The sequence below is a fragment of the Paenibacillus solanacearum genome, assembly GCF_910593845.1.
GTDB classification, from domain to species: domain Bacteria; phylum Bacillota; class Bacilli; order Paenibacillales; family NBRC-103111; genus Paenibacillus_G; species Paenibacillus_G solanacearum.
This window is the reverse complement of record NZ_CAJVAS010000032.1, coordinates 1-57,671: the sequence shown is the minus strand read 5'-3', so window position 1 is coordinate 57,671 and position 57,671 is coordinate 1. Positions and strand designations below refer to the sequence as shown.

Sequence of the window (57,671 nt, the reverse complement as noted above, 5' to 3'; positions counted from 1 at the left end):
TTGGAACCGGTATCGTGACCGGCGGCTTCCGTTACGATGCTGCCGTAAGTTTCGTTAAGAAATACGAGATAGTCGTACAAGTCGATATCATGCCGGATTTTCTCCAGGAAATTATCGAACAGCAGCTTCACAAGAAACGCTTTGTTCAGCCCCGGCAGCTGCTCCTTCGTCATGACCTTGACATCCTCCAGAAACGCGTCGGCGCGCTTGAAGTAGTCACGGGGCACGCGAACCTGGACTTTACGGCTGTCGGTGTCGCTCGTCTTCCCTCCGAACATGCCGGTCCACTTTTTAAAGGCGATCATCATATAATCCCCTCTCTCAACTTATCAACTTGTCTACTCTATGTGTATTCGGAAACTAGCAGGATTATGACAAGCGGTTCGTTTGAAAGAGAGAATCTTTTATAGCAAATGAGCGAGGCGGCAAAATCATAGGGAAGACGCAAGAAAACCGAACCGCTGCAGTTGCAGTCGGTTCGGCCTGGATGTCGTTACTTCGTTTCCGCAGCCGCCGGCTCTGCAAGTTTGTCCAGCGTTACGGTCACTTTGAAATAATCGCCGTCAATTTCGATGCGCAGCTCGCCGCCGTGCAGGTCGACGATGCTCTTGGCAATCGCGAGCCCGAGGCCGGAGCCTTCGGTATGTCTCGACGAATCGCCGCGCTTGAACCGTTCGAGCAGCTCTTCGACTTCGAATTCGATCTCGTAGGCGGATACGTTTTTTACGGCGAATACGACCTGCCGCTCGTTCTCGGTTAACGAGACGTATACCCTTGTATTCGGCATGGCGTATTTCAACGCGTTGCCAATCAGATTTTCGAAGACGCGCCATATTTTTTTACCGTCGAGCCGGGCGGGTATTTTATGCTCCGGTATCGACACCCGGAACTGGCACGAGGACGCCTCGATGCGATCACTGAACTCGGCCATCGCCTGATTGAGCAGGGAAGCGACGTTGACGACGTCCAGATTCAGCTCCGCCGCACCGCTGGCCATTTTGGACGCTTCGAACAGATCGTCGATCAGCGCTTTCAGCCGCTGTGTTTTTCGATCCAGGATGGCGATGTACGCTTCGCGGTCCGGTTCGGTAGTGCCGCTTTTTTTCAGCAAATCGACGTAGCTGATAATCGAGGTAAGCGGCGTTTTCAGATCATGCGACACGTTGGTGATCAGCTCGGTTTTCAGCCGTTCGCTTTTCATTTGGCTTTGCAGCGCGGTTTGAAAACCATCCTTCATGCTGTTGATTTGATGCGCCAGAAGGTATAGATTGCCTTTGCCTGCCGGCTTGACCGTCGTTTCGAACCAGCCGGCCGCTATCGCCTCCGAACCGGCCAAGATGGAATTGAAGGCGGTGATTCGTTTCAACACATAAGGCACGACAGCGAACAGATAGAAAGCGATATAAGCGGTGCATAGCAGGACGGCAACGTCAAGCCCGTCATCCAGGGCAATCGGGAGAAGGAGTGCGGTCATGCCGAGTATTGCGGTTAACGCGAACAGTGCGCCCGCTTTGAACAGCAGTCCGCGGTTATCCAGATTTTGCGCAATCCCATGCTTCAGCCGGCGGCTGCACGAGGCTTCCCATTGACGCCGCAGCTCTCCCGGGGTGCGGAACAAAGCCAGCGTTTCCTTCGCCTGCAGCAAGAGGAACGCCGTGCACAGAAGGAGAGGCAGCCACGGGAAGACGGTGCCGAAGCGAAGCGGCAGCTTGAATGCCGACGCGAAATCCGCAAATACAAAAAACAGATAAACAGCGGCAAGAAGGATGAGCGCTCGGATATCGAGCGGAACTTTGCGGTAAGGTTCCATGGACGCTTCGATCCATTGCGGCCGGCCGATCCGCAGCTTGCGAATGCCGTAGAACGCGAGAGCGGCCAAGAGCAATGCGGCGCCTGCGAGCACGCATTCCTTGAGAAGCCGTTCCCGAATGGACAAATAATAGCGGTAATCGGCGTGAACTTGACTGAATTCCCTAGGCTCCTTGTAGACGAGGAGGGTGCCTTCCAGCCGGTTTTGCTTGAAATATTGGCTGATGGACAGCATATTCCTGGCTTCTCCCGGCGCGCTCGGAAACGCTCGCCAGTAGAGCGCCGTATCTTTCAGCCAGCCAGGATCCGGTACGCCCGGCAAATTCGTATAGATTTGGCCGGTGTTTTTATTTTGGATGTAGTAGCCGAAAATACCGTCGCGGCGTTCCACATTCCGCTTCACGTCTTTATATTGATTTTCCAGAAAGGCGATATGCTCAGAAATATCGCGCTGCAGCTGGGCGTTCAATTGGGCGGCTGCTTTTCCAAGCTGCTGGTTCATCTCCCCGGTCAGCGGTTGCGGCTGCGCCGCCCCGTCGACAGGTACGGCTGTGCCTTTGGCTTCGTAGCTTCGGCGAATTTCCTGCTCCTTCTCGCGAATCATCGACTCGTAGCTGCTGCGCAGTCTGCGGATGTATTCCGTATTCGTCTTGGCGGCAGGTCCCCATTCCGGGTAATTTCGATAATCGATATGATAATATTGGAGCATTTCCCACTCCGTCGTCATTTGCGAAGCAAACGGATCGCTTTGAAAATAGTAGTCGCTCTGCAAGTAAGCGCGGTTGCCAATGACATCCCAGCTTGAAAGCAGGCCGACCAGCAGCAGCATGATCGCCAACCCCCAGCTTAGCGTAGGGTACCTCTTATTTCTCGATTTTGTATCCAATGCCCCACACCACCTTCAAATATTGCGGTTCCTTCGGGTTGATCTCAATTTTCTCCCGAATTCTGCGCACATGGACCGCCACCGTATTTTCCGCGTTAATGTACGGCTCTTTCCATACGAGCTCGTAAATTTCCTCGATGGAAAACACGCGTCCCTTATGTTCCATCAGCAGCTCGAGAATTTTGAACTCCGTTGCCGTCAGCCGCACTTCTTCCTGATCGACGGAGACCGATTTGGTTTGTTTGTTGAGCGTCAGCCCTTTGACCCGCAGCTCGTCCTCATTCGGCTTATAATTGCCAAGATGCGTGTAGCGTCTTAATTGCGACTTGACCCGAGCCGTCAGCTCCAGCGGATTGAACGGCTTGCCGAGGTAGTCGTCCGCTCCGACCGTCAGGCCGAGAATTTTGTCCGTATCCTCTGTTTTGGCGGACAGCATCAGGATCGGAATGTTCCGGCTTTCCCTAATTTTGAACGTCGTCTTGATCCCGTCGAGCCGGGGCATCATAATGTCCAGAATGATCAGATGAATGTCTTCCTTCTCCAGGATGGCCAGCGCTTCCAGCCCGTCTCCGGCTTTAAAGACGTTCATGTTCTCGTTCCGCAAGTAAATTTCGATCGCTTCCTGAATTTCCACCTCGTCGTCGACAACGAGGACATTATAGGCTGATGGCATGATTATACTCCTTGAGCGTTAGTTTCCGGTTCGTGTGCTTTTCGCGAAAGGCATACATCTATACTAAAAGATACGTTTAACAAATTACCAATGAAAAATCTTACAAATTTATGAAGAATGGCTTCCTGCTTTAGACGATAGCAAAAAAGGACCTTTGCCGGCGGGAAAGCTGACAAAAGTCCTTGCTTACGTGATTTCTTCACTCTTTTCTGTAGTTTAGAACGGTGTAGACGATAAACAGAGCGAGCAGAAAGAGGGCTGCCAATATTATAGACGTTTGCCGAAAAGCGATGATAATTCCCGCAATCGAGTTAACCACGGAAATAATCAAGATAACCCACATGATGGTATGATTCGGCTTGTGGCAATGAAGCCTTGATAAGGAAGTGAAGCCCCATCTTTTTTTCAGAATATACAACGAGAGCAACAAATGAAGGGCGATAAAGCACCACGATTCCACGGTATAGTCTTCGGCCAATTTGACGAGGGTCAGACTTACATCGCAACGACTGAATAGGAACGTAACGGTGAACTCCAACAAGCCGCTTATGGTCACGCCCACGAAGATGATCGTGAACGAACGGAGCCACCCCGATCCCGTTAACACCGCAAAGACGATATATGCGAGCATCGGCGGAAGAAAAGTAATGAGCGCAATCTCGTTATAATATTGGATGACGAGCGAAAGACTGGCAGCGAAGAACGATACAATGACGATTTCTTTCCTGTACTTGAGCGGATGGTTACGAAAAAAGGCAAGCCCGCTTAAGGTAATTGCAATCCACGAGCAAAACGAAACGGCGAACGAATGAACGAAATTCAATTTCATGACTCCCGGCAACCAAATTTATGCTTTTCATATTATACATCTGTTTGCCGTTCCGTTCGCTAGGAATTCATTGGAAAATGAGCAATGCGAAATGTGCGGGCATAGGCGCTGTTCTCTGTCACGCTCGGCCCCATTCCTCGTTGGCTTTGCGGAATTCCCCCGGGGGAACGCCGAGCGACTTCTTGAACATGCGTATAAACGAATTGACGCTTTGATATCCGACGAGCTGCGACACGTCCTGGATTTTGAGATCGGTTTGCAGCAGCAGCTCCTGCGCCTTACGGATGCGGAACGTATTGACGTAATCGCTGAAATTCGTTCCTTTCTTCTCCTTGAAGTAGGTGGACAAGTACGCCGGCGAAATATTCAGCTTGTCGGCCAGCAGGTCCAGCGACAAATCTTCCTGGTAGTTCGCTTCCACGTACTCGATGACGAAGCTGGTAATATAGTCGGTTTCCGCTTTCTTCTTCTTGATCAGCGCGGACGCCGAGGCCAGGAAATAAGACATAAACCGCTCGTAATCCTCGAATTGGTAGCAGTCCCGAATTTGATCGTACGGCGAACAGGAGGGCAAGGCCGTCTCCATCTCCAGCCGCAGCGAATCGAAAGCGCGGTCGACCTTCTGGACGATCTCGCCGGCATAGGCGGCGAATTGCGCAGCGGTCGCGTCTTTGCGGTGCATGGCATGCAGCGTCCGCTTCACAAGCTGCAGCACGCCGTTCTCGTTGCCGGCCAGCAGATTGGCGGTGAACTCCTGTTCCTCCTGCGCACTCCAACCGGTTTTTTCCGGCATGGTGTCTCCCTCGGTAATGATTTGCGTTTCCTCGCCCAGCTTTCTCAGCTTGATCCGCTGCAGCAAATAGTCGTACGCCGCCGTAAATTCGGAGGAATCCCGATAGGTGGGACTGAACGCTACCGTAATAAGACAATACTTTTTGTCCATATCGAACACTTGCTTGAAAAATTGCAATATTTCCGTGACGTCGCGGCCGCCGGTTTCTTCGGGAAAGATGAGCGACAAGATTTGATCGCGTTCCATCTGGAACGTAAGGCAATCCTTGTAATACTCCGCAAAGTGCGACTGAATGAACTCGCGAATGTAATAGGAAGCGCGGTTTTGCTCGACCTCCAGCTCCTCCTGGAACCGCTGCAGGAAGCTGAGCTGGAACAGTACGAGCAGAAACGGCTTGTTCGGCTCGGGCTGCAGCTTGCCGTCTCCCATTTGCGTATGGATCATTTTGATCTTGTTAAGATAGGCATAGTTTTTGAGGACATCGTTTTTTTGGTTCAGGTCGGTGTTGATGTCTTGATTGCGCTTGAACAAATCCCGGAGCTCATCGCTGATCAGGTCGAACTCCTTGATCCGGCTGCGCGGCGAAGCGGCAAAATTGAGCTGCTGGATTGACTTGACGATATTGGCGATCGGGTTGTTCATTTTCAGGCTGAACACGATGGAGACGCCGATGCTGATGACAAGAGCGGCCACGAGCAGCATGGCGAGCAGGATGTTCATGCGCACGATTTGCGAGGCGATCTTCTCGTTCGGAATGACACTCATATACGTGAAGCCGCTGTCGCCGCCTTGTTGGTAAAAATAATAATCGCTGCCCTTCTTCACAAAGCCTTGACGGGCGGGAAGCGCAGGGAAGGCAGGTCGATCCGTTTCGCCGGAGGCGCTGAACAGCAGCTCTCCGTCGCTGTTGCTTATATAGAACCGGTTCCCCAGCGAAGGCTGGAAGAAGGCATCGTACAGCTTGGCGCTGTCCAGCAGCGCAATGATCGCGAACTGGCTGTTGTAGGAGTTTTTGATCAGAAGCGGCATAAACGAGCCTTTGGCGACTTCGTTCTCCAGGCCTTGCTCCGTGAAGCTGGCCGATGGATACACTTTGAAGTTGAACGGCTTGCCGAACTCCTCCCTCCAGAAATCGGGCGTATAACGATCGGATTTGTAAAATTTGGTGAACATCGAGTCGAGTCTGCTGCTCCCGTCCTTCTCGATTACAGCCGACCGGTCTGGAAACAAATAAATCATGTTGTTCAAATAAAGCAGCGGGTTCTGGAGCATCTGCTGCAAATCTTTGCGCACCTGGTAAGCGACGTCGTAGAACGTACCGTCCGGCTGTCTGCTGCTGAGCATCGGCGCCTTATCGTTGAAATACAGGCTCAATCCCAAATTTCTCACCAGGCTCAGATGCTTTTCGTAATTGTTCACCGTCGCATTCAGGTTCAGGCTGTTGTTTTTAATAATTTCCCCCTGGATGTTGGTTAGAAAAAAACGGTATGACACGAAATTGAAAGAGACGAGAAGTAGAATAATGACGATGAAACTGGTCAGCAGTTTGAAAAATAAAGAACGGCTGGCGGCTGTTCGCTGTATCGTCTCTTGGATCATCCGAGCCCCTCCTCATCCTGTCTTTTCGATTAATAAAATTATACCACCGGGCTTTCGCCAGAGGAACCGTTTTGCCGCAATCGGCCGATCACCAATTTTTTAACAAGTTACCGATTTTTTAAGTTTTCGTAAAACGGCTAACGTTTGCAAGACTTGGCGATAGGCGCAGGGCGGGTTGGCGGCTTATGATAAACGCATCGCAGGGAACTATCGCTTCACAAAAGAATGGGGAGGGGAGGGAGGATAAGCTATGGCAGGTACGGAAAGTGTTCAGGTAGACGATATGCGGGGCACGGCACTTCGAGGCCGAACGAGATTTGCAAGCGGCTGGAAAAAAATCAGGAAAAGCCAATATTTGCTGCTGCTGTTTCTGCCCTGTTTGGTGTACTTCATCTTATTCAAATACATGCCGATGTTCGGCATCGTCATCTCCTTTAAAAATTACAACCTATACAAAGGCATCTGGGGAAGCGATTGGGTCGGCCTGAAATATTACAACATGTTTTTCGCCAATCCCGATTTTCTCATCCTGCTGCGCAATACGTTTCTGCTCGGGCTGTATAAGCTGATCTTCGGTTTTCCGGCGCCGATCGTGCTCGCGCTCATGCTGAACGAAGTCAAGAACGCGCTGTTCAAGCGGTTTGTGCAGACGGCAAGCTATTTGCCGCATTTTATATCCAACGTCGTCATCGCCAGCATGGTTGTCATGTTCTTGTCGCCGTCCGGAGGACTGATCAACCGGCTGCTCGGAGCGTTCGGCGCGGAGCCGATCAACTTCCTGGTGCTGCCCGAGTTGTTCCGTTCCATCTATGTGGCATCCGAGATATGGCAGCATATCGGCTGGGAAACGATCATTTATTTGGCGGCGCTGACGTCGATCGATCCGATGCTGTACGAGGCGGCGGAGATGGACGGAGCGGGGCGGTTCAAGAAGCTGATGCACGTCACCTTGCCGGGCATCGCACCGGCCATTGTCATCTTGTTCGTGCTTAACGTCGGCAAAGTGCTGGAGATCGGATTCGAGAAAGTGTTTCTGCTGTACACGCCGGCAACGTATGAGACCGCCGATATATTGAGCACTTATGTATACCGCACCGGGCTGCTGCAGGGCAACTTCAGCTATGCCGCCGCGATTGATCTGTTTACCGGCGTTGTGAGCCTCATCTTTATTTTTTCGGCGAATTACTTGAGCCGGAAGCTGTCCGAAACAAGCTTGTGGTAAGAAGGGGGCGAGTGGTGTATGAAACGCAAATGGACATTATTCGGCGTCGTGAACGGTCTGATCCTGCTGTGCGTCGTCGTGGTCACTCTGTATCCGTTCCTATACATGGCGGCTGTGTCCCTGAGCAAAGATGTCTATGTTATGAAGGGTCTTGTCACATGGTATCCGAAAGGATTCAATGTGGATATGTACAAGCTGGTGCTGAAAGATCCGCGCATCTTCCAGTCTTATCTGAATACGATCGTCTACACCGTAGTCGGTACGGCGATCTCGCTGGCGGTCACGTCTGCCGGGGCATACGCGCTGTCCAAAAAAACGATGGTGTTCCACCGCGGCTTTACGCTGATGATCATCTTTACGATGTTTTTCAGCGGCGGGATGATTCCAACGTTCCTGGTTGTCAAATCGTACGGGCTGATGGATACGATCTGGGCGATGGTGCTGCCTGGAGCGGTCAGCACATGGAACCTGCTCGTCATGCGTACCTTTTTCCTCGGCATACCCGCAGAGCTGGAAGAATCGGGCCGGATGGACGGCTTGAACGACCTCGGTATTTTTTGGCGGATCGTCATCCCGCTGTCCAAGGCCGTGTTCGCTACCATCGGTTTGTTTTACGCCGTGGCCATGTGGAACAATTTCATGCTTCCTCTGCTGTACTTGCGCGATCCGGATCTGTTCCCGCTGCAGGTCATCCTGCGCAACATCGTGCTTGCCGGGCAAATCAACTCGGCGGAGGCGAACAGCATCGGCGGCGACAATATGGTTGTGGAGGAATCGCTTAAGTTTGCGACGATCATGGTGTCGACGATACCGATCCTGATCGTGTATCCGCTGCTCCAAAAGTATTTTGTAAAAGGCGTCATGATCGGCGCTGTCAAAGGCTAAGCCGCCCGGTGCGGTTGGGGAGCTTTCGTGTGGATCGCATGAACACAGAACTTTGACAAAGGAGAGATTTGGGATGAAAAAGGGGATATTCGCATCCGTATCGGTCGTGCTTGCGCTGGGGGCGGTTGTAGGCTGCAGCGGGGGAAATAAGTCGCCGCAAGCCGCAGGAGGAGACAGCGGGGACACCAAGACGAAGAAGACGTTCACCATGCTGACGGAATCGCATCCGAGCTGGCCGTACAACAAAGACTGGCTGATCTGGAAGCTGATCGAGGAGAAGACGGGCGTCACGCTGAATATGCAGGTGCCGTCGGGCAAGCTGGCCGATACGGTCAACCTGAACGTCGCTTCCGGCAACATGCCGGACATCATGTTCATGCTCGACCGCGGGCAGGCGAACAAGTTCGGCCAGCAGGGCGCGCTTGTCAACATATTGGAATATACCGATCTGATGCCGAATTTCAAAAAATGGATGGCTCAATATCCGGACGACACCCGCTCGGCGATCGCCGCCGACGGCAAAATGTACATGTTCCCGAACCAGGGCTTCGGCGAAACGAACCGGATGGTATGGCTGTATCGCGAAGATATTTTCAAAAAGAACAACTTGAAGGTTCCTGCCAACTACGACGAGCTGTACGAGACGCTGAAAAAATTGAAGCAGCTGTATCCGAATACGTATCCGTTCAGCACCCGTTTCGGTATGGATCTGGCGCTGATGAAAAATTTGTCCGCCAATTTCGATACGAACGAAGGGTTTTACGTCGATCCGAAGACGAAAGCCGTCAAATACGGACCGATCGAAGACGGCTACAAGAAGATGGTGGAATATCTCGCCAAGTTTTACAAGGACGGCTTGATGCCCGCCGATTGGCTGACGATGGATACAAAGCAGTGGCAGGATATTATGTCGACGAACAAATCGTTCGTCACGGTCGACTACATCAGCCGGATCGACTTCTTCAACGCGTCGCTGCGCAAGGATAATCCCGAATTTACGATTAACTTTATGGCGCCTCCGGCCGGATCGCCGGGCGGCAAGCAGGTGAACGCGTTCACTAGCTACCTGGAATCGGGCATGACCGTCTCTTCCACGTCGAAGAGCATTAAAGACATTATGAAATTTGCTGACTTTTATTATTCGGAAAATGGCAGAGATATTGCCAGCTGGGGCCAAGAAGGTGTAACCTATACGGTAGAAAATGGCAAGAAGAAAATCAAATCCGACTTCATCGATATCGCCGACCTGCGCAAAAAGACGGGACTTGCGACGAACGGTGCCTATCAATGGATTGATTACGACGCGCATTTGTCTCTCGCCTCCAAGGAGCTTCAAGCCGCCTATACGGAGTCGCGCAAATACGACGGCCCGTATAACCAGAAGCCCGCTTTCAACGAGAAGGAGCTGGAGACGATCTCGACAATCGGTCAAGCGATCGACAAGAACCGGTTGGAGAATATCTCCAAGTTCATTCTCGGCACGAAGAGCATGGACGAATGGGACAAATATGTGGACGGCGTCAAGAAGCTCGGATTGCAGCAACTGCTTGATACGTACAAAACCGCGTACGACCGCACGTCGAACGTGAGTCTGAAGTAGCGGGAAAGGAGTTCTCCGGCCATGAGTTACCGCGTTGCATTGGTAGGAGCGGGGGGCATTGCCGTCCGGCATTTGGAGGCGCTTGCGAAGACGGACCGGTTTCGGTCCGTTTCCGCCGCCGATCTGGACCGGGGCAAAGTCGAGAAGCTGTCAGCCCAGTACGGCATCGCGCCCTATACCGATTATAAGGAAATGATCGAACGGGAGAAGCCGGATGTCGCAGTGATTACGCTTCCTCATTTCCTGCACAAGGAAGCGGCTGTGTTCTGCGCGGAGCGGGGCTGCCATATGCTGCTCGAGAAGCCGATGGCTTTGACGCTGGCGGAATGCGACGAAATTGCCGACGCCGTGAAGCGCAGCAGCGTCCGGCTGTTCGTAGGCCATACGCAGCACTATATCGCCGAGAACCGGAAGGCGAAGCAGTTGATCGAGCAGGGCGAATTGGGCGAGCTTGTCATGATTAACGATACGCGTCATATTCATTATTATCGGGAAGACCGACCGGGCTGGTTTTTAGAGAAGGCGAAGGCGGGAGGCGGCATTCTGTTCAATCTCGGATCGCATTCGATCGATAAAATCCAATGGCTGTCGTCCAGCCGGGTGACCGGGGTCAAAGCGGTCCTGTCCCACTTCGGCCCGAGGGGCGATGTGGAAGGCAGCGGGCTCGTCTTTATGGATACGGACACCGGCGTACCGGCAACGATCGCCCAATCCGGCTATCCGGGCGCATCCAAGAATGAGACGGAGTTTGTGTTTACGAAGGGCATGCTTCGCGTCGCGACGGGGCAAAGCCTCTGGATCAGCGATGGCGGCGAGTACCGCAAGGTGCCGGTTGATCCGCAGGAGGTGCCGTTCGTGCTGCAGTTCGAGGATTTAGCAAGCTATATCGATACAGGTACGGAACCGGAATGCGGGTTGGACTATGCCCGCAGTGTCGTCGCCGTCACGGAGGCGATCTATCGTTCCCACGAAAGGCAGTCGTATTGTAACGTATAACAACGGTAAAGAGGTGAATGAATTGACGGAAAAAGTAAAGTTTGCGATTGTCGGAGCGGGCGTCATTGCTCCGTTCCATGCGAAAGCGATTACGAACAACCCGAACGCGGAGCTGGTAGCGATCGCCGATGTGGAGCCGGCGAAAGCGAGCAAGCTGGCCGGTGAATACGGCGTCGGCACGGTGTATGCCGATTACGAAGAGATGCTGAAGAACGAAGAGATTGACGTCATCAGCGTATGCACGCCGAGCGGCCTGCACGGGGAAGTCGCGATTGCTGCGGCTCAGGCGGGCAAGCATATTTTCTGCGAGAAGCCGCTGGAGATTACTTCGGCGAAGATGCAGCAGATGATTGATGCGGCCGAGCAGTATAACGTGAAGCTGGGCTGCGTGTTCCAGCGTCGCGTCATGCCTTCGTCGCTCGTCGTCAAGAAGGCGGTGGAGGAAGGCAAGCTCGGCAAGCTGGTGCTGGGCGACGCGTACCTGAAATATTACCGCAGCCCGGAATATTACCGCAGCGCCGGCTGGCGCGGCACATGGGCGCTCGACGGCGGCGGCGCGCTGATGAACCAGGGCGTCCACGGCATCGACCTGATCCAGTGGCTGATGGGCGACGTTGAGTCCGTCTTCGCGCGGTCGGCGGCGCTTGTGCGCGACATTGAAGTGGAGGATACGGCGGTCGCCGTCGTCAAGTACAAATGCGGCGCCTTCGGTGTCATTCAGGGAACGACGTCCGTTTACCCGGGGCTGGAAACCCGCTTCGAGCTTCACGGGGAGAACGGCTCGATCATTTTTGCCGACAGCGGCATCAAGCAGTGGAAATTCGCGAACAGCGACGAAGCGGCGCCGGAAGCGGGCGCTTTCGTGAGCTCGAGCAGCGACCCGAGCAAAATTGCCGACAGCGGCCACTACGTGCTGTGCGAGGATTTGATTCAAGCGATCCGCGAAGATCGCGAGCCGCTGGTTTCGGGCAAAGAGGCGAAGAAATCGGTCGATCTCATCCTGGCGATTTACGAGTCGGCGCGGACCGGAAAAGAAGTGTTTTTGGGGTAGAGCGGATCGTTTCTCTAGGAGTATTATGTGTGAGCGAGGCGTGTAGTCAGGACTTCTGTTTAGCCCTGTTGACTCTCATTGAAGGGGATTACGGTGGCGATGTCAGCTATCCTACGGAAATTTAATATAAGCTAACGAAGCTAGCTTTCCTACGGAAAACTCAGCATAAGCTTACGAAGCCAGTTTTCCTGCGGAAAACTCTTAGGAGGTTAAAAACCATGGTATTAAAAATCGGCATTATCGGACTGGATACGTCCCATGTCCCTGCTTTTACGAAGCTGTTGAACGATTCCGAAGCGTCTTATCATATCACCGGCGGTCAAGTGGTTGCTGCCTTTCCAGGCGGATCGCCGGACTTTGAACTGAGTATTTCCCGTGTGGATGGGTATACGAATGAGCTTCGGGATAAATACGGCGTGCATATCGTCGAATCGCCCGAACAGGTCGCTGAACGCTGCGACGCCATCCTGCTGGAATCGGTGGACGGCCGAGTGCATCTGGAGCAGTTCCGGCGCATCGCGCCGTTCGGCAAGCCGGTATTCATCGACAAACCGTTTGCCGTCAGCTCGGAGGATGCGAGACAAATCGCCAAGCTGTCGCGCGAGCACGGCATCCCCGTCATGAGCGCATCGGCGCTGCGGTTCGCCGAAGCGCTGCAGGACGCGAAGCGCGTGGAGGATCAAGGCGACGTAATCGGCGCCGACTTTTACGGGCCGATGGCGTTGCAGCCGACGCAGCCGGGTTTGTTCTGGTATGGGGTGCACACCGTCGACATGCTGTACCAAATCATGGGCGGTGGCTGCGTGGAAGTGATTGCGGCGACGCAGGAGGATCACGACGTCATTACCGGCTTCTGGAAAGACGGCCGTATCGGCACGATCCGCGGCAACCGGAAGGGCAACAATAAATTCGGCGGCGTCGTACACCGGGTGAAGCGCTCGGATTACATCGACGTGTACGCCAATCCGAAGCCGTACTACGCGAGCCTGCTCGAACAGGTCATGGACATGTTCCGCACAGGACAACCGGGGATCGATCTGGACGAAACGGTGGAAATCATTCGTTTCATGGAAGCGGCCAACGAGAGCCGAAGCACCGGGAAGCGAGTCGCGTTAACGGTACAATAAGTTCGGTGAAGCGCTAAGCGTGAACGGGAGCTTTCTATACGAGTAAAACGGCCTGTTTCCAAGGCTCGCTTGCTGCACAAACCCTGAGAATCAGCAATTGTTTGAAATGCGAAGTTGAGTTTTCTGTTAAAAACTCGGAGGAAGTGAACGGCTGATGGAAACGGCAAATCCGCACCGCTGGAAAATCATCCACGTTGTCAACGCAGGCACGTTCATGTCGACGCTCGACGTCGGCATCGTCAACGTGGCGCTGCCGGCCATGGCTATCCAGTTCGGAGTGCCCTTATCGATCGTTCAATGGGTCGTCACCTCGTATCTTTTGATACTGGTGGCGGCTTTACCCATTTTGGGGATCGTCTCGGACAAGATCGGTCGTCACCGCGTATACAGTATGGGCTTTCTCGTATTCGGCGCCGGTTCGCTGATGGCCGCGATATCCGGCGGCATGGCGGGCATGCTCGTATCCCGCTGTGTCCAGGGACTTGGCGCCGCCATGATTATGGCGAACAGCCAGGCGATGGTCCGCCAAGTTTTTCCCGATCGGGAGCGGGGGCGGGCACTCGGCATGAATGCCGTCGTGATCTCGATCGGTACATTGTCGGGACCGGCGCTGGGCGGCCTCCTGATGAACGTGACCGGCTGGCCGGCGTTGTTCTGGGTGAACGTGCCGATCGGCTTGGCGGCCATGATGCTTGGCCTGCGCTGGTTTCCGAAGGCGGAAGCGGGGGGAAGCAGGCAGCGGCTGGATTACGGCGGAGCTTTCCTGCTTGCCGCTGCTGTCGCTCTGCTGATGCTGGCAGCGACGGATTCAGCTCTTCCGAATACGCCGTTGCAGGCAATTGTAGGCGTGCTGCTGCTCATCTTGTTCCTGTGGCATGAAAGCCGGATCGATTACGGGCTGCTTGACCGGTCGTTGTTTGCGATCCGCCCCATATGGACCGGCAATGTCTCGGCCTTCATCATTCATTTGGCGCAGATGGCCGGACTGCTCCCGCTTACCTTTTATATGCAGCAGCTGCTGGGATTCTCATCCTCGGAGACGGGACTGTATTTGTCGCTCCAGCCGCTAGCTATGGGCATCACCGCGCCCCTGGCCGGCTGGTACCGAGACCGTCGCGGCGCGTTTGCGCCGCTGCTGCTCGGGCCTGCGCTATGCGCGGCGTCCGTGCTGTGGCTGGCGCTGTCGCCGGCCGTAACCGTAATCGGCATTGTGCTGCATCTTGCGTTGTACGGCATCGGCATGGGGCTGTTTCAGGCGACCAATAACGCCGAGATGATGAGCGCCGCACCGATGAATAAGATCAGCTTGACCGGCAGCTTGCTGGCGTTGATTCGCTATCTTGGCATGATCGGCGGGGTGGCGCTCGTCGCGCTGCTTGTTGGTGATCTGGGCGGCGCAGCCATCAATACGGAGACGGCAACCCCATGGGTGCGCCTGCTGTTCGGCGTGTGCTTCCTGCTCTGTCTCGGAGCGGTAGGGGTCGGGCTGCTTCGGAAGCAGCCGACCTCGAAATCATCCGGTGCTCGAATCGTTCAATCGAACTCGAAAGCTACGTGAAGTTTAGAGAGCGTCCCGACGTCACATGGCGGCGGTCGACGCCAAAAGTTAAGAATCCGGTGGTGTTTGGAAGCGATAAGGCCTCACTAGGGCTCTGCGGCTGAACTTCTTCTAGACACTACCTTGACAGGGTAAGGTTCAGTGGTGGTTCCAAAAACCACTGTTCGACGCGCGTACTATCAGGTACCATCCCCGATGGTCTGTATATCAAGCCGGCGGGGGATTTACAGCAAAATCATTGGATGTATACGAGTGGATCATGGACGTGGATTTGTGGGATTTATTATAAATAAAAGAACCAGTCCCAATTAGACTGGTTCTTTAGGCTAGGCTTTATGTTTACGATGATCTCAACCTCATTCCGGCCGCGGGATTCGAAGCTACTGCAAACTACGTGCTTTCCGAATCCTGACTTAGTTCTCCTGCATCAAGGCTCTGATTGCTTCTTCGGAAAGTTCAGTCATGTCCGCGACAGTCGATACATCATAACCCCGGGCAAGAAGGCGCCGGGCCGTTTGGCGTTTCTCTTGTAAAATGCCTTCAGCCATCCCTTCAGCCACGCCCTCAGCCTTTGCTCCCTCGATGCGGGACGCTTCGTCACGCAAATATTTTAGCCGGGCCTCATACTCCATTCGGGTTTGAGCGTCCTGACTCAAAAACTCCAATGTGGTCATGGCTTTCTTTAACATCGGCTCGTTCACCGTCAGCACCTCCCAATGTTTTGGCTCAACGCCTTTTAGAAACAGCAGCCAGTTGACGAGGCCGCCGCTTACGGGAACTTGGTTTGTATCCAATTTCGGCAATTCCATGACATGTACTTCAATATCGTCAAGGAGTGGAATCAAAGTGTGATCTTCACGCAAATGGAATACGTTATGGTAACGATCATTCGGCAGACACGAATAATTGAGGATGTTGATCGTCACGCACTTCTTCAATTCGCCGTAGTTGCTGCCTTCCTTCATCTGGTGGAAGTACATATTGCTCCAGTAAAACAACGTTCGTTTCTCCATATGATATGGATTAAACAACTGCATTTCTATGTTAATCAGATTGCCTTCGGCGGTCTTCGCTTTAATATCGAGAATGGATTGCTTATCCTTCGGGGCATCTTTGTCCGTGTACGGATTCATCAGGATGATTTCCGTCAGCGGCGGCTCTCCTGCCTCCAAAAACGTACTGTTGAGAAACGCCAGCAGCACGTCTTTATTGCTCTCGCTTCCGAATATTCGTTTAAATATGAAATCGTTCCGGGGATCAAGCAATTCCAACGCGATCATCTCCTATCCTGTTCATAAATTATACCATGTATTCAACTTTATACATAGCAATTGCATGTTTATAGACTTGTATCCATATCATCGAAACACCCGTCATATCTATGGTCACGGATTGGTCGCGAACGCATCGCCAACACTTGAAAAAGGCGTAACCCAACGCTGCTACTTGCCCGAAACTCAACGGTTTATCCAATACTCATCGTTTACAATGCCTCATCGCAAGCGGTATCATGAGGGAATGGAAACGTTATCCGGACAGGAGAGGTCTTATGAATTTGTATCGATGGGAAAAAGAACCGCAAGAAGGCCTGGTCGTCGTTCATGTATCCGATTCGCTGCAATTGGCTGAAGCGTGCAGTCAAGCGGTACCGGGCACGACGATTATTATGGCGGACGGTGAATATGGCGGCTCCGAGCTGTTCACGATTCGGGCGGAAGCAACGATCGACGCGCCGATTACGGTAAGAGCAGCGAACCGGGGCAAGGCTGTCATATTGGAAGGGGCGCGATTCGAGCTTCAACAATCGGCTTACATCATCATTCAAGGATTGAGATTCGCTAACACGGGGCATAGCGCCGTTCATTTGAACGATTGCCACCATATTCGCCTTACCCGCAACACCTTCGCGCTTAAGGAGGATGGAACGGAGCTGAAATGGCTGCTCATCAGCGGCGCGGACAGCCATCATCACTGGGTCGACCGTAACGAATTCGGTCCGAGGCGCGATAAAGGAATGTATGTGTCCTCCAACGGCGGTAACGGCCGGATGTCGCAGTACGACGTATATGAATACAATTATTTCCACGGCTCGGGGCCGTCGTTCCCTCGCAGCGAAGGCTAGATTAAGGCGATGCGCATTGGCCTCTCGGGCGTCTCGATGTCGGATGGATATAATGTGATCCAATACAACTTGTTCGAGCACTGCGACGCGAATCCCGAGATCATTTCGGTCAAAAACGGCCGCAACGAAGTACGGTACAACACCTTCCTGAACTGTGAGGGGCATCTGACTTCGCGACACGGCCATCATAACAGCTTCTATGGCAATCTCTTTATCGGCGATGGAAAGCGCAAAGGCATGGGTGGATTCCGAATTTACGGCAATGATCATCGGATCTACGAGAATGTGCTGGAAAACTTGACCGACTGGGCGGTCAACGTCGACAGCGGCGGTTATGATGGAGGGCCGGAAGGCGATGTGTACACGAAGGAGGTCTTGACCGCGCATTGGCGAAATTACCGCTCAGAGGTAAGCCGGAACGTCATCTCGGGGGGCCTGGGCATCGTCATTGGCGGCGTGAAGACGTACGAGCCGGTAGACAGCAAGGTGACGGATAACGTATACGTCGGAAGGAATGAATCATTCATCACCGAAAAAGCCGGGACGAATACGGTCATCGACGGCAACCGTTCGATCGGCAGCGATGAGCCGCTGCCGCCATCGATTCTGGAGCGGAGAAAGCCGTTAACAAGAGCGGAGACAGGCCCGGATGCTCCATAAATAACGCAAAGAATGCCGTACGGAGGATTACGCCGCACGGCTTCTTTGTGTCGGCGCATCCCGCTGCGGCTAAGCTGAAGTTCCTGCAAAGTCTGAAAAGAGAAGCGCAGTGGTCCTTTATCGCACGCAAGCCCGACAGCTCGCTTCCTGGCTTACTTTACGGTGTAACGACAGTGCTTCCAGCACGCAAGATGGCCCGAGCATTGCCATCTTTCCATACGTTCACGTGTGCGCCTCCGCATAAAAAGCTATAATAGAATATAGAAATAAGAGATCAGACAAAGGGGGAATAGCGTGTTTTTACGCAGAGAAAGCTTGAAGCAGTATATCCGGCTGTACCCGGTGACATCGGCGATTATCGTCATTCATCTTCTCGTTATGGCCGCGATGGAATGGTACGGTTCTTCGACGGAGAATGTAACGCTGCTCCGATTCGGAGCGATGTTCGATTTGCCGGGGATCGAGCCGGAGCCTTGGCGTCTTGTCACATCGATATTTATCCACATCGGGTTTGAGCACTTGTTGTTCAACAGCTTTGCGCTCTATGTGTTTGCGGCTCCGCTGGAACGAATGATCGGGTCATGGCGGTATGCACTGTACTATTTGGCATGCGGTGTGATCGGCAATTTGGCCAGCGCCTGGCTGCATACCGATCCTTACATCGGAGCGGGGGCATCAGGAGCGATTTACGGGGTATACGCCGCTTACTTGTACATGTCGGTATTCCGCAAAGATCTGATCGATTATCAAACGAAGCAAACGGTACGCACGATCGTGATCGTCGGATTCATCTCCTCGATTATTATCCCGAGGGTTGATTTGTACGCCCATGCCGGCGGCTTCATCGGCGGCTTGGCCGTTTCGGCACTCATGATGCTGTTCGTCAGGCGAAGACGGGCAAGGGAACACAGGGAAAATTAAAAAGAATCCGAAGAGCCGGCACAATGTAACCGCGGCTTTCGGATTCTTTTTACTTATTATCGATCAATCGAGCACCCCGCCGCCGAACAAAAAGCGATACTCGAGGTGCTTCCACCGGATTACATCGATCCGCACGCCTCCGGTTTCCTTGGAAGCGGTGTGGATCAGCTTGCCGTCTCCCAAATAAATGCCCATATGGCTGATCGGCTTATCTTCGGGCTGCAGCCCTTCGTAATCCGAAGCATGCGGCCCGAGGAATCGGGTAAAGAACAAGATGTCCCCGCGGCGCGCTTCGTTTAAATCCGTGTACTGTCTCCCGGCAAATGCTTTGATATAAGCAGCCTGGCTTCTGGAATCCCACGGCAAGTCCATGCCCAGCGCGTACAAATATACCCACCGGGTAAAGTCCGAGCAATCGAACGTGGAGGGCTCCATTCGATCGGAACCGTATTCGTAAGGCGTGCGCAGATAAGACTTCGCCGTCTCGATTACGTTCTCGGCGTAATTGCCCCGGATCGGCTGGATGCTTGGATTCGGAAAGGCCCGGATGAGCGGGAACCCGTTCGGATCGAGCAATGACGCGTTCCGGGCGTGCCCCTTCCCCAAACTCCGCATATGGCTTGGGAATAAGAGGCGCTCGACGCCCAGATCGCCTATTTTCAGCGGTGCGTCATGCTCGATGACGGACAATTCCGACATGCGGCCGTCGGTCTCCGGCTCATCCGCCGAATGGTTGTTTTCAGGAACGGATTGCTGCCGCACGTTGGAGGCGGCGCATCCGCTAACGCATATCAAACAGCATAGACATACGGCCCAAATCGCTTTTTTTCGTATACGCATGATCTAACCCCTTACATACACAATGAGGTTAGGATGCCAAGGATTCTCATTTCTTATGAGTACGGAAATAATTTTTTAAACCGGACCCATCTTTGTTAAGGATAATGGACCTCCAGCACTTGGACCCTGTACACATTCACCGTCTGGCTGCCGATCTTCATTTGTTCCGCCCCCGTGTACATGCCCGTGATCAGGGCATTGCCGCGCTTCCAGTTTGCTTTCGCACCGTTTCCGCTGCCGGTCAGCAGTACGTACTGGTTGTCGCTTTCGCCGAGCGCATTCGAACCGTCCACCGTGACGATATCGCATTCGAAGCGCACGTTTTCCGCTTTGCTATTCGGCAAGTCTTCTACCGTAACAAGCTTATATGATTGCTGCGGAGGCGCTTGGGGCTGTTGCGGCGGCTGCTGGGTTTGCTGCGTTTGGCGCAGCCCGCCGTCGCGGTACTCGTACGCAACCTTACTGCCCGGGCCTTCCCCGGCAGGGTTATCGAACTGCACGTCTCCTTTGCGGACCAACGTATAGCTGTCCGCTTCGAGATCGAGCAGCAGCCGCAGCTCCTGCGGCAACGCTTCATAGACCAAGTAGCGGGATTTGCGGTTTTTGGATGCCGCCTCCAGCAGCAGCACGGGAGAGGCGTTACCGCCGATCGAATCGTTGAGTTGAATCGAGGTGACGGTCACGCCTTTACCGACTTCCACCTCGGTCTTGCTCACCGAACCGTCCTGCAGCAGGCGCGCCAAGATGAGCGTCTTGTTCTCGGCCAGCCCGGCGGCGATGGCCTTCGCGCCCCACTTGCCTTTCACACTGGTCATGTACGAGAAGTCCCGGTCTTCGCCGGCCGCTTTGCCCAATAATCGGGCGGGGTCCGTTTCCATCCACCGCTGTTCAGTTTCCAGCAGTTCATTTTCCGTGTTCTGGTAGCTGCTGAGCAGTGAATACAGCTCGACCGCATCCTGAAATTTGCGCGCGTCGGCAAGCTGACGCGCGCGGGAGAGCAGCTTCTGGACGGAAGTGCGGACGTACGCCTCCGTTTTTGATCCGGGCTTCACGACTGCCGGATGCTCCTGCAGAAGCCGGACGTTTCCCAGGAAGCCTTTTACGTCATTTTTATCCAGCTGGCCGGATAAAACGGTCTGAATAAACGGCTCCACCTTACCGGAAATCCATGCGCTGTCGAGCCGGTAGGCTGCATACAGTTGGAGCAGCTTGTCGCTCTCGCCGAGCGCTTCCGCCAAGGCGGTTCCCTTGAGCACGGCGTTCAGACGGGCTTGCCCGTATTTTTGCCCCAGCCGGTTCAATTCCGCGGTTTTCGTTTTTTCATTGGGGTAGTAGGCCGCCGGAATTTGCACCAAGTAAGCGAGCATCCGGTCCCCCTCGCCCGCATTTTTCCCGGCTGTCCAGCTTTCCAGACCGGCCGTTAAGTTTTTCTTCACCTGGGCAAAAGCATCCGACAATCGTTGATCCGGCTTGTACTCGGCTTCGCTTTGCGCGAACGCGGAGCGTGTCTTCTCGTCCTGTCCGGCAGCGGCTTGCTTCATTTGCGACCATTGCTCCGCGGCCTTGACCAGCGTCGGCACATCGCCGACGTTGCGTGCGGCCTCGATATCGGCCGAGATCTGCGCCGCCGTATGGTACAGCTCGGTGAGAGGACGCAGCGCGGACAAGGCGGCTGCCGTCTCGCGCTCTTTGTAATCGAACGCGCGCATCGACTGCACGCGTATATACGCCTCCTCGGCTTCAAGCTGGCGGCCTTGAGCTTGAAACTCGGCGGCATGCGCGTAAGCAGTCATCTTCGACCGTGCGTAATAAGACTTCCATGCGGAAAGGAGAAGCAGGATGACAAAAAGGATCAAGGTGGCGCGCACATAGCGCCGGGAGCGTTTGAGCGTAAAATTCATGTGAAGTTCGCATCCTTGCCTAAAATGGGTTCGAATTCGGCGTCGTTGCCGTACATCCGTTCAGCCTCATCCATCGCCTTGTCGTACAGCCTTGCGCTGCGCCGGGAGGCCGGTATGTCTTGAAGCAGCCGGCATAGCCGCAGCAGCCGGTCTCTGGATAGCGCGCCGACATGATCGGCGATCAAGTCGGGGTACTGCACGACATATTCTTTAACGCGCAGCGCGGCCCCGGCGAGCTGGGCCATCGTTTGCGGCCCGATCGCGAGCGCTTCGATGTCACCGCGGTATTTTCTCGCGTAATCGAGCATGTCCCGGCGGACGAGCTCGGGCTTGACCTTGCAAATTTCGTTGACATAGCGCACGAAATCGGGGTCGAACGCTTCGGGAATGAGCGTGCCGAGCTCCAGATCCATATCGCGCCGCAAAATAAAGCGGTTCAGACAATAAATTTTGAGCAGCTTGATCTGGTCGCCTTTCAGAAAATGACCGATCTCCCGCAGCTTCAAGTAGGCGGACAGCTCGTCCTCCGATTTCAAATCGCCCGCCGCATTTTCCGCGTCCAGCAGCATCCCGTCGCGCACCTGCGCGCTTTCCTGCTTGAGCAGCTCAAGCAGCGTATGCTGTTCCCGTTCCTGGGCGTACCGTTTGCACAGCCAAACGTAGACGCCGACAAGCAGCAGGCCGGCGGTCAGCGACACGGACATTTGCAGGACGCTGCGCGCAAAAACGAAGCCGGCAAGACCGGAAGCGCCCAGCAGCAGCGCATCGCGCAGCTTCCCGTTTCGAAGCACAGTGCGGGCGATGTCCGTCACAGGCCGCAAGCTATGCTCCGCCTCGCAGCTGAGGCATGTCTCCAGCCCGAGGGAAGAATAAGCGCCGCAGCGCACGCACTGCTTCAGCCGCTCATAGGCATAGCGGGTATGTACAAGCTCAGGGAATTGGACGGCCTTTTTATTCATGACGAACCTCCTGGTTCAAAAGTTGCAGCAGCTCGCGGTCGATTTGCTCCGGCGTCAAGCCGCTGCGTTTCCACTTCACGAATTGGACGGTACGGAACACGGCGAAACCTGCTCCGGCGGCTAGGAGTATGTAAGTAACCAGCGAAGTGAGCATCTTGACTTCTTCCTCTCCGTATGATATTGACCTCAAATCTTAAGAATGTTATAAGAATTGAAACCTAGCAATTTGAAAAACCAAACGTTAATATGATTAAATAACGACAATGAGTCCTATTTTACTACCACCTTTTACAAATTACTACATCGGGGCTCAATAGAGGAGGAAAGCAACGCGTGTTGAAACGAAAGAGCATGCTGCAATGGGCCGCTGCCCTGTTGATCGCTCTGGCTTTGCCGATACCGCAGACCTACGCCGCGCAAGCGGCATCCGATACGAGAATCGATGCCGTGCTGTCCGTGGATGTGAGCAATTCCATGAACGAATCCGACGTCAATAAAGTGAGCTACGAAGCGATGAAAATGTTCATCGACATGGCTTCCGTGCGAGGGGACCGGATCGGCGTTGTCGCCTATACCGACCAGGTGATGCGCGAGAAAGCGCCGCTCAAGATCGGCGGTGCGAAAGACAAGGAAGAGCTGAAGAAGTTTATCGATCAGCTCACACTGGGACCCTATACCGATCTGGCCGTCGGCGTCGACGAAGCGGTAAAGGTGCTGGAGAGCGGTGTCGAGCCGGGGCATGTGCCGCTGATCGTGCTGCTCACCGACGGCAATAATTCGCTCAGAGCCGGACAGACGCAGCAAAAGTCCCAGGAAGTACTGAACCAGGCAGTTCAGAAGGCGAAGAACAAAGGCATTCCGATCTATACGATCGGCCTGAATGCGGACGGGCAGCTCAACAAGGACGAACTGGACCGGATCTCCAAGGAGACCGGCGGCAAAATGTTCGTCACGAGCACGGCGGACAAGCTCCCGGAAATACTCAGCGAAATATATGCCAGCCATTTGAAGCTGAAGGTTGTGCCGCTTCCCGGGTTTACGGCGAACGGCGATTTTCAGAACGTCGTCGTCAACATCCCGACGGCGAGCGTGGCGGAAGCGAACATATCGATCATGTCGCCGAATCCGGTGGACGTGAAGCTGAGCGATCCGTCCGGCAAGGAGCAGCCGATTCCTTCGGACCGCATCGTTTACTCCAAGTCCAAGGCGTATTCGCTGATCAAAATTTTAAATCCGGCGCAGGGCGATTGGAACTTGAAGATCAAAGGCGTGTCGAAGGACAAAATCGACATTAATTTAATTTATAACTACGATTTGAAGGTGTCGATGGTTCCTTTGTCGTCTATATCTTATAGCCCCGGGGACTCGGTTGCCGTGAAGGCTCATTTGATGTCGAACGGGCAGAAGGTGAACGATCCCGGCTTATATAAGAACGCCAAAGCGTCGCTTGTACTGACGGACCTCGATACGAAGATATCGACGGAGTCGCCGCTTGTCTCGAATGCGGACAGCATCGAAGGAAGCTTCAAGGTGCCGGAGGCGCATGATTACGAGCTGAAGGTGAAAGTCGAGGACGCCAATTTCTTGCGCGAATCGGAGCCGGTCGCCATTTCGGCGAAAAAGCCGGCTTCACCGTCCGCTCCGGCGGAGACGTCCCAAGAGAGCGAGGGACGCTGGCTGAAGTTATCCGCTTGGGGAGGAGCGCTGCTTGTCCTCATTGCGGCGGCTCTGGCGGCGATGGCTTATTGGAAAAAGGCGAACCGCGGCTTCGTCGGGCAACTGGTCGTCGAAATTCGGGACGAGGACACCGGCGAGCGCACTTCGCCCCAATATAAGAAGCTCCACACGTTCAAGGGCAAATTCAATCTCCATCAGCTGCTGCAGCTTGCGCCTGACTATGCCGAAACGGCCGCCATCGTGTTCCGGCCGGGACGGGGAGATACGCTGAACGTAGTCAATAAGTCCGGCTGCGTGATGGAAAAGGGCGGCCGGGTGTTCGAAGCGGAAGGCGGCAAAGAAATTTTTGCCCGGGATTGCATCAAAATCACGCTTAAAAACGTCAATAAAGTAATCACCTTGGAATATTTGAAATAAACAGGGGGACATGGACCTATGAAAGCCGTAGTGAAAGAACATATACAGCAGCTCGACGTCTCTTTGGGCGGGGGCATTATCAGCGAAAAAATCCGCGTCGACACCATCGACAACCCGATGCTCGTCATCGGACTCGGCGGAACGGGGATCGACGCGCTGCTGCGCCTGAAGTACCAGATCAACCGCCGGTTCAAGCTGCCGGAAGACACGATGACGAAGAAGAAGAAGGATAAGCCGAACAACGTCGAGTTTCTCGCGATCGAGACGAACGAGCATGACCGCAACAAGCGCTACAAAGGCGTCGGGCTCGATCCGATGACCGAATTCGTGCTGCTGTCCAACCCGGAAATCGGCAGCGTGCTGCAAAACCGCAGCGTGCTGGAGCCGTACATAAAGGAATGGCTGTCCCCGGAGCTGACGATTACCGACGGGATCAACGGCGCTTCCGGCGTCAGACAAGCCGGGCGTCTGCTCATGTTCACCAAGATTGTGCACGTTGTGCAGACGATCGAGCGGAAAATCAAGACGCTGTCCATCGGCACGAACAAGAAGCTGATGGTGTTTGTGCTGACGGGACTATCAGGCGGCACCGGGAGCGGCTGCTTCCTCGACATCGCCTATATCGTTCGCGGCATCATGGAGCGCGACTACGGCTCGGCCGGCGTCGATAAAGTGAACCTGCTCGGCTACTTGTTCGCGCCGGACGTGAATCTGGCGAACAAGAGCTTGACCGAGCATTCGCGCGAGTACATCAAGAAGAACGGCTATGCGGCGCTGAAAGAGCTGGATTACTGGATGAACGCGGACGAGCGGGGCGAGCGGTTCAAGCAGCAGTACGCGAACATATTAACGGTCGATTCGCCGATGCCGCCGTTCAATCTGGCGCATCTGATCTCGGCAACCAATCTGGAAGGCAAGCTGCTCGAGAATGCCTATGATTACTGCATGAACGTGACGGCGGAGAACATCACGAACTTTATGGCCAGCGAGGACAAGGGTTCCGGCGAAGAGTTCGCGATCCACGATTATATCAGCAACATCCGTACGAACATCAACCAGATGCCGAAGGCGTACGCCGCCAACTACCAGTACAACATCCTCGGCGCTTCCTCCGCGGTGCTGCCGATCGAAGAGATGACGACGTATTTGGCGTACAAAGTGTTTCAGCGCATGGAAAAAATGTTCACGGCCGGTCCTTCCCAGGAAGACGTGGAGAAGCTGGCGCGCAAGCTGAACATGGACCCTGACTCCGTTCATCGCGAATTTAACAAGCAGGTGCCGGAGCCGCTGCCGGGCTACCAGAACAGCGAACGGTTAAGCTACGCCAACGTGGTCAAGCAGCAGAACGTCAACATCGATACGGAGCTGGAGCAGCATTACTTGTCGCGGGCGCGCGAGGAATACATCAAGTGCCGCAGACAGCTGCCGGGCCAGATCAAAGAGGTATTCACCGAGCAGATCACCAAAGTGTTCATTCATCCGGAGCAGGGGCCGTTTTACGCGTCGCGGATGATTTTGCAGGATAAAGGCTTCTGCCTGCTGAAGCTGATCTCCTCGTATATTGAAGCGCTCAAGGAGAGCATTTACCGGATTCCGCGGGATATCGAGTATGCGGAAGAGCAGTCGCAGCAAAAAATGACCGAAGCCCGCAGCGCGTTCATTTCCAAGGACCGCAAAAAGGATGCTTACATCGAGGCGAAAATCGGAGAATACCTGCTTCACGCCGACCGCGAGCGGATGGAGCAGATGGTTGAGTTTTACGAGGATTTGTACAATTTGATTAACGCCGAGAACTCACGCATCTATTCGGTGTTCACCGAGCTGTTGAGCGAGCTGAACCGGATTTTCGAGAAGAACGGCAGCATTTTGACTAGCGGCCAGGAGGAAGTTGACCACAAGGGCAACCGGACGTATTACTGGAATGTCGTCAGCGTGCCGGATATGGCGAAGCTGATCGGCCAGGTCATGGACGAGAAGAACGTCAACGATCTGATCCGGGACTTCACGCAGGAGCTGCTTAGCAAGTCGAACCAATGGACGAAGGAACAGGAAGTGGATGTGATCGGCTCGATCTCCGATTTCCTGACGCAGCATTTCAGCGAGCTTATTACGAAATCGATGGAAGAGTACTTGGTCATCAAATACGGTCAGGAAGATTCGATGGAAAAGCTCGTCGAGCAGCGGATCGCCAGTCGTCTTCACGAAGAGGCGAAGCCGGTATTTCATCTGAGCAACAGCTCCGGCAACTTCAACTTCCCGTCCTGGGGCTTCGTCTCGGTACCGGTGAAGGCGCCGAATATCTTCAAAGGAATCCGCAATTTCCAGGACAACGCCATTGCCAACACCCGGTTTACGATCAAGGAAAGCCAAGTGAAAAACCGCATATTCTGGCTCAACACGCAAAACGGTATTCCGCTGTTTTTGTACACGCCGATGAAAGTGTATGAGACGAGCTACGAGCGCACGATTCTGGAGCCGGAAGGCATCGGGCGTCACCTCGTGCAGACCGATAAGATCAACTGGACGTACCTGCCGTCGCCGATTCCCGAGAAGTCTTGGGGCGATACGTATGAGAATGGACGCGTACGCACATTTAACGCGGAGATTAGAGAGCTGTTCGACAAGGCGCTAAGCCAAGGCATTATTCGGGAAAAAGGGGCCGACAGCGGGACGATCAACCGCTACGCCTGCACGTTCACGAAGCCGTTCGATCTAGGCCGCTTCCTGGCCGCGTATCCTTTGCAGCTGGACACGCAAAAGCCGAACCTCGGCGAAGTGAGCCGCTGCGTGAACGATATGAATGGGCTTCTCGCCAATGGGCTTGAGCCGGCGGGCGGCAAAGACATCTTCGGCAGCGTGAACGAGGAGCTGGCGAAGGAAAATCTGATCCGTTATCCGGAGCTGCAGAAGCGGATCCGGGAGGAGCTGGACAAGTACGGTCAGATCCAGCGCAAGATTGCCGAGCTGGAGCAAGTGCTCAGCCGTTTGCAGGATGAGGAGAAGCTGATCGGCTTGTTTATCGAAGCGATGTACACCTCGGCGATTGCAAAGAAAGGCGCGCTGTACGTCTACGACCACGACGCGGACGAAGATCCGTGGGACGCTTTCGTCAATTTGATGCAGGTGAACAAATTTGTGGAGTTTGAAATCTTCGCGAAGCTGAATGCGCTCGAGCCGAAACAACTGGCGCTGCTGCAGCGCAAAGCGGCGAAGCGGAGCCAGCAGTTGGTCGCCTCCGAGGACATCAGCGTGCTGGTGACGAAGCTGAGGGAGCTCAGCGCCGCGTTCCAGGAAGCGAAGTCGGCGCTGGACTACGAGCGATCGGAACACGCCAACGGCGAAGCGATGTACCAGTTCTACAAGCAAGTTTCGGTCAAAGTAAACGACATCGTCAAAAAATTGGCATAGCACACGCATGCATTAGCGTTGGAATGAAAGGGGGATGCGGATGAGCCTGCGCGAAAAATGTATGGTGTTTGCGGGTGAATACGCCGCCGAGCTGGAGCATCGGAGCAGCGGCGAAGATGCGCTTTCCACGATTTACCACCCGGTCGTGTTTTTGTTTCTAGGCGATCGGGCGGCGGAAGACGTGCGGCATGCTGCGGATTGGCTGCAGCGCAGATGGCATAACGGGGCCGGGGCGATCTGCCTGCACGCGGGCATATCGGTGCAGGGCGCCGAAGAGCCGGTGTACGGCTGGCAGCTTCTGTCAGCGGGGGCAGACCCGCGAACCGAGCGGCCGGATATCCGACACCGGTTTTACGAGGATGACGCGAAGCTGCTGGAGCTGAACGTAACGCTGCGCAAGATGGTCAACAACATCCGCGCCATGGGCCGGAGCTACGACAACCTGCAGCGCTTGAACATCGCCGTCGTCACCCGGCTGGACGATCCGTTCCACGTGCTGCTGCCCGACTTGACGGTGCTGATGAAAACAGTCTTCGGCGAAAGCTTCCGCTCCGTCATCGCAGATCTGTACGTACTCGCGGACGAGCGCCAGGAGAATGAGGACTTCGCTTACCGCAGCGCGATCGGCGTTAGTCTGCTGAAAGAATTGGATGTATATCAAAGCCGCTCATACCGTTACGAACAGCGTCTTCAGGTAACCGGAGAGGGGGTGCGGCTGCCGGCCGTCCATCCGCCGTCGCCGCTGTTTGACACCGTGTACTGGCTGAGCAACAAGGACGAACGGGGCATCTTCGCCGAAGGCGGCATGCGCAGCGGAGCGGAGCTTGTGTGCCGCTTAAGCCTGCTTAAAAACGCCAGACCTGCCGAAGATCCCGGTTCGTCATCCGGTCCGGCGCTGGACTCGTACAATCATCAGCTGTTCAAGCAAAGCATCACGCCGGCTGACGCTCGGGGCGCCGTCTACGCGTCTGCGGGCTGCGCGCAAGTGACCCGTCCGAACGCGGAGATTGCTTTATCGGTGCTGTATCACTACCAGAAGCGCGTGCTGCTCCGACTGCAGGACAACGCGCAGACGGGCATCGTTCAGGCGCTGCCGCTGCTGCAGCTCGACCCGCAAGACACCGAGCGCGCGGCGCGCGGCATGATGCCCGAGCCGGAGAAAGCGATGGAAGGCATGCGCGGTTTGATGCATGCGGACTTGTCCTTCGGGGACTTGCGGCCGATGACGCTCCGCCAGGCGGAACAGGCGCTGTTCGGGGACAATGCGCGGCTGTTTTTCGAGAAGAACATCGCCGCGGCAGCGGAGTCGCTGCTTGAGCAGAACGATCCGGCGCGAAGACTAGAGCGTCTGGTGGAGCAGAAGGTCATTCAGGAACCGGCTCTTGGGCTGTATGCCCTGTACCGGTGGACGATGCCCGGCGAAGCCGGAAGCTTGGCGGAGCTGCTCGATGAGCGAATCCGCCAGATGGTCGGTCGTATTACCCAGTGCCGGGTTGATCTGGAGATGGCGCGGGACGAGAAGGTGGAATATATCGTCCCGGTCAAAAGCTCCCCGCTCGCTTGGTTTAGCGGCAAGCCTTCCGTGAAGGAAGTGGTTCGACGTCTGCTTGATCACATCTACGGTTTGCAGTGGGAGCTCGCTTTGCTTGAGCTGCACCGGAAGCTGCTCGTTCAATACCGCGACAAGCTGGGCGAGCTGCATCGCAAGGTGCGGCCGGTGGTGGAACGCTTTATCGGACTGGAGCAGGAATGGCTCAAGCTCAGCCGCAGCGAAGCCGCCGCCTTCGGCGGGCAGGCGGGACGCAACATCGACGAATATTACGGCCATGTCGTCGAAACCATTTTGAATGAATGGGAGAACCGGCTGCATCGGTTGTTTTATTTCGAACCTGCGCGAATCGGCAACGCTTCCCTGCTCTTCGCGGAGCAGGAAGACGTATGGCTGCAGCGGCTGACGGATACGGTGCGCAAGGACTTGTTCTCCCATTCGCTGTTCCATCAATCGTTCGAAGCGGAGCTGTTGGCTCGCGCGAATGTAACCACTTCGTATGACAATCCGCTCGTGCTGACCAAGGAAGATCTGTTCCGCGACATGTCCCGGACGCTCGACAGCGAATCGGCGATTCGGGCGGACGTGTATCATTCGACGCATCGTCACCGGTACGAGGAACAGTATTACGCGGGCCATGCGCAGAGCGAATTTATCCGGTATGCGGCGGGTGCGCAGCAGACTAGCGGCACCTGCAAGCTCGGATGCATCCATGAAGGGCGGACGAGCAGCGTGGAGAAAATTCATCTGATGGGCGGCTTCCGCGGAGAAGATTTGATGTATTTCCGCCACGGCAAACGATATTATGATTCGTATGCGGAAAGCGGATTTCAATTTCACAGCATCGACCTGAATGCTGTGCAGGAAAGGCAGCTGGGAAACGGTGAAAGAGCGTAAATGGAACGCCCTTCTGACCGTCTTCAGCCTGGCCGGCGGGTTCGCCGGCTTTGTTACAGGCGAGATGGTATTGGCCCGATGGGGGGGCGAATGGCATGAAACGATACTGATGGGCGTCTATTTCGGCCAGCTTGCCTTCTGGATCGGGCTTGGCTGTCTTCTGGCGGAAATCGTCGCTCCGCGGTTGAACGGGCAAGAGTGGAGGCTGCGGTATGCCCGGGACGGATGGAAGTTTCTCGTCCCGGCCACCGTGGTCCTCCTGTTTGCGGCCGGAGCGCTGCTGCAGTTTGTATACACGTTGTATTGGGACGGCCGGAAGCCGGTGCAGGATTACGTGCTGGTCATGGACCGGTCGGGCAGCATGAATCAGACCGATCCGAAGCTGCAGAGCATCGCGGCCGCCCAGTCGCTGGTCAGCCGAATGGACAAGCGGAAGCGGGTGGCGGTCATCGCTTTCAACGAGCAAGCGAATGTCGTGCAGCCGTTCATCGGCATGAAGGATCAGGCGAGCAAGGACCAAGCTTCTGCGCGCATCGCTTCGATGCCTGCTCCCGACGGGCAGACCGACATCGGCAAAGCGCTGTCGCTGGCTCGCGAGCAGATCGAAAGCGGCGGCGGCGATCGCAAAGCGTCCGTCATTCTCATCTCGGACGGATACAGCGACGTGAACCTGGATCAGGTGATCTCCCCGTTCGTTCAGAGAGGCATCGCGGTCGATACGGTCGGCTTCAATCCGTCGGACGAACAGGGCAATCGGCTGCTGCTGCAGATCGCTAACGCGACCGGAGGCTCGTTCTATAACGTGGAACGGGCGGACCGGATCGTCGAAGCGTTCGGCGCGATCTATACGGGCGACCGGGCCTGGCACTTGGCCGGCGAGCGTTACGGCGATGCGGCCGGCGACGCGTACCGCGGGTGGATGCGCGTCGGCATGCTGGCGGTTATCGGCGCATTGATGGGGCTGGCGCTCGGCATTATTTTCGATAACCGGTTTTTGGCGAAAAGCTTCATTATAGGCGGCATTGTCGCGGGTCTTGCCGCGGGCGCCATTCTCGAAACCGGGCTGCAGCACGGCGCGTTCCATGCCTGGTACCGGGCGGAAGCCGATCTTGCGCTCGCGCTCGTGCTGTCGTTCTCTACGCTGCTGGTGGCCGTAGGTGACTCGGCGGCTGGACGCGCCGCGCGGTCATCCGGTTCCGGATGGATCGCCCGCAGAGGCGCAGCCGACGGACGATCGCCGAGAAGCGGCGATCGCGCGAAAACCGGCAAACAATTCCGCTAATGCGATAGATCGGGGGGCTTTATGTGCAGTGGGGCGATATTCAGGAGCCGTACCGGATACGGAAGCTCACCTTCCAACTGCAGGATACGGATTGCTTGCTGACCTGGCAGTGGCCGAAAGGCGTCGATGCCGTATGTATTTTCGGCTTTAACGGGGATCAGACCGGGCCGTCGCCGGAGGTGCCGGAGCCGGAACGGATGAAGCTGTTCACGCGCGAGGAATACAAGGCGCATTCCGGTTACCGCGTCCGGCTCGATCGGTTCGGCCGATGGGGCTACCGCGTGTTTCCGTGCGTGCTGTTGGACGGGCGCCGGACGGCGCTGCGCCAGCTGGACGAGGACAATCTAGTCTTCGCCCGCGCGGGACGGGCCAAAATCCGCTGCGCGGTCCGCTACGGCGGCCGCTGGTTCGGCAAGTACAAGACGGTGCGGATGGAGCTGTACTGCGAGGTTCCCGTGCCGAAGGAAGCGCTGTGTTACGTGAAAAAAGAAGGAGGCTACCCCGTACATAAGGAGGACGGGATCGTCTACCCGTTCCTCCACGACTTTGCCGCCGGACGGACCGTGCTGCCGGAGGCGGAGATCGGGCGCAATAGCTACATTCGCTTGTTTCTTACGGACGGGCGAATGTATGGGGACCTGTATGAACTGATAACCGAGTAAGGGGGAGAGCGCAAATGCTCCGTTTCTTGAAGCAGATGTTCGACAAACAGCCGCAAGAAAAAGAAAAGCCGGACTTTTACAGCATCGTCTGCCCGCACTGCTTCAGCAAGTTTGAGCCGGATGAGGTGGTGTTCCGCGCCGCGCATGTGCGGGAGGACGACGACGATTTCATGCTTCAGGAGGATGCGAAGCTGAACGAGTGGCGCCGCAAATTCCGATTGGCCGAGGCGGATATGGAGGCGGTCATCGAGCTGCACACGATCCCGGAGGAGAACCGCACCTACGCAAGCAACATCGTCGTCGCCGTGACGGACCGGTACGGCGTCGTGACGAAGCGCCGGCTGTGCCCGAACTGCCACAACGAGCTGCCGATCTCGGCCGGCAAGGTGCCGAGCAACATTATTTCGATCGTCGGCGCGTCGCAAGTCGGCAAGTCTGTCTACATGACCTCGCTCATCCACACGCTGCAGCATAAGACCGCCTCGCATTTCAATGCGGCCTGCATGCCGCTCAGCGCGGAGATCAGCCGCAGATTCCGGCAAAATTACCACGAGCCGATTTTCGAACGGGGCACCATGCTCCAATCGACGAACCCGAACGAGCTGCAGGAGCCGTATATTTTTCAATTCGTCTTCAAAGACAACAGCGAGGCGACGCTTAACCTCGTATTTTTCGATGTCGCGGGCGAAGGCATGGTCGAGCGCGATTATTTGGACATGTATGCGGCGCATATTAAAAATTCATCCGGCATTTTGTTCCTCGTAGACCCGCTGCAAATCCGCAGCATCCGCGACCGGATTCGTATCAAGCTCGGCGATGCGCAAGGCGAGTTCGCCAACCGGTACGACGAGCCGCGCGAGGTCGTCATCAGCTTGTTCGAGAACTTTATTGCGCACCAGCAGGGCAGCAAGACGGACATCCCGACGGCGGTTGTGCTGACGAAAAGCGACATGCTGCAGTTTTTGCAGGAGGAAGAGAGCGACTATATCCGGCCGAACAGCAACGTGTTCCGCAATGTGACGCATAAGGGCTATTGGAACCGCACCGAGTTCGACAATATTAACGGCGAAATCAGCCGGTTTATCGAGAAGGTGGACAGGCCTTTCAAGGACGCGATGGATGTCTATTTCTCCGATACCGCTTATTTTGCCGTATCGGCGCTTGGCGGGAATCCGGTCAATCAACAGCTGGAGGGCGTGATCGAGCCGATCCGCGTAGACGAGCCGTTCATTTGGCTGCTGCATAAGCTGGACTATGTGCCGGGGAGAGATGCGTAAATGACCCGGACAACCGTGCAGCAGCATTATTTTACAAGGGAACGGGAAGGCGTCTTCCGTTCCAACGAAGGCTTTGACACGATCGCCAAGTCCGCCGGTCTGGAGCCGGGGTTTATTAAGGGCACGCTGCATCCTTATTGCGCGTACAAGCCTCCGAAGGAGCTGTCGGAGCGCGGAGAAGCGGACGCGTCGCGCTATCCCGAGTCGTTGGTCGTGTTCCACGCCGACGGCGGCGAGCTGGTGATCGGGCGGAGCGTCTATGTTCCGGCCGATTTTACAGGGCAGCGCAGCGCATTTTTCACGCATCAGTATGTCATTCCCGAGGCGGGCAAAGAAACGTATATTCGCGAGCCGGAACGGCTGCTGCGAGCGGGAGGCTTTCAGAACCGCTATGACATCAGCCGAGGCAAGGAGCTGCCTGAACTGCAAGAAGTGCCCTACGAGCATACGTTTGCGGCCGGCGAGCGGGATGCGCTGCTGACCAGGCTCGGCGTGGATCGCGACCGGTTCCAGCAGCTCGTGTACGCGGCCATGTCGTCGGTAGGCGGCAAGCGGCAAGTATACATTGTCTTGAACTGCGATGTGTCGGAGTACGCGCTGGAGGCGCGCCGGTTGATGGAACTGATCTACTCGTGCCTGCCTTACGCGATAAGGCGGCAGCTCGGTTTCATGACGGTTCACGGCGAACCCGAAGGAAAACAGAAGATTCACGTCATGTTTGTGGCGAAAGGGAGCCTGCGGACACAAGACCGCAATTCGTCATTCGACTTCGCAGGCAGCCGTTTCGTCCATACGGATTTGTCCGGTGCCGAACAAGTATACCTGGACTTTGTATGGGAAAACCGCAACGACCCGCTGCAGTTGACCGATCTGTTCGAGTTTTGCGACGAGGCGCTGGTCGGGACGGATGCGAAGGAGCGCCTGAAGCCTTCCATTTACGAGCAGCTTGCCGTCCTGTTCGAAATCGAGCAGGGCAACCGGTTGCTCTATGAAAGCGACCCGGCGGGACGTCTCGCCATGCTTCTGTCGTTTTTGTCGGCGGACACGATCAACCGGCAAAGCCGCCTGAACGAGTTATTCCTTCGGCTGATGGAGAAGGAGTCCGCCGCTTCGGTCCGCAGTCTGCCGACGCCCGAGCTGGTGCTCGCGCTGATGCAGTACGGGAAGGTGGCGGGCGACGATGCGAAGCCGCAGCTGCTGCGGTGTCTGGCCGGCTTCGCGCATCGGGTAACGGCCGCATCGAGACAAGATTTCGGACAAGCGGCCTGGATCTATGAGACTTTGCTGACCGATGCCGACGTGTTTGCTTCGGTGATTCACGAGGTGTTCCGCGTATCGGCGGACGAAGCGGAAGCGTATGCGTCCTACCGGATCGCCAAAGCGGATTCGATCAAGGCGGCGGTTGATGAAATCGGCTTTTGGCGTAAGCATGACGAGTATATGCTGGGATCGGAAACGCTCGCCAAGGCCATGACGAGCAAGCTTGGACGGCTTGTGAAGACGAATCGGGCCGGACGTTTGGAAGCGGCCGCGATATTGCATCATGATCTCCAACGTCTGTCGGAGCGCGAGGGCTCAGACGCGGTGTCGGATTTGTGCTTGATCGTCAGCAGGGAGCTGCAGGCGGATTTGCTAGAGCAATTTCGCTTGATGGAGCTGTCCGGCGTCAAGGAGCTTGCGACGCTCGGGTTTATGCTGGATCCTGTCGACATCGTATGGAGAAGCGGGCTTCACGCCGGAGCCCGGCAGCTGCTCGATGAATGGTCCGCTTTATACAAAGTGCTGGAGCTTGGCAGCGGAACTGCGTCCCAGGCGCGCCAACTGCTGCAGGGGATGGGCCCGGTCGAACTTGACCGGATGCAGGAATCCGCCAAGCGGTTGTTTGCGGAGCGGCTTGAACCGGAATATTATCCGATCGTTCCGCATCTGTTCTATACGCCGCCGTTCAGCGCGGCCTCTAAATACGACGCCGAATACGATTATTTTCGCATGCTGTCCTTCATCGGGGAGCATGCCAAGGAAGCCGTCTATGATTATTTGGTGTGGTCCTTGGACGATTCGCGCTTCGTTGAAAGCAATGGACAGCTCAACCTGAATTACCGCGCGGCGATTGACCGTTATTTCGAACGGTTGGATAAGCAGGCGGTCAAAAACAAGCCGGTCATGAAACGGCTGCTTCATACGAATAACGGCGCGTTTAACGCACTTATGCATTCCATCAAGGTTCGCCAGTCCGGGTCGCTGACCCGATGGTATTACCGGAACCGCAAGAAGCTGATGCTGGCCGGCAGCGTGCTGATCCCGCTCGTGCTTCTATGCATTGCGTTCTGGACGCCGATTTCGCTGGGGCTGCTGCGAATCGGGCCGGCTCCGGCGCTGCAGGTCGCGGCGATTCCGGAGATGTCCGATTCGGCGACGGTTCATGTTAGCGCATCTGCCAAGAACGGCAATCCGGCCGTTCAAATCTACTTGAACGGCCAGCTCGCCGGCAGCGGCAAAATCGAAACGGAGGTCACTTTGCATGAAGGAGCCAACGTTGTGGAGCTGTATGCGGTGAACCGCGGCGGCAAAGCGTCGAAACCGATCCGCAAAAACATCGAGTACACGATCCCTGCGCCCGCGCTGACCATCACGGATGTTCCCGAGTCGGTGAAAGCCAGCTCCGTTACCGTGAAAGTGAGCGCAACGGATCGCAACGATCCGCAGCCGAAGATTTACGTCAACGGCGAACTTGCCGGTCAGGGCAGCGTCAGCAAATCCGTCGCGCTGAAGCAGGGCGACAATATGATCGAGGTCAAGGCCGTCAACAAAGACGGCAAATCGAGCCAGCAGCTGGTCAAGACGACGCGGGTCAATTAGTTCCGGTCTGATCCGGTACGGGAGCCGTACTGTCTGTGGCGTCTCGAAAGCGCCGGGCAGCGTGCGATAGCTTATCCGCATCAGCGATTCGCGCCGGATGGAAGAGTTGTACAATTGCCATGGAATGTAATAAAAGAGCAAGCATCCCTGTTCCGCTACAACGGGGTGCCTGCTCTTTTTTGTATTGCACTTGTGCTTTCGTTCGACGGTCGACCCGCATGACCACAGCGCCGCCTGGAATTCGTCTGTGGTATTCTCGCGCTACCTATCCGATTCAGCAAGCGCGCCGCCTTGACTTGCCCGCCGATCGAGCGCGGCCATATGCTTCACCGTCAGCTCGCAAAACAGCTCCATCGCCTTGGTATAAAACGGCGTTTCCTGCCGGATCAATGAAAATTTGCGAGTATAGGGCGTGCCCTGCACGTTGACGATGCATAGTGACCGTAACGCAAGCTCTTTGCGTACCGTCCATTTGGAGAGCAGGGAGATGCCGAGGCCGGCTTCCACCGCTTCCTTGATGAGCTGCGTGCTTCCGAACTCAAGCAGATGCAGCGGAACCATCGGGATCGCAGCGAATAGGTTATCGGCCGCTTCTCTTGTTCCGGAGCCGGCTTCGCGCACGATCCACGTCTCGCTCTGCAAGTCATGCACCGTGACTTGGCTCTCCACCGCCCAGCGGCTGCGCGGGGATGTGATGATGAACATCGCGTCATCCGCGATCGGCTCCTGGCGAAGCTGCGGCAGCCTCACTTCGCCTTCGACAATGCCTACATCGAGCAAGCGGCCGCTAACCTTGTCCGCGATTTCTTTCGTATTGCCGATGGTAATCATCGGATGAATATCGGGATATTGACGCTTCAGCTCGGCAATGATATGCGGGAGAACATATTCGCCGAACGTATAGCTCGCGCCGATCGCGAGGCTGCCGCTCGCTTTATTCGACAAGTCGTCTACCAAATTCTGCATTCTCGTATATAACCCGATAATCTCTTTGGCATGGTGGTACACGATTTCACCGGCTTTGGTCAGCCGGACATACTTGTTGCTCCGGTCCAGCAGGCGGGCTCCGACTGTTTGCTCCAGCATACGGATGTATTGACTGACCGCCGGCTGCGTCATGTGAAGCTGTTCAGCCGCTCGCGAGAAATTTTCCATCTCGGCGACGGTAACAAAGACGAACAGATGCTGATCCGCCATCGCAGCTCTCCATTTCTATGATTCATACATATGAATTTACTTATGATCAATATCATAATGATTTATTTCCCTTATTTCAACAGGCGGACTATGCTGTAGTAGAAGACATGAGGGAGATGAGCGTATGGCAGCAGGAAAAACAATGCAAATGACGGAGAAGAAGCGGTGGAGAGGGGGCGGGAGCTTCGGCGTATCTTCCATAGGATCGTGGGCGGGCGGTGTCGCTTTTACGTTTGCAATCGCTTGGATCGGATACGGCTTGTCCCGGCTGCCTGGTCCCGACCATATCGGGCAGCTTGCTTGCGCGATACTGATTGCCGTCGTCTACCGGCAACTGTTCGGATATCCGGATGCTATCCGCAGCGGCATTCAATTCGCGTCCAAGAAGCTGCTGCGATACGCCATTGTTTTATATGGATTGAAATTAAATATGGGCGTCGTGTTCGAGCAGGGCTTCGACTTGCTGCTCCGCGACGCCGGGGTGATCGTTTTCTCGATCGCGTTAACGATGCTGCTGGCCAGATGGCTGAAGGCGGAGATGTCCGTATCGCTGCTGCTCGGCATCGGAACCGGCATATGCGGCGCCGCCGCCATCGCGGCCGTGTCGCCGATCCTGAAGGCCAAGGAAGAGGATACCGCGATCGGAGTCGGCATCATTGCGCTGGTTGGCACATTGTTTGCCATCGGTTACACCGTGCTGCTGCCGCTATTGCCGATGACCCCCGCTCAATACGGGATATGGTCGGGTACCAGCCTGCACGAAATCGCGCATGTGGCGCTCGCTGCGGCGCCGGCCGGGGAAGACGCACTAGCCATGGGGCTGCTTGCCAAGCTCGGCCGCGTGTTTCTATTAGTGCCGCTATGCTTCCTTCTGATGTACCGGATGAAACGCAAAAACAAGACGGACGCGGCTGCACAAGTGGAGTTTCCTTGGTTTTTGGGCGGATTTTTGCTGACGAGTCTGCTCGGAAGCTATGTGTTCGGCCGGTATATTGTACTGCCGGCCGGCATGCTGAATCATGTCTCCGACGCGACGACGTTTCTTCTCACGATGGCGATGACGGGGCTCGGACTCAATGTCAGTCTGCGCGATGTGCGGACGAGAGCACTTCGTCCGCTGGCGGCGATGGGCATAACCTCGATCGCCTTGTCGGTCATCACGTACTTTATGCTGGTGTAACGGATCGCGCCCCCAAATATATCCCTCCACGAATCCAGGCGCGCGTTCCGCTCTGTGAGTCTGCTGAACGCGCGCTTAGGATACGTTGTCCAAAGAAGAGCATAATGCAGCAGGGGCTTTGACGCTGTGCGTCGGCTGCGAGATGCTAGCTAAAGCTACAGCCTATCGCCAAGCAGGCGGATTTCCAACTGCACCTTTTGACGCAAATAGTCATGGACACGGCCCCAATGGCCTGCGCTGTTCGGGCGATTGTATTTGTACCGCCGCGCCAGCCTTCTGACACCGATCCATATCGCCCAAAGGCTGATTTCGGTTTGATCCTCAGCCGATAAGGCGCTCACTTCGCTATAGCCCGCGGCCAAGGAACGAAAGCCCTTGCGGCCTGAATGATGCTGGCCGTCATGCAGCTTGTAATGCCCCAAATCGTACAGCGGGCTGCTTCCCTGAATCTCGCCGAAATCAATAATTCCCGTGAATATCCCTTGATGCGCGAATATATGGTCATCGTCAAAATCGCCGTGGACTAGACGCGAACCATGCCATTCCATCAAAGAGATGCCGGCATGGAAAATGCTTCGAATTGCCGCCACCTCCTCGCGCTGAAATCCATGCTGTGATAATAAAGCCAACTTTTCTTCGAGACCTTCGTTTACGTAGTCATGCAGCGAGGTCTGTTCTCCTTGCAGCGGCCCTTGATGAAGCTCGCTGTCTCTCTTAACCCAGCTATAGCCGTTAACCTGTACTTGATGGATCAGGGCGAGCTGTTTGCCCGCCTCGAACAATATCTCCTCATACGCTGGGGGAGGGCAGTCGCCAATTACGTTCGCGCCTGCGATTTCGTTGACAATCATGAATGACATGTCCCAAATCCGCTGACCCGGCGCATAGTACATGACTTCCGGAACCCATACACCAAGCTCCCTCAGTGCGGAATGAACCTGCACTTCCGCTCCGAAGCTTCTGTCCTTCTCAGGAAGAATGCGGAGATACATCACCGAATCCTTGTGCTCCAGACGGTACACATACGTGGAAACGCCGTGCAATACCCGTTCGACCGATATCGCGAAAGTATGGAGACACTCCTCAGCGATTGGTTTGACTTGTTCGATTGAAGGCGCATCATTTTTTTGCAATAGCAGCTATCCTTTCCAGATGGTTATGTTTTGCAGTAAGCATAAGCCATGAGAGGTTAAAAAACGATGGATCGTTTGGCTTTAACGAAATTTTCCGTACGGGTGCTATAAACCCGGTCGTTTGCCAGCAAGCCGCTGCAAAACATAAACATATTGACAATGAGAATCATTATCATCTACAATGCTCATATTGGCCATTTCACAATCAAGGGTGGGGAATGAGGATGAAATCGCTGGAACGTTCCGGCGGGCTTGCCCTGCATTATTCGAATGCACATGAATATAAGATGGATAGCCGTTACGGCGTCGTGCTGGCGGATGAGACGGAATGCGCTTTCGGATTCGTGATGAAAGGCTCCGTGAAAGTCATATTGGAAGCGGACGGCAAGGAACGTACTGGAAAAGCGGCTTACGGCGAAGTGTTCTATATTCCTCCATATTGCCGATGTACGATGCGCAGCGGCGACAAGCAGTCATGCCAGGTGCTGATGATCCGCTTCAATGGTTCAGTCTCGGGGAGCGGGGCAGGAGATGCTTTCCCTCCGGAGATGTCGGCATGGCTCGGACGCCCGGACGCGCTGCGTCTTCACCGCTTCCGCATGCCCCGCGTTCGCAACTGGGTGCAAGATTTGCTGAATAACCGTTCCGAAGAGGATCCGTCGTATTACTATACGGTGCATTCCCATTTATACGCGATTGCGGCGGAGTTCATGGCTCACCTCGCCAAGGCGAAGGATAAGGATGTCGACCTGACCGACTATGTGCTTCAGATCAAGCATCACATGTTGGAGCATAGCGAAGCGCCGATGGATATCGAAGAAATCGCGCGCTTGTCGGGGGCTAGCCCCGCCCGGTTTTATCAAGTATTCAAGCGGCATACCGGACTCAGTCCGCTGCAATTTATGACGATGGTGAAGATGAACGAGTCGCTGCGCCTGCTTTCCAACACGTCGCTGTCGATCACGGAGGTCGCGCAAGCGGTCGGATATCCCGATCCGCTTTATTTTAGCAGGCTGTTCAAGAAGCATATGGGCATTACGCCAACCGATTATGCGGCATTCGCGAAGACGAGGGTAGCCAATCTGTGCCCCGTGTTCCGCGGGGACTTGTCCGTGCTCGGCATTACGCCGGTGCTGGAGCTGCCGCGGGAATGGTATGACGATCCGGACAAGGATAAGTACGTGAAGCGGATCGAATATTGCCGTCCGGAGATCATCTTTACGGCGCCGGTTGCCGATGAGGTGCATGCGACGCTGTCGCAGCTGTGCACGGTGGATATGATCAAGTGGAAAGGTTATCCCTGGAGAGAGCGATTGCGCGAGATCGGAACCGTTCTTCGCATGCCGACGGTGGCGGAGCGATGGCTGTCTTACTTCGAGCTGAAGCTCGACTATGCCCGGTACCATATTCGCCGCCATTTGGGCAGCGATCCGTATCTCGTCGTCAGCGTATTCGAGCCCTTTTACCGCGTATACGGCACGCAGCGCATCAAGATGAGCGACCTGTTCTACGGGGAGCTGCACATTACGCCGCCGCTTGCGGCTCACAGCATTACCTTCCTCGATACGGCTTCGTTCGAAGAAGTGGCCGGGCTCGATTGCGACAACATTTTGCTGCTCGTGTCTACGGCGATTTCCGACGATACCTGTATCAAGCTGGAGGAAGAGTGGCTGCGGCTGAAGCGGCATCGGCCACAGAAGCACTGCATCATCATCCGGCACGAGGAGCCTCTGCTGTACAACGCGTCGTTTTACGAAAACTTGATCGATGAATTCGTGGGAACGCTGCTTAGTTACCAGAATTAAGAAATGTCCATATCGTTTATAGGAATGTCTATTCCAGAGTCTTATAAATTGTGTAAAATAATGAGTGGCAATGATAATGATTATCAATTTCGTTTGCGGCACGAGGAGAAAAATACATAAAAAGGGAGAGATTCGGATGGAACTAGCCCGAGTCATTAGAGAAAGACGTTCCGTGCATCAATTCGAAGACCGCCCGGTACCGATCGAATTGGTCAGGGAGCTGCTGGATACGGCGGTATGGGTGCCGAACCATAAGATGACGCAGCCCTGGCGGTTCGTGCTGGTGCACGGCGAAGGCCGCCGAAGATTGGCCGACATTAGCCGTACAGGCGCCGAGAAGAGAGAGAGAGATCCGGAGAAACGCCAAGAGCTCGGCCAGAAGTTTTACGATCGGTTCATGTCCGTACCGCTGTTCGTCGCGGTCGTCATGAAAGAGAACACGCATCCGGTCACTTGGGAAGAAGATTACGCTTCGACCAGCTGCCTCATTCATAACTTCAGTCTTCTTGCGTGGGAGCAGGGCATCGGGCTCGTCTGGGAGACGTATCCGCTGCTGCATTCGCCGGAATTCCGGGAAGCGCTCGGCGTCGGACCGGGGGAGAAGATCGTCGGCAGCTTGCATGTAGGCTATCCCGGCAAAATACCGGCGGCGCAGCAGCGCATACCGGCCGAACAACTGATGACCGTGATTGACAGCGCTTAGGTGGGATTAACGGAATGAAGCTCAAACATTTGGCACTCATACTTCTCATTTTGTCCATCGCCTCGATTTTTATCGGGGTCAAAGATATTAAGCCTTGGGATATATTCAAGCTGAGCCAAGACCAGCTGGAGGTACTGTTCATCAGCAGGTTTCCGCGATTGATCAGCATTATTATCGCAGGCGTGAGCATGGGGGTGGTCGGGCTGATCATGCAGCAGCTCAGCCGCAACAAGTTCGTCTCGCCGACGACGGGAGGGACCGACGACTCCGCTAGACTCGGCATCCTCGTCTCCTTGACGTTGTTCACTTCGGCAACGCCGATGCAAAAGATGCTGGTTGCTTTCGTATTCGCCTTGGCCGGCACGTTCGTTTTTATGAAAATACTGGACAAAGTGAAATACAAGGACGCCATCTTCATTCCGCTGGTCGGACTGATGTTTGGAAATATCGTGACGTCGTTCTCCACCTTCTTCGCGTACAAGTATGACTTGATTCAAAGCTTGTCCTCATGGCTGCAAGGAAACTTTGCATTGACGATGAAAGGGCGCTACGAGCTGCTGTACATCAGCATTCCGGTCGTGATCATCGCCTACCTGTACGCGAACCGGTTCACGATTGCGGGGATGGGAGAAGAATTCTCGGTCAATCTCGGGCTGAACTACAGGCAGGTCGTCAATATCGGCCTCGTGATCATCGCGCTGGTGTCGTCCGTCGTGATGCTGACGGTCGGGACGATTCCGTTTCTCGGGCTGATCATTCCGAACATCGTCACCATGTATCAGGGCGATAATTTAAAGCGGAATCTTCCGCACACCGCTTTGCTGGGAGCCGTATTCGTGTTATTTTGCGATATCCTGGGCCGGGTGATCATTTACCCGTTCGAAATTCCGATCGGCTTGACCGTCGGCGTCATCGGAAGCGGAATTTTTCTTTACTTGTTGATGAGGAGAAAGGCATATGACGCATAAGGCAAAAATCGGTATCCTGTTCATACTCGCGCTCATCGTCATTGCCATCTTCCTGTTTATCAATATCGGCGACAACTGGAGCTACGTGCTGGAGAGAAGAAGCTGGAAGGTTGCGGCGATGGTGCTGACCGGCGCGTGTATCGCATTTTCGACGGTCATCTTTCAAACGATTACGAACAACCGGATCTTGACGCCGAACATTATCGGACTCGATTCGATGTATATGCTGGCCCAGACCGGTATTGTCTACGTATTCGGCTCGTCCACCAAGCTGCTGGTCGACAACAACTTGAACTTTGCTTTTACCCTTTGCTTGATGGTGCTGTTCGCAGGTCTGCTGTACAAGATTATGTTCCGCGGGGAAGGCAACAACATTTATTATTTGCTGTTAATCGGCATTATTATGGGCTCGCTGCTCGGCAGCCTGACCACGTTCATGCAAGTGCTGATCGATCCGAACGAGTTTCTCGTGCTGCAGGGCCGCATGTTTGCCAGCTACAACAAAGTGCAGGGACAACTGACCGTCATTTGCACGATCGTCGTCATTCTGATCGCCGTCTACTATTCGAGGTTTGCCAAGTACATGGACGTGTTGTCGCTCGGCAAAGGGCATGCCGTCAACCTCGGCGTCGATTACAACTATGTTGTCAAACGGCTGCTGATCATTATCGCGGCGCTGATCTCGGTGGCCACCGCGCTGGTCGGTCCGATCACGTTCCTCGGACTGCTCGTCGCGAACGTGACGTACCAGTTCATGAAGACGTACCGGCACACCTACTTGATTCCGGCGTCGATTCTGATGAGCATCGTTGCGCTCGTCGGGGGACAACTGATTGTCGAGAGAGTATTTACGTTTACGACGACGGTAAGCGTGATCGTGAATCTCATCGGCGGCGTCTACTTTCTATATTTACTGCTGAGGAGCAACAAATCATGATCGAGGTAAGGCAAGTATCCAAACAATACGGCGGCAAGCCTGTGGTCGAGAACGTATCGGTCCGCATCGACAAAGGCAAAATTACATCGTTCATCGGGCCTAACGGCGCGGGGAAGAGCACGCTGCTGTCCATGATCAGCCGGTTGACGACGAAAGATGCCGGAGAAGTGCTGATCGACGGCAAAGAAATCGGCAGCTGCAAAAGCGCAGATCTGGCGAAGCAAATATCGATCCTGAAACAGACGAATCATATCAACGTGCGGCTGACGGTCAGGGAGCTGGTGTCTTTCGGACGCTTCCCCTATTCGCAAGGCAAGCTGACGCCGGAAGACTGGGAGCGTGTTGACGAAGCGATTGATTACATGGAGCTTCAGGACATGCAGCACAAATTTTTGGATCAGTTAAGCGGCGGCCAGAACCAGCGTGCGTATATCGCGATGGTTATCGCGCAGAACACCGAGTATATTTTGCTTGACGAGCCGCTGAACAACTTGGACATGAGACATTCCGTGCAGATCATGAAAGTGCTGCGCCGTCTCGTCGACGAGCTGGGCAAGACCGTCATCATCGTCATTCACGATATCAACTTTGCATCATGCTATTCTGACTACATTGTGGCTCTGAAGCACGGCAAAGTGATCAAGGAAGGGCCGACAGATCAAATCATCGACTCGGAAGTGCTGCGCAATGTCTACGACATGGAGATTCCGATCGAGACGATCAACGGAAACAAGATTTGCATTTATTTCAAATAAAACAAGCTTTCAATATATTAAATAAGAAAAGGTGGTCCACATGAAAAAAATATTTTCCACGTTAATGCTCATTTTATGCTTCGCCGTCGTTGCCGCAGCTTGCGGTACGAGCGGCACGGCACCGTCCAGCGGTTCGTCGACATCCAACGGGGCGGCCCCGGCATCCGGCAGCGGCAGCACTCCTGCCGCAGAGCCGCAGGAACTAACGTTTAAGCATCAGCTCGGCGAGACCAAAGTGAAGAAAAACCCGAAGAAAGTCATCGTATTCGACTTCGGCGCGCTTGACACGCTGGATAAGCTCGGCGTTGAAGTGACCGGCGTCGCTCAAAAAAGCTTGCCTCCTTACCTAGCCAAGTACAAAGACAGCAAATATCAAAACATCGGCACGCTGCAAGAGCCGGATTACGAGAAAATCGCGTCGATCAAGCCGGACCTGATCCTGATTTCCGGCCGTCAGCAAACCGCTTATCCGGAATTGAGCAAGCTTGCGCCTACGCTGTATGTGGGCGTCGACAACAGCAAATATATGGATTCCTTCAAAGAAAACATGAAGCGTATCGGACAAATTTTCAGCAAAGAGTCGGCGGTTGACGCAGAGCTTGCCAAGATCGAGCAAACGGTGAAAGACGTCAAAGCCAAAGCATCTTCGAGCGGTAAAAACGCACTGGTCATCCTTGCCAACGAAGGCACGATCAGCGCATTCGGCCCAGGTTCCCGTTTCGGTCTGATCCATGACGTGCTCGGCATTACGCCGGTTGACAAAAATCTGGAAGTATCCACGCACGGCCAAAGCATCTCGTTCGAATTTATTGCGCAAAAAAATCCGGATTACCTGTTCGTCATCGACCGCGGCGCAGCTGTAGGCGACGCAGCGAAAACCGGCGCCAAACCGCTTGTAGAAAACGAACTCGTCAAGAAAACAAAAGCTTTTGCGAATGGCAATATCGTATATCTCGACGCTAATTACTGGTACCTTTCCGGCGGCGGGCTCGTCTCCTCCGGCGAAATGATCAACCAAGCAGCTAAAGGCTTCAAATAATACGATCGCGTCAAGCGAAGCGCGAAAAGCCTGTCCTCGAAAATCCGAGGGCAGGCTTTTTACGTAGTGCTGCGGAACAACCGGTATATGCGCATAATTCAACAGCCCAGATCCCATTTCCTCCCACGCCTAGATGTACCGGCTTCGACAAGGACTTATCCGCAGCTGGATATTCCTACAAGCCTGCGTTGTTTACTTCTGATTCTCTTTCCAGAAAGCCATATAGAGCAAAATCGATAAATTGGCAAAGCAAATGAAAATGATATACGGGATATAGCGGATCTGATACCAGAAGGCGATAACTCCAAACGAGAGAGTCAGTACGATCAAGATCGTGACATTGACGCCGGTGAACCTCGTTTTCTTGGTACGTACAGGAGAGACGAACGTAAGGCCGAGACGGTTGCGCTTCAGCAAGTAAGCCAATCCAACGTAAACTGCGGCGCTCACGGCCTGGATGCAATAGGCGGCCGCGCTCGTATTGGACAATTCCTCGAAAGCGTACCATCCGAGCCAATCGGGAACAAATATAATGATCGCTTGGACGAGGCCGTATCCGACATACGCGATGACGCCCATGAAGGCGCACCAGATCAACGAAATGCCGGATAAACTATAAAACAGCAAAATAAGCACGGACATTAAAATAACCGGCGCGTACGCCGATTCTCCGAATACATTTCGCACGATCCACGAGATGGTCGTTAACATAACGGTCAAAAAATAAACGCTGTACTGAAAATTTTTGAATTTAAACCGGAACAGCCACAGCATCATCGTGAAAATGGCAAGAAACTCGGCAAACGAGAACAGGAAAAAGAAAAGCATATCGAACAAAGTGTATTTCATGAAAAAAGCCTCGCTCATCGGTTCATCTGATTCACTGTAAAAAGACAAATATATCAAGAAATAGTCAAATTGACAATGATTTGGATCACACGGCAGCCCGTGTCGGCTCAGGCCGCTCTGCTTTATATAAGAGCAGAGCGGTTTTTTTATATGCCCGCCGTCAGGCCACAAGCCGCTCGTACATTTGCATAATCTTAATGCCGGAATAACACCTCATTGATAAACGCCTGATATCATTTTCTCATACAAGCATCCGCTTGATTCTTGATTAGAGGAAATACTTTATAATTGGAGGGTTTCCAGTGTCAAAGAAAAGAAGGCTGTCCATTTACGGGGTAAGCGCGTTATTCCTGCTTTCGGCATGCAGTACCGGCGGAGCTGGTGGCAAAAACGGCGGCTCGGCGGCGTCCGGCGACAAAATCGTCATCAAGTATTGGACGGCGAACGGCGGGAAAATCGAAGAAGCGAAGCAAAATCTGGTGAAGCAATTTAACGCATCGCAAAACCGGATCGAAGTACAGGCCGCAAACCAAGGCAATTACGACGATCTGCATGCGAAAGTGCAGGCTGCCTTTGCAGCGGGCAACGCGCCGGCCATCAGCGATCTGGAGATTGCATCCACTGGGGTTTTTGCCCGTTCGGGCATGCTCGTCGATCTGACGCCGCTTGCGGCAAGGGACGAAGCGACGCTGAATAGCAAAGATTTTAACCCGGGCCTGATGGGCAATGCCTATGTGGACGGGAAGCTGTACGGCCTTCCGTTTATGCGCAGCACCCCGATTTTGTACAAAAATGTCACGATGTTAAAGTCGGCCGGCTTGGACCCGGCAGGCCCGAAATCGTGGGCGGAGCTCGAGCAGTATGCCCGGGTGCTCAAGGCGAACGGGAAAACCCCGATGACGCTGACAGTCGACATTTGGTACTACGAAGCGCTCGTCGCGCAAAGCGGCGGCAAAGTGCTGAGCGACGACGGCAAAAAAGCGCTGTTCAATTCCGCCGAGGGCGTCGCGCCTGTACAATACTGGAAGAAGATGGCGAGCGAAGGCTTGTTTAAATTCGCCGTAGGCAATACGGCGGGCGCCGACGCAAGCAAAGACTGGGACAACCAAATCTCCGCCTTCAAGTTCGGTTCCACCGCGGGCGTCGCCGCAGCGTTGGAAGTGGCGAAGGGGAATAACTTCGAGGTACAGACCGACTTTATGCCGGCCAATACATCGTACGGCGTTCCGACCGGAGGTTGTCATCTGATCATTACGTCGAAGACGAGCGAGAAGGAAAAAGAGGCTGCATGGGAGTTTATTAAATGGATGACGTCCAAGGAAAATACGATTTACCAGCATAAATATGTCGGCTACTTGCCGAACCGCGTGTCTGCGCTGCAAAGCGACGAGCTGCAAAACTACTATAAAGAAAATCCGCAATACAAAGTCGCTTCCGATCAATTGAAGTACGCCGTGCCGCGTCCGATGGCTACCGCTTATCCGGAGATTACGAAGATGATGCAGGACGCCATCACCAAAGCCATCCTTGAGCCGAACGTGAAGCCGCAGGACGCGATGAACGAGGCGGCGGACAAAGCCAACAAGCTGCTGGGCAAATAACAGCCGCGGATACATGATGGACAAACTGTTCTCGCAGGAAAACTCCAGTATAAAGGAGAGGATTATTGTATGGCGAAGATCGTGCTGAAGGACATATCGAAAAAGTACAAAGACGAAACGGTCATCAGCGGTTTGAATTTGACTATTCAAGACGGTTCGTTCACAGTGCTCGTCGGACCTTCCGGCTGCGGCAAGTCGACGACGCTGCGGATGATTGCGGGCCTGGAGAAGGAGAGCGGCGGGGAAATATGGATCGGCGATCAATGCGTCAACGGTACGCAGCCCGGGCTCCGCGACGTGGCCATGGTGTTCCAGAACTATGCGCTTTACCCGACGATGACCGTTTGCGAGAATATCGAATTCGGGCTGAAGAACAGAAAAGTTCCGAAGCAGGAGCGGGACGCCCTCGTCCGCGAAATATGCGAAATCGTCGCGCTGACGCCGTACTTGGATAAAAAGCCGCAGCAGCTGTCCGGCGGGCAGCGCCAACGGGTCGCTCTGGCCAGAGCGATGGTCAAGAAGCCGCAGGTGTTCATTCTCGACGAACCGCTCTCCAATTTGGACGCCAAGCTGCGGAACCAGATGCGCACGGAATTGATCCAGCTTCACCGCAGGCTCGGCACGACCTTCGTATATGTCACTCACGATCAGGTCGAAGCGATGTCGATGGGCGACGAGATTGTCGTCATGAACAAAGGCGTCATTCAGCAAATCGACGCGCCGATGAAGCTGTATAACGATCCGGATAATTTGTTTACCGCCCAATTTATCGGCACGCCGTCCATGAACGTCGTCGACGTCCAAGCGGTACAAGGTCTGCATGTCGATACTTCCGCCAAGATCGGCTACGTTGGCTTCCGGGCCGAGCATGTGCTGATGGGTGCGGAGCTTCGCTCCGAAGGGCTGGAACTGGGAGGGGAAATCATGACGAGGGAGAGCCTCGGCGCGGAAAATATATACCAGATCCGTTCGAATGCTGGCGTCTTGTTCGCCAAAACCTTTCTCTCCTCGCTGGAGACGGCGGAACATACCAAAGTTGTCGTCCCGTATAACCGGCTCTATTATTTCGATCCGGACGGCAATAGAATACGCGAAACGATGATCCCCCGGCAAAGGAACCTTGCCGTCATCGGCGGTGCGCTCAAATGACGATGTGGGAAAAGCTGCGTCCTTACGCAATGGTTGCCCCGGCGATTACGGTCTTTTCCGTATTTTTCATTTACCCGATCCTCTACATGATTTATTTGAGCATGTATGACTGGAACTTTATTAGTCCTGTCAAAACGTTTGTCGGACTGCAAAACTTCTTCGACCTGCTCGAGGAGGAAAAGTTCATTCAAGTTATCGTCAACTCTACGATTTACACGATGCTAACCGTTTCGTTCATCATTATCCTCTCGCTGCTGCTGTCGCTCTGGCTGAACCGGGCCGGCTTCTTCTACGGCTTTGTGCAGGGGGCGATCTTCAGCCCGCATATCATTTCCCTTGTATCCATTGCCATGATCTGGAGCTGGCTGATGGATCCGGAATACGGATTGCTCAACGGCGTCATCGGCTGGTTCGGCTTCGGCAAGCTGGCCTGGCTGTCCTCCCAGAAGACGGCTCTCGTCTCGCTGGTCCTTGTAGCGGTGTGGAAAGGGCTCGGCTATAACACGCTCGTGTTTATCGCCGGATTGCAGAGCATTCCGAAGGACCTGTACGAAGCGGCTGCGCTTGACCGGTCCAGCGCCTGGACGACGTTCCACAGACTGACGCTGCCGATGCTGTCGCCGACGATTTTTTTCCTCGTCATCATCAACATGCTCGGCTCGTTTCAAGTGTTCGAGACGATTGCGATCATGACGCAAGGAGGCCCGGTCAATTCGACGAACACGCTCGTTTATTACATTTATGAGTACGGCTTCCGGTTTTTCAAGATCGGTTACGCCTCTGCGGCCGGGGTGATCCTGCTGCTCATTGTCGGGGTCTTGACGCTTGTATACTTTAAGCTGTTGTCGAGGCGCGTCCATTACCAATAAGAAGAGGTGAACTGCGTTGAAAGGTGCAGATCGTACGATCGAGATGTATCGTACCGTACATCAAGTCGGCAGCAAAGAAGCGAGCGCCGCCAAATCGTTAAAGTTCGTGATCCGCGCCGTCAATGGGATCGGGCTGCTTTTATTGGTGCTGATCTTTGCGATGCCGTTCGCGTGGATGCTTTCCACTTCATTAAAGACGCTGCCTGAGACGATGATTTTCCCGCCCGAATGGATTCCGAAGCATTTGGTCTGGAGCAACTTCGCCCGTGCCTGGGGTTCGGGGCCGTTTCTTCATTATATGACGAACAGCCTCGTCATTGCGGTCGGTATTCTCGTGTTCCAAATGATGACGATCATTCCGGCGGGATATGCGTTCGCGCGATATCCATTCGCAGGCTCGGGATTTTTGTTCGGGATGGTCATGATTACGTTGATGATCCCGTCGCAGCTGATCTTTTTGCCCGTCTACTTGCAGCTCAGCGCCTGGGGACTGCTCAACACGCATCTTGCGCTGATCCTTCCGTTCGCCTCCAGCGCCTTCGGCATATTCCTCTTGAGGCAGTCGTTCAAGCAGGTTCAGGAGGAATTGCTTGAAGCGGCGAGGCTCGACAGCGCCAAAGAATGGCAAATCATCGTCAAACTGATGGTGCCGATGGCTAGGCCCGTGCTCGCAACGTTCGCTTTATTCAGCTTTATTGCGCATTGGAACGATTATTTCTGGCCGCTCGTGATGACGACGGACGAAACGGCGCGCACGCTGCCTTTGGGGATTGCGCGGATTCGCCAGGAAGAAGGGGTTGCCAATTGGAACGTGCTCATGGCCGGCAACATCATTCTGGTCGCGCCGATTTTGATCGTCTTCTTCTTTGCGCAGCGGCAAATCATTCGAGCGTTTGTGTACACGGGCGTCAAATAAACGGAAGAACGGGAGAAACACTGAACCCGCCGGGATGGCGGGTTCAGTGTCGTATGGGTGGGGAATGCCTAAACGTTACTCCTGCTGTAGAACAAGCTGCTCCAGCCCGTTCATATAGGGCTGAAGGGCCTGCGGAATACGGATCGAGCCGTCTTCCTGCTGATGGTTCTCCAGCAGCGGGATCAAGATTCGCGGCGAAGCGACGGCCGTATTGTTCAGCGTGTAACAATAGGCCAGCTTGCCGCCAGCATCCCGGTAGCGGATGTTCGAACGCCGCGCCTGAAAGTCGAGCAGCGCCGACGACGAATGCGTCTCGCCGTAGGCCTGCCGGCTCGGCATCCACGTCTCGATGTCGAATTGCTTGTAGGTCTTCTGCGACATATCGCCGATACAGACCGACATGACGCGGTAAGGCAGTTCCAACTGCTGCAGCAGCTCCTCCGCATGGCCGGTAATTTCATGGAGCAGCCGCTCCGACAGCTCCATGCTGGCCTCGCATAAGATCACCTGCTCGACCTTGGCGAACTGATGAACGCGATACAAGCCGTGCACATCTCTGCCGGACGAGCCGACCTCGTTGCGGAAGCATTGCGAGACGGCTGCGTATTTGCGCGGCTCGCGCAAATCGATGATCTCGTCCGCGTGATACGATACGAGCGGCACCTCCGACGTGCCGACAAGCCATTTGTTTTCGTCCGCGATCCGGTAGGTCTGATCCTCTCCGGTTGGAAAAAATCCGGTATGAGCCATAGCTTCGGTGCGCACGAGCAGCGGCACTTCCAGCAGCGTAAACCCGTTTGCGATCAGCAGGTCGAGCGCAAGCTGCTGCACGGCGCGGTGGAGCAGGGCGCCGGCGCCCTTGAGATAATAATTGCGTGTCCCGGCGGTCTTCACCCCGCGCGGAATATCGATCAGACCGTGCAGCTCGCCGAGCGCGACATGGTCTTTTGCCGTAAAGTCAAACGCCGTGGGCTCCCCGACCCGCTTCACCTCGACGTTGTCTTGATCCGACCGCCCCGCCGGCGTATCCGGCGAGACAGGATTCGGCACGCGCATGGCCAGAAGCGTGACCTGCGATTCCGCTTCGGCAAGTTCCGTCTCCACCTGGCTGAGCCGGTGGTTCGTCTTCTGGACGTCTTTCCTTAACTGTTCTGCGTCCTCGCGTTTCCCTTCGCCGATGAACCGGCCGATGTCGCGGGAGTGTGCATTTCTTGTGTGCCGCAGCGTCTCCGCCTCTTGAAGCAGCTTTCTTTTTCGATCATCCCAGCTCAGCAGCTCGTCGACCGAAAGCCTGATTCCTTTCCCGTCCGCAACCGATTGAATCATGTCCCGATGTTGTCTAATGAATTGGATGTCCAGCATGTCACCGCGCTCCTTTTTCGATAAAAATACAAAAAGCGCCCTCATCCGTATGGGACGAGGAGCGCTTATCTCGCGGTGCCACCCAATTTGACCGGAACAACATGGCGCAGTCCGATCCGCTTTCATTCCGCGATAACGGGCGGGTCCGGTTAACTTAGGGGAAACAAGAAATCCCTTGACGAGAACGCCTCCGAGTTGGATGCTCTTCATGGGCGTGATGCTGCTTTGTGATTTGTAAGAAGTATAGCGGATTGTGCGGCAATATTCAAGCCAGATGAAAGCCCAGGTGTCAGATGAAAGCCCGGGTGAGTAAAAAGCTTGTCAATGCCGGCAAAACGCGTTATGATTTCGTAGACAATGATTTGATGAACCGGATCGCAACTGGAAATGGATACGACCGCGATCAAGCTTTATCGGGATACCCGCCGCTCGGGCCCTGATGGGGCTTGATTTCGTTTTGTCCGAAATGACCGCGCGCCGTCCGAGAAGCAGTACGTGTGGTTTGGACGGCATCCGGTAAAGAAGAATGTGAGGATGACATCATGGCGAAGGAACAACAGCGACAAGGCGTAGCGCTGACCAAAGGTCTCGTTTTTTTAATGGCGGTATCCTGCGGGCTGGCCGTGGCGAATTTGTATTACAACCAGCCGCTGCTGGCCGAAATCGGCAGGACGTTTCAGGCGAGCGACCAGATGACCGGCATGATCTCCATGCTGACGCAGATCGGATATGCGGTCGGGATGTTTTTGTTCATTCCGCTGGGCGATATTAAAGAACGGCGGAGGATGATCGTCCTGCTGCTGCTGGCGGTTGGTATCGCGCTGATCGCCGTCGCTGCGGCGCAAAATCTCGTGTGGATGTATGCGGCCAGCATGGCGGTCGGCATCACAACCGTGGCTCCGCAAATGATCGTGCCTCTCGCCGCACATTTGGCGGCGCCGGAAGAGCGGGGGAAAGTGATCGGCAGCGTGATGAGCGGTCTGCTCATCGGCATTTTGCTGGCCCGCACCGTATCCGGCTTTATCGGCGGCGTATTCGGCTGGCGGTCGATGTACATCATCGCGGCAATTCTGATGTTCGCTCTCGCATATACGCTGCGCCGGAAACTGCCGGCGAGCCATCCGGAGACGCAGCTGACGTATGGACAGCTCGTCCGGTCCATGGGCACCCTCATTGACGGCGAACGTACGCTGCGGGAAGCGGCGATGATCGGCGCGATGATGTTTGGCGCGTTCAGCGTGTTCTGGACGGCGCTGACGTTTTATTTGGAAGGGCCGCACTATGGATACGGGAGCGAAGTAGCCGGATTATTCGGTCTCGTCGGCGTCGTAGGCGCGGCGGCTGCGTCCGTCATCGGACGGCTGACGGATCGATGGAGTCCCCGGCTCATTGCGGGTTTTGCGGTCCTGATTGCACTGTTGTCTTATGCTTCGTTTTGGCTGGCCGGTTCGATGTTAGCAGGGCTGATCGTCGGCGTCATTTTGCTCGATCTGGGCGTGCAAGGAGTGCAAATTACGAATCAGGCTCGCATCTACAGGCTGAAGCCCGAGGCGCGCAGCCGCATCAACACGGTGTTCATGGTGAGCTGCTTTGTCGGCGGAGCCGTCGGTTCTTCGCTCGGAAGCTATGCCTGGAGCCGGTGGGGATGGAATGGCGTGTGCGCGGTCGGAGGGTGCATGGTGCTGCTGGCGTTCGTCTGCTGGCTTTCGTTTCGGGCGGGAGCCCGGGCTGAAAAGGAATAATGTGAAGGAATAATGAAAAGGAATAAGGAGTAGGAATAGCGAGATGGAATAATGGGACCGGGACATGTTCCCGGGAGCGGAAAAACAGCCGAAGCGAATTCGGCTGTTTTTTGCGTTATGACGCCGCTTAAAAACGGCTGCAATACCGCTTCAATGCCTTAAGCTCAATTTTATAATAATCAAGATTGCCTACGGCGGCATTCGGAACGGGGCTGTCAAGCCTGCGACTCGCTGACGGGTACCCGAAATCCGTACTGCTTCTCCCACATCTCGCGATACAGTCCCTTACGCTCCAGCAGCTGCCCATGCGTGCCGGATTCGGCAATGTTCCCGTCCTGGAACACGAAAATCAGGTCCGCGTCGATGATGGATGCCAGCCGGTGGGTGACCGAAATAATGGTCGAACCGCCTTTCCACTGCGCAATCGCCCGGTTAATGTCCGCCTCCGTGGCGAAGTCCAGCGCCGATGTCACTTCATCCAGAAGCAGGATGCTCGGCTTGCGGAGCAGCGTTCGTGCAATCGACAGCCGCTGGCGCTGACCGCCTGACAAGCTGCCGCCTTCCTGTATAATCGGCGTATCATAGCCTTCGGGCCAGCGCCGAATCGTCTCATGCAGATGAGCCGCCTTGCATGCCGCAACCCAATCTTCCTCAGCCGCCAGCGGATCGCTCAGCTGCAAATTTTGCTTTATTGATGCGTTGAACAGGAATGTGTCCTGGAACACGATGCCGACCTGCTCGCGAAGACTGCGCTCGCTTATCTGCTTGACATCGAGGCCGTCGTACGTTATTCGGCCTTCGTCTGGATCGTAGAACCGGAGCAGCAGCTGCAGCGCCGTGCTTTTGCCGGAGCCGCTTGGTCCGACGAATGCCGCGAAGCTGCCTGCCGGAATGGACAGCGATAATCCTTTCAAGACGGGATGGTCTTCCGTATAGCCGAACGTAACGTTGTCCATGGCGATGGTATGGGCAAGCGGCGGCATAGGCGCCGGAAGGTCCGCTTCCACTACCGTCGGCGCGTCTTCCAGCATATGCTGGACCCGTTCGAAGCTGACGCTGGATTCTATGAAGTACGGTATCAGAATCGATAGGTGGAACACCGCCTGGCTGACGCTCATAAAAAGGGTAAAGAAAGCAATATACCCGCCGATGCTGAGCTTGTCTTGAAAAATGAGATAGCCGCCAAAGCCGATCATGATCGCATTGAGCGCCATCAGAGAGGTCATCGGCACGCGTTCCAGCAGCGAATTCATAAAGCTTCTGCGAAGACCGAACGAATACAGCGAGAGGATTTGCCCTCGGGCCCGATCCAGCATAGCCTGCTGCAGCCGCAGCGCCTTGATCGTCTTATGCCCTTTCAGCATTTCGTCGATCGTATTTGCGAAATGGCCTTCGGCCTCCTTGACCGCTAGATTGGCGGCTTCAGCCGGTTTCCGGAGCAGCTTAGGGCCGACGAACAGCAGGCTCGATCCGAGCAGCAGCGCCAGCGCCAGTCTCCACTCCAATGTGAACAGCAGACATAGTCCTGCCACAGCTGTGAATCCCTGCTTGAGCCCTAACGGGAACGTTGCACCGACGACCTGTTCAATGGACAGCAGATCGGAGTTAAAACGGGTCGTTATTTCGCCGGTGCGGTACCGGGTGTAAAAGTCGACCGACTGCTTCTGCACATGCTCGAACAATTCCGTGCGAAGCGTCTGGAGCATGCGTCCGCTCAGCTTGGCGAGCGTGTAGTCGCCTCCGGCGCCCGCTGCGACATTCAACAAACCGCCGATCAGGAGCAGGCCGAGAATGAAAAGAAAGGCTTGCACGTCCTTGGGTATAAATGCGGTATCGACCAAAAACTTCAAGCTTAACGGAAACGCGACAACATAGCCGATCTCCACAACGACGCTTGCGGCATACAAGGCGCACAGCAGCTTCAAGGAAGCGAGATATCGGCGCAGGATGCGGAATGGTTTCATGGTCATCGCCTACTTTTCTTGGAAGAATGGCTTTTGTCGGGGGAGAGGGCATACCCCATACAACATCATAACGATGGCGTCAGGAGAAGTCTACAATTTATCCAAAATATGTGCGATGATAGGCTCAGATCCGCAGCGGAGGTGCTGATGACATGGAATACGTATGGGATATCGTACAGCTTGACGATTCGTCGGTAGCGGAGGCGAGCCGGCTTCTGGCCGGATACCGGTACCCCGAAGGATGGAATGACCCGCAGAGGGAGCAGTGTGAGGAGGCTCTGCGGCGATTGCTCGCAGATGGCGTAATGCATTTCATCATGGCTAGGCGGGAAGAGGCGTTCGCCGGGTTCGTATCGTACGGCTGGGGATTTTCCACAACCAAAGGGCTGCCGGTCCTGCGCATTCAGGATGTGTATACCGCGCCGGATCACCGCAGAGCCGGGGCAGCAGAGGCGCTGCTGCGCTGGCTTAAGGCCGCCGCACGGGAGCGGGGCGCTCACCGGATGCAGCTCGAGACCGATACCGATAACCTGCCTGCGCGCGCCTTGTACGCGAAGGCCGGTTTTGAATGGATCGCGCATAAGGAAGTGTACATGTGTCCGTTGAACTCGTGGAACACAGCCATATTGGAATAAAAGGGTGGAAGAATTGAACAAAGAAGGCCCCTGCGTTGCGATTCCAGGACAGGCCGGTGTGACGGAAACTATGAAGGCAAGGGAAACGGGCGGGATTCGGCGAATTCGGAAGAAAACGGCAGTATGACTACATGAAGCAAGCGGCCAGATTGTTCGTCAAGTTGGCAATTCTTATGGTATAATCAACACGATTTGTCCCGGCGCGGGCATATGTTACATCATGACGTACAGCACAGAACGACTTTAACGCATGCCGCTTTCGCTTGAGGAGAGGAACCTGGGAGGGGAAGTCTGAAATCAATAGTAACTGATTGTACTCACGTAGAATGGCATAGCAAACAAGCCATCGAAAAGACGACTTTTTGGTAAATTAAGGATGTATGTATTACTCAGGTAGCTATTTGTAGA

Annotated in this window: 44 protein-coding genes and 1 pseudogene (1 of these 45 running past the window's edge); 30 read left to right on the top strand and 15 right to left on the bottom strand. The window is 54.9% G+C overall.

Features of this window, described 5'->3' with window-relative positions:
- The 5 genes from KXG62_RS24965 to KXG62_RS24945 form a co-directional block, all read right to left on the bottom strand.
- Positions 1 to 308, bottom strand: the 5' portion of a protein-coding gene (locus KXG62_RS24965) for a hypothetical protein (protein ID WP_218094743.1). 316 nt of this gene lie to the left of the window's left edge; the window shows 308 of its 624 coding nt (coding positions 1-308); the start codon lies at positions 306 to 308; its stop codon lies beyond the left edge, outside the window.
- 185 nt (positions 309 to 493) lie between these two features.
- Positions 494 to 2,695: a sensor histidine kinase gene (locus KXG62_RS24960; RefSeq protein ID WP_218094742.1), complete on the bottom strand. Its 2,202-nt coding sequence runs from the start codon at positions 2,693 to 2,695 to the stop codon at positions 494 to 496.
- On the bottom strand, positions 2,673 to 3,368 hold the full coding sequence (locus tag KXG62_RS24955; RefSeq protein ID WP_218094741.1) for a response regulator transcription factor: 696 nt from the start codon (positions 3,366 to 3,368) through the stop codon (positions 2,673 to 2,675). The genes KXG62_RS24960 and KXG62_RS24955 overlap by 23 nt, the downstream gene beginning before the upstream one ends.
- A 199-nt stretch (positions 3,369 to 3,567) precedes the next feature.
- Positions 3,568 to 4,191, bottom strand: coding sequence for a hypothetical protein (locus KXG62_RS24950; protein ID WP_218094740.1), 624 nt, complete (start codon positions 4,189 to 4,191; stop codon positions 3,568 to 3,570).
- Between the two features lie 124 nt (positions 4,192 to 4,315).
- Positions 4,316 to 6,589, bottom strand: a complete 2,274-nt coding sequence (locus KXG62_RS24945) for a helix-turn-helix domain-containing protein (protein WP_218094739.1) — start codon at positions 6,587 to 6,589, stop codon at positions 4,316 to 4,318.
- Positions 6,590 to 6,872: 283 nt separating this feature from the next.
- Between KXG62_RS24945 and KXG62_RS24940 the strand changes: the two genes are divergently transcribed.
- The 7 genes from KXG62_RS24940 to KXG62_RS24910 all read left to right on the top strand — a co-directional run bounded on the left by KXG62_RS24940 (position 6,873) and on the right by KXG62_RS24910 (position 15,028).
- Entirely contained in the window at positions 6,873 to 7,811 is a 939-nt protein-coding gene (locus tag KXG62_RS24940) for an ABC transporter permease (protein ID WP_218094760.1), read from the top strand.
- A gap of 18 nt (positions 7,812 to 7,829) precedes the next feature.
- Complete coding sequence (locus KXG62_RS24935) at positions 7,830 to 8,696, top strand: carbohydrate ABC transporter permease (protein WP_218094738.1); 867 nt, start codon at positions 7,830 to 7,832, stop codon at positions 8,694 to 8,696.
- Positions 8,697 to 8,769: 73 nt separating this feature from the next.
- Positions 8,770 to 10,296 (top strand): extracellular solute-binding protein, encoded by a 1,527-nt coding sequence (locus KXG62_RS24930; protein ID WP_218094737.1) that lies wholly within the window; start codon positions 8,770 to 8,772, stop codon positions 10,294 to 10,296.
- A gap of 21 nt (positions 10,297 to 10,317) precedes the next feature.
- On the top strand, positions 10,318 to 11,292 hold the full coding sequence (locus tag KXG62_RS24925) for a Gfo/Idh/MocA family protein (protein ID WP_218094736.1): 975 nt from the start codon (positions 10,318 to 10,320) through the stop codon (positions 11,290 to 11,292).
- Between the two features lie 13 nt (positions 11,293 to 11,305).
- Complete coding sequence (locus tag KXG62_RS24920) at positions 11,306 to 12,343, top strand: Gfo/Idh/MocA family protein (protein WP_425517376.1); 1,038 nt, start codon at positions 11,306 to 11,308, stop codon at positions 12,341 to 12,343.
- A gap of 218 nt (positions 12,344 to 12,561) precedes the next feature.
- On the top strand, positions 12,562 to 13,470 hold the full coding sequence (locus KXG62_RS24915; RefSeq protein WP_218094734.1) for a Gfo/Idh/MocA family protein: 909 nt from the start codon (positions 12,562 to 12,564) through the stop codon (positions 13,468 to 13,470).
- A gap of 154 nt (positions 13,471 to 13,624) precedes the next feature.
- Complete coding sequence (locus tag KXG62_RS24910) at positions 13,625 to 15,028, top strand: MFS transporter (RefSeq protein WP_218094733.1); 1,404 nt, start codon at positions 13,625 to 13,627, stop codon at positions 15,026 to 15,028.
- Positions 15,029 to 15,441: 413 nt separating this feature from the next.
- Here the strand turns inward: KXG62_RS24910 and KXG62_RS24905 are convergent, their stop codons facing one another.
- Positions 15,442 to 16,308, bottom strand: coding sequence for an Rpn family recombination-promoting nuclease/putative transposase (locus tag KXG62_RS24905; RefSeq protein WP_218094732.1), 867 nt, complete (start codon positions 16,306 to 16,308; stop codon positions 15,442 to 15,444).
- Positions 16,309 to 16,538: 230 nt separating this feature from the next.
- Here KXG62_RS24905 and KXG62_RS34195 point away from each other — a divergent pair.
- Both KXG62_RS34195 and KXG62_RS24890 read left to right on the top strand, forming a co-directional pair.
- Positions 16,539 to 17,810: pseudogene (locus tag KXG62_RS34195) on the top strand (polysaccharide lyase 6 family protein).
- A gap of 294 nt (positions 17,811 to 18,104) precedes the next feature.
- A complete protein-coding gene (locus KXG62_RS24890; RefSeq protein ID WP_218094729.1) occupies positions 18,105 to 18,731 on the top strand; it encodes a rhomboid family intramembrane serine protease in 627 nt (208 codons plus the stop codon).
- Positions 18,732 to 18,794: 63 nt separating this feature from the next.
- Here KXG62_RS24890 and KXG62_RS24885 read toward each other — a convergent pair whose 3' ends face one another.
- The 4 genes from KXG62_RS24885 to KXG62_RS24870 all read right to left on the bottom strand — a co-directional run bounded on the left by KXG62_RS24885 (position 18,795) and on the right by KXG62_RS24870 (position 22,585).
- Complete coding sequence (locus KXG62_RS24885) at positions 18,795 to 19,571, bottom strand: C40 family peptidase (protein ID WP_218094728.1); 777 nt, start codon at positions 19,569 to 19,571, stop codon at positions 18,795 to 18,797.
- A gap of 95 nt (positions 19,572 to 19,666) precedes the next feature.
- On the bottom strand, positions 19,667 to 21,472 hold the full coding sequence (locus KXG62_RS24880) for a hypothetical protein (RefSeq protein ID WP_218094727.1): 1,806 nt from the start codon (positions 21,470 to 21,472) through the stop codon (positions 19,667 to 19,669).
- Entirely contained in the window at positions 21,469 to 22,431 is a 963-nt protein-coding gene (locus tag KXG62_RS24875; protein ID WP_218094726.1) for a hypothetical protein, read from the bottom strand. The genes KXG62_RS24880 and KXG62_RS24875 overlap by 4 nt, the downstream gene beginning before the upstream one ends.
- The gene (locus KXG62_RS24870) at positions 22,424 to 22,585 is read right to left on the bottom strand and encodes a hypothetical protein (protein WP_218094725.1); all 162 of its coding nucleotides are present in this window, start codon (positions 22,583 to 22,585) and stop codon (positions 22,424 to 22,426) included. The genes KXG62_RS24875 and KXG62_RS24870 overlap by 8 nt, the downstream gene beginning before the upstream one ends.
- A 197-nt stretch (positions 22,586 to 22,782) precedes the next feature.
- Here KXG62_RS24870 and KXG62_RS24865 point away from each other — a divergent pair, with 197 nt between their 5' ends.
- Genes KXG62_RS24865 through KXG62_RS24835 form a run of 7 tightly spaced genes read left to right on the top strand, consistent with a single transcriptional unit; the run spans position 22,783 to position 36,459 of the window.
- The gene (locus KXG62_RS24865; RefSeq protein WP_218094759.1) at positions 22,783 to 24,525 is read left to right on the top strand and encodes a vWA domain-containing protein; all 1,743 of its coding nucleotides are present in this window, start codon (positions 22,783 to 22,785) and stop codon (positions 24,523 to 24,525) included.
- A gap of 18 nt (positions 24,526 to 24,543) precedes the next feature.
- Positions 24,544 to 27,933 carry a tubulin-like doman-containing protein gene (locus KXG62_RS24860; RefSeq protein ID WP_218094724.1) on the top strand — a complete coding sequence of 1,130 codons (3,390 nt, stop codon included), beginning with the start codon at positions 24,544 to 24,546 and terminating at the stop codon, positions 27,931 to 27,933.
- Positions 27,934 to 27,973: 40 nt separating this feature from the next.
- Positions 27,974 to 30,379: a hypothetical protein gene (locus KXG62_RS24855; RefSeq protein ID WP_218094723.1), complete on the top strand. Its 2,406-nt coding sequence runs from the start codon at positions 27,974 to 27,976 to the stop codon at positions 30,377 to 30,379.
- The gene (locus KXG62_RS24850) at positions 30,366 to 31,661 is read left to right on the top strand and encodes a vWA domain-containing protein (protein ID WP_218094722.1); all 1,296 of its coding nucleotides are present in this window, start codon (positions 30,366 to 30,368) and stop codon (positions 31,659 to 31,661) included. Before KXG62_RS24855 ends, KXG62_RS24850 begins: the two co-directional genes overlap by 14 nt.
- 23 nt (positions 31,662 to 31,684) lie before the next feature.
- Entirely contained in the window at positions 31,685 to 32,323 is a 639-nt protein-coding gene (locus KXG62_RS24845) for a hypothetical protein (RefSeq protein ID WP_218094721.1), read from the top strand.
- Positions 32,324 to 32,337: 14 nt separating this feature from the next.
- Positions 32,338 to 33,600, top strand: a complete 1,263-nt coding sequence (locus KXG62_RS24840) for a TRAFAC clade GTPase domain-containing protein (RefSeq protein WP_218094720.1) — start codon at positions 32,338 to 32,340, stop codon at positions 33,598 to 33,600.
- Positions 33,601 to 36,459 (top strand): GAP1-N2 domain-containing protein, encoded by a 2,859-nt coding sequence (locus KXG62_RS24835; protein ID WP_218094719.1) that lies wholly within the window; start codon positions 33,601 to 33,603, stop codon positions 36,457 to 36,459.
- Between the two features lie 261 nt (positions 36,460 to 36,720).
- On the opposite strand, the gene KXG62_RS24830 is transcribed toward KXG62_RS24835, so the two are convergent.
- The gene (locus tag KXG62_RS24830) at positions 36,721 to 37,656 is read right to left on the bottom strand and encodes a LysR family transcriptional regulator (RefSeq protein WP_218094718.1); all 936 of its coding nucleotides are present in this window, start codon (positions 37,654 to 37,656) and stop codon (positions 36,721 to 36,723) included.
- Positions 37,657 to 37,804: 148 nt separating this feature from the next.
- Here KXG62_RS24830 and KXG62_RS24825 point away from each other — a divergent pair, with 148 nt between their 5' ends.
- Positions 37,805 to 38,836 (top strand): YeiH family protein, encoded by a 1,032-nt coding sequence (locus tag KXG62_RS24825; protein ID WP_246627630.1) that lies wholly within the window; start codon positions 37,805 to 37,807, stop codon positions 38,834 to 38,836.
- Positions 38,837 to 38,991: 155 nt separating this feature from the next.
- Here the strand turns inward: KXG62_RS24825 and KXG62_RS24820 are convergent, their stop codons facing one another.
- Positions 38,992 to 39,969 (bottom strand): phosphotransferase family protein, encoded by a 978-nt coding sequence (locus tag KXG62_RS24820; protein ID WP_218094717.1) that lies wholly within the window; start codon positions 39,967 to 39,969, stop codon positions 38,992 to 38,994.
- A gap of 224 nt (positions 39,970 to 40,193) precedes the next feature.
- Between KXG62_RS24820 and KXG62_RS24815 the strand changes: the two genes are divergently transcribed.
- The 6 genes from KXG62_RS24815 to KXG62_RS24790 all read left to right on the top strand — a co-directional run bounded on the left by KXG62_RS24815 (position 40,194) and on the right by KXG62_RS24790 (position 46,176).
- Positions 40,194 to 41,774: a helix-turn-helix domain-containing protein gene (locus KXG62_RS24815; RefSeq protein ID WP_218094716.1), complete on the top strand. Its 1,581-nt coding sequence runs from the start codon at positions 40,194 to 40,196 to the stop codon at positions 41,772 to 41,774.
- Positions 41,775 to 41,910: 136 nt separating this feature from the next.
- Positions 41,911 to 42,477: a nitroreductase family protein gene (locus tag KXG62_RS24810; protein ID WP_218094715.1), complete on the top strand. Its 567-nt coding sequence runs from the start codon at positions 41,911 to 41,913 to the stop codon at positions 42,475 to 42,477.
- A 14-nt stretch (positions 42,478 to 42,491) separates the two neighbouring features.
- Positions 42,492 to 43,445 (top strand): ABC transporter permease, encoded by a 954-nt coding sequence (locus KXG62_RS24805; RefSeq protein ID WP_218094714.1) that lies wholly within the window; start codon positions 42,492 to 42,494, stop codon positions 43,443 to 43,445.
- Positions 43,435 to 44,382, top strand: coding sequence for an iron chelate uptake ABC transporter family permease subunit (locus KXG62_RS24800; protein ID WP_218094713.1), 948 nt, complete (start codon positions 43,435 to 43,437; stop codon positions 44,380 to 44,382). The genes KXG62_RS24805 and KXG62_RS24800 overlap by 11 nt, the downstream gene beginning before the upstream one ends.
- Positions 44,379 to 45,137, top strand: a complete 759-nt coding sequence (locus KXG62_RS24795; protein ID WP_218094712.1) for an iron ABC transporter ATP-binding protein — start codon at positions 44,379 to 44,381, stop codon at positions 45,135 to 45,137. The genes KXG62_RS24800 and KXG62_RS24795 overlap by 4 nt, the downstream gene beginning before the upstream one ends.
- 40 nt (positions 45,138 to 45,177) lie before the next feature.
- A complete protein-coding gene (locus KXG62_RS24790; protein ID WP_218094711.1) occupies positions 45,178 to 46,176 on the top strand; it encodes a siderophore ABC transporter substrate-binding protein in 999 nt (332 codons plus the stop codon).
- A 192-nt stretch (positions 46,177 to 46,368) separates the two neighbouring features.
- Here KXG62_RS24790 and KXG62_RS24785 read toward each other — a convergent pair whose 3' ends face one another.
- The gene (locus tag KXG62_RS24785) at positions 46,369 to 47,025 is read right to left on the bottom strand and encodes a hypothetical protein (RefSeq protein ID WP_218094710.1); all 657 of its coding nucleotides are present in this window, start codon (positions 47,023 to 47,025) and stop codon (positions 46,369 to 46,371) included.
- Positions 47,026 to 47,327: 302 nt separating this feature from the next.
- Here KXG62_RS24785 and KXG62_RS24780 point away from each other — a divergent pair, with 302 nt between their 5' ends.
- The 4 genes from KXG62_RS24780 to KXG62_RS24765 all read left to right on the top strand — a co-directional run bounded on the left by KXG62_RS24780 (position 47,328) and on the right by KXG62_RS24765 (position 51,560).
- Positions 47,328 to 48,626 carry an ABC transporter substrate-binding protein gene (locus KXG62_RS24780; protein WP_218094709.1) on the top strand — a complete coding sequence of 433 codons (1,299 nt, stop codon included), beginning with the start codon at positions 47,328 to 47,330 and terminating at the stop codon, positions 48,624 to 48,626.
- Between the two features lie 69 nt (positions 48,627 to 48,695).
- Positions 48,696 to 49,775: an ABC transporter ATP-binding protein gene (locus KXG62_RS24775; RefSeq protein WP_218094708.1), complete on the top strand. Its 1,080-nt coding sequence runs from the start codon at positions 48,696 to 48,698 to the stop codon at positions 49,773 to 49,775.
- Positions 49,772 to 50,644, top strand: coding sequence for a carbohydrate ABC transporter permease (locus tag KXG62_RS24770; RefSeq protein ID WP_218094707.1), 873 nt, complete (start codon positions 49,772 to 49,774; stop codon positions 50,642 to 50,644). The genes KXG62_RS24775 and KXG62_RS24770 overlap by 4 nt, the downstream gene beginning before the upstream one ends.
- Before the next feature lie 160 nt (positions 50,645 to 50,804).
- Positions 50,805 to 51,560, top strand: coding sequence for a carbohydrate ABC transporter permease (locus KXG62_RS24765; RefSeq protein ID WP_425517378.1), 756 nt, complete (start codon positions 50,805 to 50,807; stop codon positions 51,558 to 51,560).
- Between the two features lie 75 nt (positions 51,561 to 51,635).
- Here the strand turns inward: KXG62_RS24765 and serS are convergent, their stop codons facing one another.
- A complete protein-coding gene (gene serS / locus KXG62_RS24760; protein WP_218094706.1) occupies positions 51,636 to 52,922 on the bottom strand; it encodes a serine--tRNA ligase in 1,287 nt (428 codons plus the stop codon).
- Positions 52,923 to 53,227: 305 nt separating this feature from the next.
- Between serS and KXG62_RS34430 the strand changes: the two genes are divergently transcribed.
- Entirely contained in the window at positions 53,228 to 53,362 is a 135-nt protein-coding gene (locus KXG62_RS34430; protein ID WP_281426984.1) for a hypothetical protein, read from the top strand.
- A 102-nt stretch (positions 53,363 to 53,464) separates the two neighbouring features.
- Positions 53,465 to 54,664, top strand: coding sequence for an MFS transporter (locus KXG62_RS24755; protein WP_218094705.1), 1,200 nt, complete (start codon positions 53,465 to 53,467; stop codon positions 54,662 to 54,664).
- A 215-nt stretch (positions 54,665 to 54,879) separates the two neighbouring features.
- Here KXG62_RS24755 and KXG62_RS24750 read toward each other — a convergent pair whose 3' ends face one another.
- Entirely contained in the window at positions 54,880 to 56,634 is a 1,755-nt protein-coding gene (locus KXG62_RS24750) for an ABC transporter ATP-binding protein (RefSeq protein WP_218094704.1), read from the bottom strand.
- Between the two features lie 146 nt (positions 56,635 to 56,780).
- Here KXG62_RS24750 and KXG62_RS24745 point away from each other — a divergent pair, with 146 nt between their 5' ends.
- The gene (locus KXG62_RS24745; protein WP_218094703.1) at positions 56,781 to 57,263 is read left to right on the top strand and encodes a GNAT family N-acetyltransferase; all 483 of its coding nucleotides are present in this window, start codon (positions 56,781 to 56,783) and stop codon (positions 57,261 to 57,263) included.
- Positions 57,264 to 57,671: the final 408 nt, after the last annotated feature.

Excerpts from the sequence above, each read along its gene's own strand:
- KXG62_RS24915 (WP_218094734.1), top strand. The coding sequence starts at position 12,562 with ATGGTATTAAAAATCGGCATTATCGGACTGGATACGTCCCATGTCCCT.
- KXG62_RS24835 (WP_218094719.1), top strand. The coding sequence starts at position 33,601 with ATGACCCGGACAACCGTGCAGCAGCATTATTTTACAAGGGAACGGGAA.
- KXG62_RS24800 (WP_218094713.1), top strand. The coding sequence starts at position 43,435 with ATGACGCATAAGGCAAAAATCGGTATCCTGTTCATACTCGCGCTCATC.
- KXG62_RS24840 (WP_218094720.1), top strand. The coding sequence starts at position 32,338 with ATGCTCCGTTTCTTGAAGCAGATGTTCGACAAACAGCCGCAAGAAAAA.
- KXG62_RS24770 (WP_218094707.1), top strand. The coding sequence starts at position 49,772 with ATGACGATGTGGGAAAAGCTGCGTCCTTACGCAATGGTTGCCCCGGCG.
- KXG62_RS24885 (WP_218094728.1), bottom strand. The coding sequence starts at position 19,571 with ATGCGTATACGAAAAAAAGCGATTTGGGCCGTATGTCTATGCTGTTTG.
- KXG62_RS24930 (WP_218094737.1), top strand. The coding sequence starts at position 8,770 with ATGAAAAAGGGGATATTCGCATCCGTATCGGTCGTGCTTGCGCTGGGG.
- KXG62_RS24810 (WP_218094715.1), top strand. The coding sequence starts at position 41,911 with ATGGAACTAGCCCGAGTCATTAGAGAAAGACGTTCCGTGCATCAATTC.
- KXG62_RS24865 (WP_218094759.1), top strand. The coding sequence starts at position 22,783 with ATGCTGCAATGGGCCGCTGCCCTGTTGATCGCTCTGGCTTTGCCGATA.
- KXG62_RS24790 (WP_218094711.1), top strand. The coding sequence starts at position 45,178 with ATGAAAAAAATATTTTCCACGTTAATGCTCATTTTATGCTTCGCCGTC.
- KXG62_RS24905 (WP_218094732.1), bottom strand. The coding sequence starts at position 16,308 with ATGATCGCGTTGGAATTGCTTGATCCCCGGAACGATTTCATATTTAAA.
- KXG62_RS24910 (WP_218094733.1), top strand. The coding sequence starts at position 13,625 with ATGGAAACGGCAAATCCGCACCGCTGGAAAATCATCCACGTTGTCAAC.
- KXG62_RS24935 (WP_218094738.1), top strand. The coding sequence starts at position 7,830 with ATGAAACGCAAATGGACATTATTCGGCGTCGTGAACGGTCTGATCCTG.
- KXG62_RS24755 (WP_218094705.1), top strand. The coding sequence starts at position 53,465 with ATGGCGAAGGAACAACAGCGACAAGGCGTAGCGCTGACCAAAGGTCTC.
- KXG62_RS24775 (WP_218094708.1), top strand. The coding sequence starts at position 48,696 with ATGGCGAAGATCGTGCTGAAGGACATATCGAAAAAGTACAAAGACGAA.
- serS (WP_218094706.1), bottom strand. The coding sequence starts at position 52,922 with ATGCTGGACATCCAATTCATTAGACAACATCGGGACATGATTCAATCG.
- KXG62_RS24805 (WP_218094714.1), top strand. The coding sequence starts at position 42,492 with ATGAAGCTCAAACATTTGGCACTCATACTTCTCATTTTGTCCATCGCC.
- KXG62_RS24875 (WP_218094726.1), bottom strand. The coding sequence starts at position 22,431 with ATGAATAAAAAGGCCGTCCAATTCCCTGAGCTTGTACATACCCGCTAT.
- KXG62_RS24830 (WP_218094718.1), bottom strand. The coding sequence starts at position 37,656 with ATGGCGGATCAGCATCTGTTCGTCTTTGTTACCGTCGCCGAGATGGAA.
- KXG62_RS24765 (WP_425517378.1), top strand. The coding sequence starts at position 50,805 with ATGCCGTTCGCGTGGATGCTTTCCACTTCATTAAAGACGCTGCCTGAG.
- KXG62_RS24925 (WP_218094736.1), top strand. The coding sequence starts at position 10,318 with ATGAGTTACCGCGTTGCATTGGTAGGAGCGGGGGGCATTGCCGTCCGG.
- KXG62_RS24940 (WP_218094760.1), top strand. The coding sequence starts at position 6,873 with ATGCGGGGCACGGCACTTCGAGGCCGAACGAGATTTGCAAGCGGCTGG.
- KXG62_RS24795 (WP_218094712.1), top strand. The coding sequence starts at position 44,379 with ATGATCGAGGTAAGGCAAGTATCCAAACAATACGGCGGCAAGCCTGTG.
- KXG62_RS24745 (WP_218094703.1), top strand. The coding sequence starts at position 56,781 with ATGGAATACGTATGGGATATCGTACAGCTTGACGATTCGTCGGTAGCG.
- KXG62_RS24945 (WP_218094739.1), bottom strand. The coding sequence starts at position 6,589 with ATGATCCAAGAGACGATACAGCGAACAGCCGCCAGCCGTTCTTTATTT.
- KXG62_RS24825 (WP_246627630.1), top strand. The coding sequence starts at position 37,805 with ATGACGGAGAAGAAGCGGTGGAGAGGGGGCGGGAGCTTCGGCGTATCT.
- KXG62_RS24870 (WP_218094725.1), bottom strand. The coding sequence starts at position 22,585 with ATGCTCACTTCGCTGGTTACTTACATACTCCTAGCCGCCGGAGCAGGT.
- KXG62_RS24880 (WP_218094727.1), bottom strand. The coding sequence starts at position 21,472 with ATGAATTTTACGCTCAAACGCTCCCGGCGCTATGTGCGCGCCACCTTG.
- KXG62_RS24750 (WP_218094704.1), bottom strand. The coding sequence starts at position 56,634 with ATGACCATGAAACCATTCCGCATCCTGCGCCGATATCTCGCTTCCTTG.
- KXG62_RS24860 (WP_218094724.1), top strand. The coding sequence starts at position 24,544 with ATGAAAGCCGTAGTGAAAGAACATATACAGCAGCTCGACGTCTCTTTG.
- KXG62_RS24955 (WP_218094741.1), bottom strand. The coding sequence starts at position 3,368 with ATGCCATCAGCCTATAATGTCCTCGTTGTCGACGACGAGGTGGAAATT.
- KXG62_RS24815 (WP_218094716.1), top strand. The coding sequence starts at position 40,194 with ATGAAATCGCTGGAACGTTCCGGCGGGCTTGCCCTGCATTATTCGAAT.
- KXG62_RS24855 (WP_218094723.1), top strand. The coding sequence starts at position 27,974 with ATGAGCCTGCGCGAAAAATGTATGGTGTTTGCGGGTGAATACGCCGCC.
- KXG62_RS24785 (WP_218094710.1), bottom strand. The coding sequence starts at position 47,025 with ATGAAATACACTTTGTTCGATATGCTTTTCTTTTTCCTGTTCTCGTTT.